This window comes from [Brevibacterium] flavum, from assembly GCF_019317305.1.
GTDB classification, from domain to species: domain Bacteria; phylum Actinomycetota; class Actinomycetes; order Mycobacteriales; family Mycobacteriaceae; genus Corynebacterium; species Corynebacterium glutamicum.
In genome coordinates, this window is record NZ_CP079240.1 from 2,586,257 (window position 1) to 2,643,927 (window position 57,671).

Here is a 57,671-nt window from a genome sequence, read left to right on the forward strand (position 1 = left end):
CTGCAGCCTCTCCGGTGCCATCCGGGGCGTGAACCTAGATATTGCAGCACCGAAGCCCAAGAAGTCAGGCCGCCGCACACTCACAAAACCCGAATGGGATGCCGTCATTAAGCATCTGTTAACGCGGGATACCGAGCCACTGTTAACCCCCACCAAGCACAAGAACATCCGACAAAGCACCAAGAACATCCATGCCCGCATTGTGCGGCTCACTCTCCTCCAAGCCGTTTCAGGGCTGAGAATTGCCGAAGCCAATCAATTGCAGTGGAAGCACATCATCGACGGTGACGATGGCATGCTCATTAATGCCAGCGCCGATATTGTCAAGGGGCGAAAAGGCAAGGAAAGAGGGCGGTATATCCCTATCCTGAGGGCCGACGTAGCGGAATACCTGCGTACACACCGCGAGGACGACGAGCATTTCATCGTAGGCTCACCGACGACGACCGCGAGGCCCTGGGACGCGACGAACGCAGATGACAAGGTGCCCGAGCTATACCGGCAAATTGCAGAAGCTACAGGCGCGAAGATTCTTCAAGACCTCCGAAGCCACTCCTGGCGTGCGACGCTGCACGGTGTGTACGCGGACGTGATGGACCCAGCTACACGCGCCGCCATTTTCGGCCACACCGAGCAGGTAGCTGAGGAGTACTACAACGACCGCCAAAATATTGAATCACTCATGAGACAAGTCAAGCGCGCCTACGCGTAACTACGCGTAAGGCTCGGGATTTTGCGGGAATCACACGGAACACCAAGGAACATAAAACGCCCACACACTGCATGTTCCCTACCATTCCCGCATGTGCCCTAAGTTCATACCGAGACCCTGGGTGTCGCGGGTTCGAGCCCCGTCAGCCACCCCTAATAACTAGCAGGTCAGGACATGTTTTTAATTAAACGTCCTGGCCTGCTTTGTTGTCTGTGGCCGGTTTTTGGCCACATTTGGGCCACAACTGCGGTGCGCTCCGCGATAGCCATGAAGTCGCTGATCATCTTGTTCGAAGCGCTCATCATTGGCCTTTCTGACCTGCCACTGCCAAGAGGTCGTTCATTCATCCAGTGGCGTCAAAACAGCGATCTTCCAGTCATCCCCAGTGCGGATGAGTTGGTACATGTTCCGCTCGTTCGGTGCTCCGCCCTGATGATTCCAAGTGACATCAGCCCAGATACTATGACTGGTTGCTGCGACGACCTCCACGACTGCCCGTGTAACCCTGACTCCCTCGTACTGGTCAAAAGCACCGGCAAAGAACTCTTCGGTCTGGTTGGCATCGGATACCGCGATAGCCAGTTCAGGAAACTCGATTAGCGCAGGCACCGCGTAGAAATCGGAGATAGCCTTCGCATCACGATCGAGCAGGGCACGGGTATATCCGTCAAAAACTCTCGGGCAATGTTGTACGCGCTCATAAACTCAACGTTATGCCCGCAACGTCAGGTCAAAAGATTTTTCGCTTATCGACGCCCACCTCCAGCGCCACGCTTGCGGTGCCCTCAAGCAGCGCTATTAATATAGCCTCGGCGAAACTCTGGCGGAGGGACCCCATATTTAGAGCGAAACAGTCTTGTTAAATGAGCTTGGCTGGAAATACCGTGGCGCATGCCGATGGCCAAAATGGTCAGGTTCTGGAGGCGAGGATCCCGAAGGTCTTCATATACTGCCTCTAATCGGAGGTGTCGGATTAATTCCGCTACTCCGTATGCTTCGCCTTCAAATAATCGATGCAACGTACGAACCGCGATTCTATGCGCCCCGGCTACAGCTGCGACCGTAAGTTGTGAGGATCCAAGGTTCTCCCGAATATAGCTTTGAACTGCCACTTGAAGTGCTTCATCTGGAGCATAGGGAGTGGCTTTTTCATAGACAAGGCCAGCAAGTAGATCGATGGCAGCATGGCCGAGAAATTCAGAGGACTCCCTGCTCGCAACGTTGTCGAAAATCGATGATTCAATCAATTGAGTCAGCACTGACCCTACATCGGGAATTGGAAAATACTTCCGGAAGGCATTGTTCAGAGTTCGGCTCGGCAGGGACACTTCTTCGCGCGACACTGTCTTAACCGTGCAATCTCACTGACCATAGAAATATAGCTCGTATGGGACTGCAGTATCATAAATTGCAATCTCCCCGGGTTGCAGTCGCAAATCTGGCTCTCCATCCCGGGTGAGCACCATGGTTCCGGATTTCAGTGCACATACTTTAACAGAGTGCGTTTCAATGCCTGTAGTGTTCCGGCAATTTTGAATGTCGTTACGTTACCCAAGGCTGAATTACTGAGCTCACCTTGTACAAGATCAGTGGAAGCCCAGTTCACCTCTCCCCTGCTCAACAATGGGCAAACCTGTTTCCTTGGTACCCGAATCCTTGCTCCAAAATCACGTTACGAGGAAGTTGTCGATGCATTCACCGCTTTCGCTGGCAGCCTGCAGGTTGGAGTCACGTCCTCCCCTGACACTCAGATCGGACCGATGGCGACTGCCCGGCAGCGTGAGCGCGTGGAATCCTACATTTCCCAAGGCAAAAATGCTGGCGCCCGCATCACTGTCGGTGGCAACCGTCCCCACGACCTTGACGCCGGATTCTTCGTTGAGCCAACAGTATTCGCCGATGTAGACAATCGCGCAGCCATTGCCCAAGAAGAAATCTTCGGACCGGTGCTCTCTGTTATTTCCTACCAAGACGATGAACACGCCATCCAACTAGCCAACGATTCTGAGTTCGGTCTCGGCGGAACTGTCTGGACCAGCGATCCTGAACGGGGCGCTGCATTGGCCCGCCGAGTTCACACTGGAACCATCGGAATCAACCGCTACATCCCTGATCCCGCCGCACCATTTGGAGGTGTGAAAAATAGTGGCCTTGGCAGCGAACTCGGCCCCGAAGGTCTTGCTTCCTACCAAGAAACCCAAACCATTTATCTCTAATCCAAACTGCACCTATGTATAAGGAGTAAAAATGCAAACCCTTGCTGCTATTGTTCGTGCCACGAAGCAACCTTTTGAGATCGCCACCATTGATCTGGATGCACCACGACCAGATGAAGTTCAAATCCGTGTTATTGCTGCCGGAGTGTGCCACACTGACGCAATTGTTCGTGATCAGATTTACCCAACGTTCCTTCCCGCAGTTTTCGGCCACGAAGGCGCCGGAGTAGTTGTGGCGGTGGGTTCTGCCGTTACCTCGGTGAAACCAGATGACAAGGTAGTGCTGGGATTCAACTCTTGTGGTCAGTGCTTGAAGTGTTTGGGTGGTAAGCCTGCGTACTGTGAGAAATTCTATGATCGCAACTTCGCATGTACCCGCGATGACGGTTCGACTGCCTTCTCTGAAGACGGCGAGCAAGTAGGTTCTCATTTCTTCGGCCAATCCACATTTGCCAACTACACCAATGTGTCAGCACGCAGCGTGGTCAAGGTCGATGACGATGTTCCTTTGGAACTCCTTGGGCCTCTCGGCTGCGGTCTGTCTACGGGTGCTGGCGCGATTCTCAACTCGCTTGGCGTTCGCGCTGGCGATACCGTAGCGGTCTTTGGCACTGGAGCTGTCGGTTCCGCAGCGATCATGGCGGCAGCTGCAACCGGATCGACCACCATCATTGCCGTTGATATCCACAATTCCCGCCTTGAGATGGCGAGAGAGCTCGGAGCCACTCACACGATCAACTCTAAGGATGAGGATCCTGTTGAGAAGATCAAGCAATTGACCGGCGATGGCGTGCAGTTCGCCCTCGATACAACCGGTGTTTTGGCGGTGACTAGGCAAGCAGCCGATTCCCTGGCCATCAACGGTACCGTCGGTCTCGTCGGCGCCCCTGCTCCTGGCACGGAAGCGACCTTCGAGGTCGGCGCATCCCTGGTTCGTGGTTGGAAGTTCCAGACCATCATTGAGGGCGACGCCGTTCCCCAGGAGTTCATTCCCCGCCTGGTTCATTTGTGGCGCCAGGGCAAGCTCCCGATCGAGAAGCTCGTGCGCACTTACCCGCTGGAACAAATCAATGATGCCTTTGCGGATTCCGCCAGTGGCGAGGTCATTAAGCCGATTATCACGTTCCCTTAAAAGCAAAAGATTTTTGCTTATCGACGCCAACCTCCGGCTCCCCAGTAAATAAAAGATAAGCCACCTCCTTGAGATCAAGGAGGTGGCTTTTCTTTTGGTGCTGTTAGCCAAGGGAAAAACCACCTCCCGCAAGAAAGGAGGTGGTTTAACTTTTAGCTATCTCGGTTCGAAATTAGAACTTAACGATACCGGAGAGGAATGGGAAGATAGCTGCGATTGCTGCGATGATAGCTGCAATTGCTGCGAAAGGTCCCCAGGATCCGATGTCAGAAGAACCGGTCTCCTTGTCGTCGGAGGAGTTGTTGCCGTTCTCTGCTTCCTTAGCGAGAGCGTCAGCGATAGCCTTCTGAGCGTCAGCTGCTTCCTGAGCGATGCGGAGCTGCTCAGCGCGGTATGCCTCGTCTGCAAGACGCTCTGCTTCTACGCGAGCTGCTTCTGCGCGAGCTCCATCATCCAGGTTCTGGACGTACTTGACTTCTTCCTGCCAGATACCATTGATGAAGACCTTTGCGTAAGTCAGGAGAGCGAACTCGCGCTTCTCCTCAGCGTAAGCGAGATCCTCATTGTTGGTGCCGAGGTCGGTATTCCAGTGGAGGTAGTAGAGCTCTGCTGCTTCGTCTGCATCGTCAAGAATGTCGATGTTGAAGAATGCTGCACCGAACAGGGTTGGGAGCAGTGCTACGTAGTGGTTACGAAGGGTATCGCCCTCAACGTTTACATTCTCGTCGCTCTCGTAGAGTTCAACGTAACGAGCAGCGGTAGCGAAGATCGCCTCGACAACACGCAGGGTGTCGCGCTGTGCGGTTGCACGCTCGAGGAAGAGCTGGCGAACCAGAACGTCAGACTTCTGCGCCTCAAGGTTCTTAGCGATGGAGTCTGCACGAAGTGGCTCAATTGCTGCGACGCGAGCGTCGACCTCAGCCTTGAGTGCTTCAACAGCAGGGATGTGGTAACGCTGAACGTAGTTAGCGTCTTCCTGGTCGATTCCGAACTCGCCCAACCACTCGAAGTCTGCGTCGACCTCAGCCTGAAGAGCCTTCAGGTCCTGGAAAGCGTATGCAAGCTGTGGAGTTTCAAGAGCAATATCGGTCTGGGTGTAAAGGTCAGCGTAATCCTTGATCTCTGCACGATCGGTGCGGTTAGCATCGTTAGCAGCCTCGATCAGTGGGTTGATTGCATCAGCTGCGCCACGCAGAGCGTTGCGGTAAGCAAGGAAAGCTTCGGTAGCTTCCTGGTCAACCTTGAGTGCGTAGTTAACGGACTCGCGGGTCTTGGTGATGGTGTCCTTAGAGAAAGCAAGCTGCTGAGTTGCCTCGTTGCGTGCAGCCTCGAATGCCTCGAAGATAGCCTGCTCAGAAGGATCGAATCCGTCTTCACCAGCATCGACGTAAGCACCGACGATTGCTTGAATGTCGCCGGTCTGGAATGCCTCGAGGTAGTTACCGGTCGCGTCAGTTGCATCACGCAGCTCTGCTTCGGTGTGGTTAACAGGGCCAACTGGCTGTGCGGTGGAACCGTCAGCGTCGTTGAAGCCGTTGGTGGTTACAGTGGTTTCCTGAGCGAATGCTGGGATAGCAACGCCGGAAGCTGCGGTGGAGATTGCGATTGCACCAGCAAGAGCTGCAGTGCGGATACGGTTGTTAAACATAGAGGCGAAGGCTCCTTGAATAGGTATCGAAAGACGAAACCTTTGGATTGCTATGGAAACAACCCAAAATGGCTGATCACGACATGGGATTACTTTTATCCAAGTAAACGCCACTCACTAGGCCACCGAACTAGCAGCTTAGCAGCCTGTCGTTGAGAAAAACTGTAAGCGACAATTGAGATTTTTGCCAGGCGAATTGGAGAAAATGCTTCAAACCTGAGTACAAACTGTTTCTTTTATATCGATCCGATCACGTTTACATTTCTTTATAAACGCAGGTCATATGTACCAAAACTACGTTCACAGCAAAAAATAACCCATCCCCCAATTCGGGGGTAGGTTATTTAATCAAGTGGTGTCAGATTTCCTAATAGAAGCTCTGAAGCGCATCGAAAGTCTTCTACCCGAAGCTGAAATTTGTTCACCTAAAATACACTTAACCTCGGGTTACTTGCAGGTGTAAGCATGTATCATCCGTGCGGTGCAATTAATATTCAGGTGACTCTACCCACAACTTGACGATTTGGTAAGAATAGACACCTCCGAAAAGTACTAAATCAGCTAATTCACAGGAATTTAGCGCAATATCAGCTGATTATACAGTTCGCACACAGCAAATGTAATGGTTTCAGCCAAGATTTAGACATCGCTAATGCGATACTTTTTCCAAAAATCAATGCCCCACAACGAAATTTTGCACACCCACAGCATCCGTTCAAAGTATGACGGAGCTGTTTCCCCTTGCAGCCGCGCATCATCTTCATCCATGGTTGCCATCGAATAGATGGTGTACAACCAAACCCCGACGTTTAACAGGACCGCCAAAGGCAGTCCTGCCCAGAACCCCATCCAGGATGGAAAAGCTGCCAACGATGACAGCACCGCCCAATGGAGATAGCCTCCCAGTGAATTCCCGAGGAAGAACTGATGCGCTCCCCACGGGCCAGCCCACACAGCAATCTTGTAGGCGCGGGACTTAGTACGAGGTATCGCAATCCCTTCAATATCCTCGTCAGCTAAATCAAAAGGGCCAGTCGGCAAATAACCAAACATATAAATCAGCATATGTTTTTTCTTGCAGACTGGCCCATTTACGAACTTTTACGCGTTGCGGCCTCGCGCTGCAGATTCAATAAGGTTGTCCCCTTCCAGTGCAGTATTGGAGGAAACAGCTTCAATCCAGCCATCGGTGGTGGTGACTGCAGCCCAGTTAGAGTTCAGCAACGCCATGATGGTTTCATGAACCTGCTTGGCTGGCGCGGAACCCGCTGCGTTGACCAGATCGATGGCGCCGGTGGCGTCGGAAAGCACTTCCACCTTGAAGCCCAGAGGCTCGGCAGCTGCCGCGGAACCGATGACGCAGTTGTTGGTCATGTAGCCAACGAGGGTGATGGTGTCGATGTTTCGCTCACGCAGCCACTGCTCCAGATCAGTGTCAGCGAAGATGCTGGCATAGATTTTGGACAGTTCGTGCGCGACCTTGTCTGAACGCTTGTCCAATTCAGGGTGCAGCGGGAACGTTGCGGTACCTGGGACAAAGATCGGAGCACCTTCGGGCATTGCATGCTTGACGACGACCACCGGCACGTCAGCGCTTGCGGCAGCGTCCATGGCTGCGGCGATTCGAGCGACGGACTCATCGCGGTTTGGGTACTGAATGGGCAACAGGCCTTCGAAGTATTCCTGCTGGGCATCGATGATTACTAGTGCACGACGTGGTGTAGACATGTGAAACTCCTTCTGAGATGTGAAATTAGGAAAGGTTGTAGTGATCTGCCAATAGCTCGAGGCCATGGGCATCGACCCCAGGTGTGTGAGTGCCAAGAACCATCATCATTTCGTCGACACCCGTATGAGCTTGCAACTGTTCAAGCTGATCAGCCACGGTTTCAGCGGTGCCGGCGATGGTGCGGTTTGTGTACATGTCGATGATGCTCTGTTCATTGGCCGTCGCCGGGTAGGACTCCACCTCTTCTGGCGAGAAGACGGCAAACGGCGCGCGGGAGAGCATGCGCAGCATGGCCATGGCGTAGGTTGTTGCTTCTCGACGAGCAGTCTCGGCATCATCAGCGATGACTGTTTTCACACTGACCATGGAGTACGGACTATCCAAGACATCGGATGGTTTGAACTCTTCGCGGTAGATGCGCATTGCTGTTTCCACATCCGCGTTTCCAAATTGCAACGCGAATGCGTATGGCCTACCCAGGCGCGCTGCCAAATGTGCGGAATAGGTGGAAGAGCCAAGAATCCACAGTTCCGGAGTGGTTTCAGGAACAGCCACTCGGTTCTGCTTCGCCTGCCATGGCCCTGGAACTGCGTGAACATCTCTGTATGGGTGTCCCGCTGGGAAGTTATCTCCCAAGAATCCCATCAACTCACTGAGCTGTTGCGGGAAGCCCTCATTCGCATCAACGTCACCCTCGCATCCCAGGTATCCCCTGAAGTCTGCGCCGCCTACAACATTGGCTACGCCGACCCAGACACCCTCGTTGTCGAGCACGCCGGTGAAATCCTGCACCGCCTTGCCAACCGGCGTTCGGTCTAACCTCACTAATATTCAAGGAAAGCTCTTTTTTTCATGACGCTTTTGATCCCCGATGGGGAAGCCCAAAGGTTGGTAGATGACGTCGCAAAGCATTTGCCCCGCACTGGACGCCTAGGCGTCGCCTACTCCGGCGGCGTCGACTCGGCGGTTTTGCTTGCTATTTCCCAATATGTGCTGGGCCCGGAACGCACGCTGGCCATCACTGCGGTATCTCCGTCGCTGGCGTCGCGGGAACGCGCACTCGCAGCAGACACCGCGGACTACATTGGCGCACGCACCATTGAAATTGTGACCAATGAACAAGCAATCGCTGGTTACAAGGCCAACGATGTGGACCGCTGCTACTTCTGTAAGAACGAGATGTTCAACCGCATCGATGACTCAGTAATTGCAGAATACGGTCTGGCAGCTGTGGCCTACGGCGAAAATGCCGACGACACCAAACGCATCGACCGCCCCGGCGCGCGAGCCGCAACCGAACACAATGTGTTGCGTCCGCTCTCCGATGCTGGGCTGACAAAAGCAGACGTCCGCCTGGTAGCTCGCGCATTTGGTCTACCGGTTGCCGATAAACCCGCAGCCCCTTGCCTGGCATCACGTATTCCACATGGCATGGAAGTAACTGAGGAAAAACTCCAGGAAATCGAAGTCGTTGAGCTAGAGCTTTACCGCCTTGGATTCAGCGATTCCCGTGTACGCCACCACGGCGATATCGCACGCATCGAACTTCTCACCACCGAGATGTCTCGCGCTGCCGAACCGCATATTGCTCAAGCCATCCACGCTTGTGCCGTCGACGCAGGTTTCCGTTTTGCAGCAATCGACCTCAAAGGCATCCAATCCGGAGCACTGACATTGTCCATCATGAACGCGAGAGGCAGCCTTTAGACTTGGAAGAACGGATTAAGAAAATTGGCGACTTCGCCCACCTGGATGTCGACCGCGCAACCCGTCGTGGCTACGCCGAGGCGATCTACTGCGAATCGAAAACCGTTGAACAGGTGGTGGCCATTGCTGATGGTGTGCGCGATGCCGGGCACACTACTTTGTTTACCCGTGCAACAAAAGAGCAGGCAGAGGCCATCATCGACACCCTTGATGATGTTTTCTACGATGCGGATGCGGGTTTTCTGGCATACCCAGCAACTCCCCCAGAGGCTTCGGGAGTAAGCGTGTTGGTTGTCGCGGCTGGTACCTCTGATCTCCCCCAAGCAAAGGAAGCACTACATACTGCCTCCTACTTGGGGCGCTCCACCTCACTGATTGTTGATGTTGGAGTGGCTGGCATCCACCGCCTGCTTTCATACGAAGAAGAACTCCGCGCTGCAGGCGTGCTCATCGTGGCAGCTGGAATGGATGGTGCACTACCTGGTGTTGTCGCAGGCTTAGTGTCCGCACCTGTCGTCGCACTGCCAACCTCCGTGGGATACGGCGCAGGTGCTGGAGGAATCGCACCACTTCTGACCATGCTTAACGCCTGCGCGCCGGGAGTTGGAGTGGTCAACATCGATAACGGCTATGGAGCAGGACACCTGGCTGCGCAGATTGCGGCGAGGTAAGGGTTTCGCAGGAGACGAACTCAGCGCATCATGGAATTTGTCATTGACAACATGCTCCGATCAAGGTGACACGCACAGGGCCCGTCGACTGTTGGAACCCGAACCACAAACCGAGAGTGGAGACCGGAAGGCGTTTACTGCATCGCATCCACCACAAGTTGCCCGAAGCTTCCTTAACTCCACTGCGGAGGTCGTCGTCCTCATTCTTGCGGACAGGCTCTTGGAGAACGGACGCTCCTGCCTTAATAGCCCGTGTGGAAGCGGATCGGGCGTCCTGAACATACGGTGTATATGTACAGCAGTCAATACTGCAGCGGTAGCGCCACCACCACTCATAACAACACTGTCATCGATGCTGAACTCGGCATGCATCAACGTTCCGTAAGGACGGTCGATTCGTCGCAATAGAATCCCATCGAAGGCTATACCAAAAGCACAGGTCCTCAGCCTTGATTGTGGAGAAATCGTCTGCTCAGTCCAGCGTAACCACAAATTAGAAGCAGTCGACCTTTTGGTTGTTACTCAGTGGTGCCTTGCGGAATTCTTGCCACAACTTCCCTCTCTGAAATTCCCAAGGCCACCGCTGCAGACCGAATATCTTCAAACTCGGGCTGTGCACTGATGTCGTGGCCATTTCGGGAGCCAATCTTGATGTTGATGGTGCGTCCGTCCACCTCGACTTGTTCGAAACGACGATCCAACCCTTCTCGCTGGACTTCCCATGATCTGACCCCAAAAGTCGTGGTGGCTGCAAATAATGCGGTTTTCACTGCTTCCACCTCGGAGCTATCCACCAATGCTGACACCGTATGTGCAGGACGGCCCTTCTTCATCAAAATTGGAGTCAGCCATGCAGCTACTGCGCCAGCGGCAAAGAGGCTCTCTATTACTCCTGGCCACAGCCGTGGGTCTTGATCATCAACGTTGGCTTCCAATTGCACGAGGGTACGGGTGTCTGGGTTTGAGGCAGCCTTACCGGAGGTGCTGAACAGGACCGCGCGCACCACATTGGGACGCCCTGCGGTGTCCTTAGTTCCTGCGCCGATACCGACTTCATTGATGATGCCACCTGGGAAAGGGCCATCTTGGGTGGCAAAGTGACGGATCAACGCAACACCAGTTGGGGTGGCTAATTCACCAACAGGTTCGGTGCTCTCCATAAGAGCTCCGGTTTGGGTGGGCCAGCCTTTCACCAGCTCTGCCACTGCTGGAACTGGCACTGGAATGTCTCCGTGAGCTGCCTTGATGCGTCCGAATCCTAAAGCAATCGGAGATGCAGCAATCAAACCTGGGTTAAGCTGCCTGATCGCTTCGCACACACCCACAATGTCTGCGATGGAATCCCAAGCTCCTACCTCATGGAAGTGGATTTTCTCCGGCTCGATGCCGTGGACTTTTCCTTCAGCGATAGCGATGAGTTCAAAAACGCCTAAGGCATCCTGCTTGGTTTGTGCAGGGATGTCAGCATTGACAAGCAGTTCTTTAATGGTGCTCAAATGGCGGTGATGGTGGTGTTCATGTTGTGCTTCTACATGTAGTTTGATGCCTCGTTGGCCTTGGCGCACTACCTCTTCTGCTCTCAAAAGCACGTCACCAGGGATAACGGCTTCAACAACCTGTTGGATTTTTCTAGTTCTGCACCTGCATCAATGAGTGCTCCCAGCAACATATCCCCTGCAACGCCAGCGGTTGCATCGATCCACAGCCCCATTATTCTCGCTTCTTCAAATCAGTTAAAAAATTCGGTTCACAAAACGTTTATCAGTCCAGCTTAAACCCATCGCAGGGGCGGAAGAATTAGACTCAAGGCACATCACATTGAAGGAGCTTCTTATCTTGTCTCGATTTGCTGCCAACCTGTCATTGACTTTTACTGAGCTAGATTTCTTGGATCGTTTTGATGCCGCTTCGAAGCATGCTTTCAGTGCCGTGGAGTTTCAGTACCCTTACGATTTCGATGTTCAAGAGATTAAACAGCGTGCTGATTCCGCAGGTCTGCCCATTGAACTGTTCAATGCCCCACCTGGGGATACTTTTGGTCTTGCGGCATTGGCTTCCCCTGAAGACTTTCAACAATCCATCGAGCAGGCCATCACGTACGCCACAGTGTTGAAGCCAAAGAAGATGCATGTCATGGCTGGCATCGCGGACGTAACCTCAGAAACCACGGCGCGCTATGTGGAGAATATTCGCTGGGCTGCGCAGCAACTAGACAAGCTCGACGTTGTCGTTGTTATTGAACCAATTAATCACTATTCGGTTCCCGGTTATTTCCTGCACACTTTAGAGCAGGCGTATTGGCTTATCGACAGCATTGCCCACCCCAATGTGAAGATCTTGTTCGATACTTTCCACCTTCAGCAGATTCATGGCAATCTCACCCGCCGCCTGCGCGAGGTTCATGGCGCAGGTCTTTTGGGACACGTGCAAGTGGCCTCGGTTCCTGATCGACACGAACCTGGCACTGGTGAAGTCAATGCGGCGTATATCTTCCAACTCTTAAACGAGCTGGGATATGACGGTGTCATCGCTGGCGAATACCACCCTGCAGGTGAAACAACAGCTGGTTTGGGCTGGTTGGAGCTCTAGATCGTAAGTGGTGTCGCACCCATGACGTACCATTAACCACGAACGTTTTAAAGAAGCCACGAAGGAGCCTGACATGGCGTTACCACTACCCAGCAAGAGCGCTCGAGCACTTGTTACTGGGGCAAGCCAAGGCATTGGCCTCGCCATCGCCAAAGATTTGGCGCGGTATGGGCACAACCTCATTTTGGTTGCTCGCCGCGAGGATGTCCTCAAAGAGATCGCCGCGGATTTGGAGAAGAAGCACGGCGTGATCGTTGAGGTCCGCCCGGTGGATTTGAGTGATGAGCCAGCCCGCAAGGTGTTGATCGATGAAATCAAAACCAGGGAAATCAACATCATCATTAACTCTGCTGGCATCGCAAGCTTTGGGCCGTTCAAGGACCAGGATTGGTCTTATGAGACTGCCCAGTTCTCACTTAATGCCACTGCCGTTTTTGAGCTCACCCACGCGGTGTTAGGCGGAATGATTGACCGTGGCACAGGAGCTATCTGCAACGTGGGATCCGCGGCTGGCAATGTGCCAATCCCCAACAACGCCACGTATGTGCTCACCAAGGCTGGCGTGAACGCCTTCACCGAGGCACTGCATTATGAGCTGCGCGGAACTGGTGTGGCGTGTACTTTGCTCGCACCGGGGCCTGTCCGTGAGGCAGAGATTCCTGAGTCTGAGAAGTCGATCGTGGACAAGGTTGTCCCTGATTTCTTGTGGACCACCTATGAGTCCTGCTCTGCAGAGACCTTGCGTGCGCTGTCTAAGAATCAGCGTCGCGTGGTTCCAGGTCCGCTGTCCAAGGCCATGAATTTTGTGTCCTCTGTTGCTCCAACCGCTGTACTCTCCCCTGTTATGGGCTGGGTTTATAAGAAGATGGGTTAGTTTTTAAAAGTGTCTGAATCTGAAAACAACACAACACCAGCAGTCGCAGCTCGCGATGACCGTCTGGTCTGGGTCGATCTGGAAATGACTGGTCTGGATTTGAAGCGCCACGTGATCGTGGAGGTTGCGGCGTTGGTCACTGACGCTAACCTCAACGTTTTGGGCGAGGGCGTGGACTTGGTTGTTCACGCAACTGAAGAAGAGCTCGCGCAGATGGATGATTTTGTCACCAATATGCACGAATCCTCTGGGTTAACTGAGCAGATCCGAGAATCTGCGGTCACGTTGAAGGAAGCCGAAGATGCTGTGCTCGCATTGATTGAAAAGCACTGCGATCCAGCCCATCCTGCACCGCTAGCTGGTAACTCCATTGCCACTGACCGTGCGTTTATCCGCGAACAGATGCCACGTCTTGATGAGGCCCTGCATTACCGCATGGTGGATGTGTCCTCGGTGAAGGAATTGGCGCGTCGCTGGTACCCACGCGTGTACTACAAGCAGCCGGAGAAGGGTTTGGCGCACCGCGCGTTGGCGGACATTGTGGAGTCGATTCGGGAGTTGGATTACTACCGTCGCTCATTTTTTGTTGCAGAGCCTGGTCCTACCTCTGAGCAGTGCGCAGATGATGCGCAGGCAGCGGTGGACCGTTTCGCACCCTACTTTGATTAGAGGGTTTTAAGCAGCCTGGTGAGTTCGGTGAGCATATGCACCCGCCACCAGGCCCAATCGTGGCCGCCATGCACGCCGCGCACACGAACCTCGCGGATGTCGCCGGAGAGATCTTCGGCGAGCTGATGCGACAGGCGCAGCATTTCACCTTCGTATTTTCCAGCTTGCAGGTGGATTGAGCTCCACTGCTCTGCTGCAGAAAGCGCGTCGGCAACGTTGAAGCGCCACAGGCTTGGCGATTGCGCGATTGCGTGGCCGACTTCGCCGTCGGAAAGCGCAAGAGCCCACAGGGACGCCAGGCCGCCGAAGCTTGCACCGGTGACAATGGTGTCTTCGCCGCGCGCGGAAACGTTGTAGGTTTCGCGGACGTGCGGGAGGAGGGCGTCGATAAGCACATCAACCTGCCCACCTGGCACGCCGACACTATCCCAGCGGCGCTCGGTGTTGACGGAATCGATCATGAGCAGGCTGACCGGCGGCAGCAAGCCGATGGCGATGGCCGCGTCGACCTGCGCAGGCAGATTCATGCTGTTGTTCCAGTGTTGGCCATCAAACAGCACCAGCAGCGGCGCCTTGACCGGCGCCTCATAGAACCAGAAATGCTCGCCGGCGACGGTTTCTTCCACGACTTTTACGCTTGTCGACGCCGCAACCCAGCAGTCCGGCAACGCATCAGGGCCTTCAACGAGCGAGGAATCCATGATGTGACCCATCGCGCGGGAATCCGGGCGCCCACCCGACATCGCGGCTTTGCGGATATGCATCCGATCGCCTGCCTCACGCCATGGCGCAACCCCGTCGCCAGACCAGGCGTTGACGGTGTAGCTGGCACGCCAATCGGAAGGCATGCGCAAGCTGAGAATCCACAGATCAGAGCCCTCGAGGCGGGTCATTTCAGATTCTTCAATGCGCTCGTGATCAAAAACCCCATTGATCCATAGCAGCACTGCGGTAGCGCCGGGACACTCAACGATCCAGGTATACATGCAAACATCGGGGTTGCCTTCCGGATCATCGTCAATGATGGGATTCGGCTTAGCCAACGCGGACACAGCCATGTCACCACAGCGGCGAGCGGAATGCTCCCCGCCTTCGCGCACCGCTTCACTCCAGGAAATTTCCATGGGGCTTTGGATGCGCATGTGACGTTTGGGGGTTTGCGGTGGCACGGTTGGCGACAACTCCACATGAGCGGACCCATTGCGGTCCACCCACGTTTTTGTCTGCCTCAACGGTGGCATCTAGTTTCCCCTTGGCCTGGTCATTACATGTATTTCGCTTTAAACGTATGCAACCGGCAGGCATACTCCGCGCTTTCTTGCCACGAAGACGACCGCCGGTTTTAAAAACAGGTTGTTAGTCTAGTTCAGACGATTAATGCAGGCAATATTAATATCTACCCACTGATTTTACCTGCGACTTCCGCAGTTACCACGCCGAAGTTTGATCCGCGTTCCCCTTGCTCCATTCAGACCATGGAATGTTCCAGTCTCCCAGTCCGTCGTAGCCACTCAAAGTCTCACCGATGGTGTTTTTCACGGTCACAATGTCACCGCGCTTCACGGTCTCCTGGAACCACTGAGCATTTTCGGTGGATACATTGATGCAACCATGTGAGGTGTTGTAGCTACCTTGCGCACCTACAGACCACGGTGCTGCGTGCACGTAAATTCCAGAATAGGACATCTGGGTCGCGTACTGCACCGGAGTGCGGTAGCCACCCTCCTCATATCCCAGACCGAAGGTGGTGGAGTCCATGATCATCGACTCATTGCGATCACCAATGATGTAGGTACCGTTTGGCGTTGCCCACTCAGAGGTGTCACGACCAAAGGATACCGGCATAGTGCGCAGCAACTCACCGTTCTTGTACACACTCATGGTCTTGGTGGCATCATCTGCCACAGCCTCAACCTTGTCACCAATGGTGAAGTTGGTGGCGTTATCAGTTTCGCCCCAGACACCGCCGCCGAGATCCTTGCCGTAAATGTCAGCCTCGACCGTAACTTCAGTACCTGGCTCCCAGTACTCCGCTGGACGCCAGCGCAACTCACTGTTGTTCAACCAGTAAAAGCCACCCTCCACCTTTGGTGAAGTTGTCACAGTAATAGCATCCTGAGCCGCCTGGCGATCCTTCACAGGGGAACCAAAACGGAAACCGATAGTCTGGCCAACACCAACGACAGAATCAGCCAGCGGAGAAAGCGCCACGTTTGTGGTAGCTGCAGGGGTTGCAGTACTAAAAGACGCAGTAGCGGTCTCGCCGTTCTTATCGGTTGCCTTAATGGTGTACGTGCGGTTGTAGCCAAGGGTTTCCGCAGTGGTCCAGCTACGGCCATCGTCAGAAAGCTCTGACTCAACCTCATAGCCTTCTTCATTAGTCATGGTGACCTTACTCAGACCGTCACCCATCGACTTTACGATGACAGATTCCGAAGGGTCCACATCCTCATCGCCATCATCAACAGAAATCACAGGAGCTTGAGCCTCTTCAGCTTCAACTTCTGTACTTTGCTGCGAGGATTGCTCCTGCGCATCGCTTCGTTCAATTGTGCAACCCGTAAGCGCCAGTGAACCAATTGCCAGCACTGCAAGAAAAGATCCTGCTACTGCTCCGCGCCTACCACGAAAAACCCGCACCTGTTACGCCCTTCTGGCAAAATTGCCACAACTTAAAAAGCGCCAGTTCTGTAAGCCCCCTCCGTGCGGTGAAAACCAAGGCGGAGAACTGCTAGAAACCTAAGAAACTGACAAAAACTAAAACAACACGCTACTAGCGAAAACGATGGAAACTAAACGAACATTCCCTGAGTAATCAAATCGTTAGAAGAACGACACCAACACACAACATTTCCTCATGTAGCTATTTTGATCATCCCTTGTAGATGCCGGAGCGTTACGTCCAGAATGCCTTTTCAATGGTTTTGTGAGCAAATCGTTATCATTAGATTTGGCTACTACAACTCCCCTAATTGTGTTTTCTTCGAAGTATTTGCAGTGCCAGCCCCCAAAGAACTGCTTTGACGTGCAGATTTTACTTTGAATCCATTTACCTGTTATATTTTTCTTCGTTGCAAACGAGGAACGCACCTCCACTAAGCAACAATGCGTCATTAGCTCAATTGGTAGAGCATCTGACTCTTAATCAGAGGGTTCGGGGTTCGATTCCCTGATGACGCACCAAGCAAGCATCCCATCAAATAAGCATTTGAGATCATGGTTTGCTTCTTGACCGCCTATGAGAGTATCTTAATTAGGCAGAACAACAATGCGTCATTAGCTCAATTGGCAGAGCATCTGACTCTTAATCAGAGGGTTCGGGGTTCGATTCCCTGATGACGCACAGTTAAAAAGAACAAGTTACATTTTCTCAAGAGAATGTAACTTGTTCTTTTTTGTATTTCAATAAAGTAGTGGATCATGAACAGCCACTGGTCCGGAATAACAGACCCAGAAAAACTACACTCAGGTTTCGTTGACCTGGTCGATCAGCTTGCAGACCAGTCAAGAGATGGAAATTGGGATGCAGTACTTCAACTTTTGGGCACACACGCCAACCTCTCCCCCAATCAATGGCGGATTGGAGGCACATCCTGGTTTACGCCACTGCACCAAGCTGCATGGTTGGGTGCACCAGTAGAAGTTGTTGATGAGCTAATCAATCAGGGCGCCTGGTGCTCACTCCGAAATGCCGACGGTGACCGTGCAATTGATATCGCACGAAGCCGTGGCCATTCCCACCTGCTCGATGCACTTCACGTGCGTGACCTCAATGAACCAGAACGCGAAAAATTCCAAGCTTGGGATCAACATCTCGCCGATCTCATAGTGCAGAGAACCAAGAGTCTCGGCCCAGTTAGCTTCCGTCCAGTGCCCACCGAAGTGATTACCTTGGAAGAGCTGGAAAGCCTCTGGTTTGGGTATCCCGGCATGTATGGCGGGTTCCTCATATCCATCCACAGAGGCCGACTATTTATTGAAAGCTGGTCTCGTGTGGTTGGAGGATCCGGGCAAGCACACGTCATCACCAAAGGTGGATGTGTGCTTGTGGAAGAAGGCTTTGTTTAAGACCCAGGTCTAAGTTCTGTCGGATTCACCAGTTTCTAACTGCTGTTGTTCCGTCACGATTTCTTCCTCTTGCTCTGCCAATGCTGGTTCTGCGACGGGTGGCTGCGGAGGAGTCAAAAATGATGGATTATCCAGGTTGAAAGTCAACGTCAGGAAGGTCATGTGGGTTTCATAGCGGTCGATGACATCATCAATCGCCTGCTGCTTGCTCAACCCCATGAGGTCATAGCCTTCCGTGCCGGTCTGATTGAACACTTCTAGCCTGTAGTAGCTATCTTCTGTTTGTGCTCGACGTCCACCAAATGACGGGATGGGTGTTGGAACTGGTGCCACGAAGTACTGGAACCTGCGCTGGTTTTCAATGTTGACCAGCAACACGTGGGTAGGGATATTCGACGCTGCATCGAAATCGCTAAACAATTCAGTTTCATAACCAAGGCGACGGAACTCCTTGTACACATCCTTTAGTGCAGGCTCCACAGTGGTCCGGACATACTTTTCCACCTGGTCTCTACTTGGGTAGGAACGCATACTTGCCAGACGTTGACGCCAGGTTTTCTCTGGTGCGCTACCGCCGTCAGTTGCCACGTGCTGGTTGAATAGGCGCCGGCCTTCCATCTCTGCACGCTCCATGCGAAGCACCTTGAGGAAAGACGCCATGACCAGGTACGCAATGATCGTTACAGGAAGCGCGAAGATCAGCGTCGCATATTCCATGGTGGTGACACCGCCAGCCAGCAACATAGCGATGGTCAAGATCGCAGTGATCACCGCCCACAGAATGCGGAGCCACTTTGCACCATCTTGTGCAGGATCAGGAATTGATGAGGAGAAGTTGGCCATCACCATCGCACCTGAGTTTGCAGAGGTCAGATAGAACAACAAGCCAGATAGTGTGGCAAGGCCAATGAGGAAGGTTGCACCTGGGAACATCTCCAAGAGGGTGTACCAACCTTGTTCTGGTGATTCCATCGCAAGTTGTGCAAAAGCATCATTGCCGTTGAGGACCTCATACATTGCTGAGTTACCGAAGGTGGTGACAATGAGGAAATCACACAGAACCGGAACGGTAATAGCGGCGATGACGAATTCTCTCAAGGTGCGACCACGAGAAATTCGAGCGAGGAACATGCCTACGAATGGTCCCCAAGCCAGCCAGAACGCCCAGAAGAACAGAGTCCATCCAGCCATCCAATCAGATCCACCCTCTTGGTAGACCATCGTCTGCAGTGAGCGTTCCGGAAGTGTGTTGATGAAACGGCCGATGTTTTCCACCATGCCGTTGAGCAGGAATGAGGTTTGACCAGTAACAATGATGTACAAAATCATTGCTCCTGCACTCCACAGGTTGAGCTCTGAAATTAGGCAAATGCCCTTATCCACACCAGAAGTACAGGCCGCAATGGTGATGACTACAGCAACGATCACCAGTGCGATTTGAAGTCCTAAGCCATCAGTAAAACCAAAGAGTTTAGAGAAACCAACCGACAACAACACCACGCCGATACCCATGGAGGTTGCAACACCCATTACTGTGCCAACGAGGGTAACAATATCAATGGCGTCACCAGCTTTACCGCGGACTCGTTTACCCAGCAACGGATAAAGTGCGGCACGCACAGAAAGAGGCATTCCCCAGCGATAAGCAAAATAGCCCATCGCCATGCCAAGCAACGAATACATAGCCCAGCCTCCAATGCCGTAGTGGAACATTGTCCACACCACAGCATCTCGTGCAGCAGCCGCTGATTCAGGATCAGTATCAGGTGGGGTGACATATTGGGTAATAGGCCCGGTTACTGAGTAAAATAGCATGTCAATGCCCACACCAGCAGCAAACAGCATGGAAACCTAAGTAAACAAACTGTAGTGAGGCCGTGAATGATCAGGGCCCAAACGGACTTTTCCAGTCCTAGACAACGCAACCCACAACACGAACGCAATGACAATAAATACTGTCAACACGTAGTACCAACCAAGGCTCTCGCCGATGAAACCAACAATGTTTTCCATCGTGTCGAAAGCATGATCAGGTGCCATCATGGCCCAAATAGAAAAGGCAAGAATAATTGCGGCACTGATACCAAGAACAAACCAGTTGACCTTGGCATCACCAAAAACTTGGGCACCCTTAGACAGATCTTCACGCGAAACCGGAGGACGGTTTTGACGCCGCTCCTCCTCCTCCTTCGGCGATCGATTACGACCACCAAGTTCATCGCGCTTCACAGATTCTCGGAGCGCTTGAGTGTTCACATCCTGCTTCGGCTTATCGTCAGAATCAGGAATACTCTGCGAATTGTCGCTCACTCATTACTCCTTCCCTATTCATTCCATGTTCAGTTGCGTGGTGTAGTTTCATCCGCCCATGGCAAAGCCGGAACCCGCAATCGGGCATGCCTCAGTTTTTAAAACGAGTGCGCCCATTGCGTCAGGTGATGAAACTTCATCAACGGTGTCGTCTCTTCGACAGTCACTGCGATATGTAAAAACCCAGATGATAAAAATCGCAGACAGAGTGGGGCACTAAATGCCATCACATTCTCTGTTCAGATCTTGGGTTTTCGTGCAGGGATCATATGTTTTGATCAGCAAAATTTCTCAAGACAACAAGGTAATACGTTATAGGTTTATTGGCGCATAGCAAATAGAAATCAATGACCTTTAAGCAATAAACTCAGCCTAATCTTAGAAGTATCACAATTGAAGTGATCAACGTGCAGTAGTTTTGTTGAAACGGCAACAATTTAGTTACATCTATATTTTTCTCACGATATGGCACTATTGGGGGCATTATGAATCTACTGAAAACCCCAATGTGGGACGTCCCAGACATCGAAACTCTTGATCTGCACGAAAACTACATGCGATTGCGGCTTTTTCAAGACGAGGTCTTCGCGGAGTGCAGTATTTATGAACTCCTGTGGTTCTTTGGCATCAAAGACGCGCCGACTCTTCTGGAACAGTTCAGGGTGTGGAACAAAACTGGAGCTCTTGAGTGGCTCGAAGAAGACCACATCCATCAAGAGACTCTTCCCTTCGCGGAGTATGTGGATCTGACAAGAGTCCAACTAGAACCAACTCGGCATCCCTCGCCTGAACCAGTGGATGGTATCTATATTTTTGGGTCAAAAAAGACCGATTAGGGGGGGCGGGCTCTCAGGTACCGTGTGGTCAGACGCCTAATTTAAGGAGAGCTTTTAAGTGAGTGCTTATCATCTGATCATGGGAATAACGTTGATTATCGCTGGTGCGTTGATAGCTTGGGTTGCTGTTGCCAGTTATAAGGAAACGCTTAAGCCGAATTTTTGGGTCGGGATCAGAACAGCCGCGCTTATGAAATCAGATGAGGCATGGATCGCTGGGCATAAGGCGGCGGCGCCTTTTCTATTGATTGCAGCAATCGGGATTGTTGTGTCTGGGGTGACCTCAATTTTTGTGCCGTTTGATGCGGTCGCAACTGTGTCAATGATTGGAACAGCTTGGATGGTTATTTTCTTAGGGTTGGGCGCATTTAAGGCCACCCAAGCTGCCAAATCTGTTTAAGCTGCGAGGCCTTCTTCGAGTTTGGTGCGTTGTGCTTCGAAGACAGTGGCGGTTTCTTCTGGGGTGGTTTCAAGTCCTGCGACGATGATGTGGTGGTTTCCTAATTCTTGGATCATCATCACGGTAGAGCGTTGATTGTCAGGGGTGACTTCAATGTCGAGGGTGAATCCCACGGCGCCGTCGGGAGCATCATCGAGTTTGCCGAAGGTGTAGGTGGTGTTGGAAGAATCGACGACGGGGTCTTCGCAAGCATTCGCGATGTCTGCGTAGAGGTCCATTGGTGAGATGTCGTTGTCTTCGGCGGTTGAGTACATGGCGATGCCTACTTGTTTGTCGCCGGATGCCAGTGCCCTGGATGCGCTAGCTACGCTGTCCAGATTGACGTCCTCTACAGCTTGGAGGGCTTTTCCGCAGGAGCCATCGATATCTAAGGCACCGTTGACCACTGTAAGATTGATGGGTTGGCCACTTAATGAGGTGTCGTTTCCTTCAGTGGCATTGTCCAAGCCGGACTCTGAACCATCAATGAGCAGGTTGTGGAATGGCTCTGCTTCGAGTGGGGCTGCTGCAGGTTCGGAGCTGCAGGCACTTAATCCCAAAGCTGCAACAATCAAAGGCAACATAAGCTTCTTTTTCACCGATTAATCTCCTTCGAATTGTTCAGACCATAAAGCTACCGGTCACACTCGTTCTTTGCAGATGGTGCCGTCGGAAAACATGAAATCGGGCAGTACGTCATCTGGGTCGAGGATGAACACCTCAAAGCCTGCGTCGCGGATGCGTTTGAGGCCTTCTTTGATCATGCGGATGGCTACGGGGTGGAAGCTAAGTACTCGGGTGAGATCAAGAACAACTTCGGTGCCTTCAAAGTTGTGTTCCACGATGGCGTGGAGGAAGCTTTCGCTGGCTGAGAAGTTCATGGCGCCCTGCATTTGGATGAAGGTGGTGTCGCCGTCCCGCGTAATGGATCGTACTGCGTGGCCGGATACCTGCTCGGTGGACATAAGGTGGAGGCCCATGTCGTCGGAAAGCTGTTTGAATATTTTTACGCCGCGCACGCTGTTGCCTTTGGGGTTCAGGCGTGGGGAAAATGTGGCGATGCCCAGCTGACCTGGCAGAATGCCGATGAGTCCGCCGGCGACTCCTGATTTCGCGGGGATGCCTACGGTGGAGAGCCACTGCCCTGCCTCGTCGTACATGCCTGCTGAAGCCATGACGGAGAGGGTGAGGCGGCAGACGCGGGCGTCGAGAAGCTTCTTGCCGGTAATTGGGTGCGTGCCGCCGGCGGCGAGCGTGGCGGTCATGACTGCGAGGTCGCGCGTGGTTACTTTGATGGCACATTGCAGCGTGTAGCTGAGGACGGCGTCGTGGGCTTCGTCTTCGATGACGCCATAGTTGCGCAGCATGTGGGCGATGGAGAGGTTGCGGTCGGCGCCGGCGAGTTCGGATTCGGCAAGCACGCGGTCGATGGTGAGTTCGCGTCCAGCAAGTTCAGAGAAGTAGTGTCGGATTTTTTCCACTCGGTCTTCCACGGTGGAGTCGGAGCCGTTGATCAGCTGGTTGATGGCGATCGCGCCGGCGTTGATCATGGGGTTCATGGGGCGGTTTTCGCCGTCGAGGGAAAGTTCGTTGAAGGCCTCACCGGAGGGTTCCAAGGCCACGGATGCAGAGACCTCATCAAAGCCGCATTCTTGGAGTGCGAGTGCGTAGGCAAAGGGCTTGGAAATACTTTGCATGGTGAATTCGATGTCGTCATCGCCTGCGCTGTAGATGTGTCCGTTAACGGTGCACAGGGCTACTGCCAGCGGGTTTGGGTCGGCAGATTTTAGTTCCGGGATGTAATCGGCCAACTCGCCGGAGGTGGTGTCGCGGACATCATCTAAAATTTCGTGCAGGTACTCGGGTATCGGCATCGTCAACATAGAATCAAGACTAGTGATTTCTTTTGCGCTATATACTCTTGTGCATGACAGATTCTGGGGCCACAGCGACTCAAAAGCCACCATTTATGATGTCGCAAAAGTCGCTGGCGTCTCCCCTTCCACTGTGTCGCGGGCGTTTTCGCAGCCTGGGCGAGTGAGTTTTTCCACTGCGGAGAAAATCCGCAACGCGTGTGGAAACTCAGGCTTTTCAGCGCCAAAACACCGGTATCATCGCTATGGTTGCCACCGATGCATCGAATCCCTTCTTCTTGGAAATTTTCCAGGGCGCGCAGCATGCCGCAAGCACTCAGGGCTATACGGTTGCGCTTGTCGACGCCCGGGAGTCGGCGATTAAGTCCAGGGAGGTGCTGGACAAGATCGTCCCCCACGCCGATGGCTTATTGCTCGCTGCTTCAAGGATGGATTCTGGTGAGATCCACAAAGTCGCGCGGGAAATTCCCACTGTATTAATGAGCCGTGAAGTGCAAGGTATTCCCAGCGTGATGGTGGATAACTACGACGGTACGGCGAAGGCTGTGGTGCATTTGGTGGATCAGGGGTGCCACTCCATTACCTATATCGCCGGTCCTAATAAATCCTGGGCTGATGCCACGCGCTGGCGGCTGCCGTTGAGAGTGGGGTGGCGTCGACAAGCGCTATTTCTATTTCTCGAAGCGTGACGGTGCAGCCGGGCCGAATGAGGCATTTGATCAAGCCAAAGATGAAGACGATTTCGGTGGATTCGCCGGATTTTGTGGGCGGGCGGCGAGCGTTTGAGGCGTGGTCGAAGGATCGGACCGATGCGGTGATTTGTTTCAACGACATGGTGGCGCTTGGTTTCATACAACAGGCGAGGCTTTCTGGGGTACGTGTGCCGCATGATGTTGCAGTTGTCGGTTTTGATAATACGGAGATTTCGGTGCTCAGTACCCCGTCTCTGACCACGGTCGCGGAGCCGCTTCGGGCAGTGGGTCGAGTAGCAACAGCGAACCTGATTGCCCTGCTGAAAGGCGTGAAAGCACCTCTGATGGCGAAGCCCTGCGAACTGCCCACGCGTCTCATTGTTCGGGAATCTTCACTGAAAACAGCAGTGGATTTGAAACGCAGCTCGTAGTAAAAGCGCCCTGGTTGCAACAATTGGCAACAAGTAGATATCGCTGAGTGTGACGGGCGATCATGAAGTCATGACTACTTCACATGCATCACACCCCGATCGGTTGCTGCCAGCTGATCCTGGTACCCGTGACATCGCCCGTCGCCTACTCGCGCACGTTGAAGATTTACCCATCATCTCCCCTCACGGACACTTGGAAGCTTCCATGTTTGTCAAGGATGAGGCTTTCCCTGATCCAACTAGCTTGCTGATCAGCCCTGACCACTACCTCACCCGCATGATGCACTCCGCTGGCGTTGACCTGGCAGATCTGCGTGTTGGCGGACATGAGGGTAAGAGTGCTCGTGAGGCATGGCGCATTTTCATGTCCCACTGGGATCTCTACGCAGGAACCGCAACCGGCTACTGGGTGGAGCAGGAATTTGAGCACGTTTTCGGCATCAACGCGGAGCGCCTGAATGTTGGCACCCCAGAACATGCTGACGCCATCTTTGATGAGCTGACCGATATTCTTGCCAAGCCAGATTTCCGACCACGCGCACTGGCTGAGCAGTTCAACTTGGAAGTTCTGGCCACCACCGACGATCCGCTCGATGACCTGGCAGACCACAAGGCACTGGCAGATGATCCAACCTTCTCCCCTCGTGTGCTCCCCACCTTCCGCCCAGACGCATACACCAAGATGTACAACGCTGGTTGGGCAGAAAAAACCACCAAGCTTATCGATACCGCAGGTGACGGCAAGGCAGGCTGGGAGGGTTACCTCCAGGCAATGCGCAACCGCCGCCAGTACTTCATCAATCACGGTGCAACCTCCGCGGACCACGGTCTCCACGACACCGACACCACCCCACTGAGCCACGAAGATGCCCAGAAGATCTTGGACAAGGGTCTCGCTGGCACAGCAACCTTGGCTGAAATGCGTGCCTTCGAAGCCAACACCACCTACCGTTTCGCGGAAATGTCCCAAGAAGACGGCCTGGTCATGACCATCCACCCAGGTGTGTACCGCAACCACTCCGCATCCGCGCAGAAGAAGTTCGGGGCTGACATCGGAGCGGACATCCCATTCCAGATGGAATTCACCAACGGTCTGCGCCCACTGCTCAGCGATTTCGGTGAGAACAAAGATCTCATCTCTGACAGCAGTTTCAACCGCTGGCTGCGTACGGTTTCCCTCAGATCGACCCAGGATGCCGATATGGCTGCAGCTTCCAACTTGGCAGCCAATTCTAAAATGGCCCACCAGAACACCCGCGATATCCTCGACGCAGTCTCTGATGGTGGCGTCATGCTCGGCCGAAACGGTGCCCTAGTGTTGGGACCTGTGGTTGGAACTCTCCACATTAAATTCATTGCGCCTTTGAACAAGCGTGTGGAAAGAGTCATGTACAAAACTGGACTCTCAGAAGCTGCTGCAGCTGAGCAATATGCTTTGGAGGATCGTCTCCGCGAAGAGATGGCCCACGCTTTGTATCAATGGAATCCCGGTCGTGATGAAAACTATGACCTCGTGATCAACACCGGTTCGATGACATACGAACGAATCGTTGATCTAGTTGTGGAAACTTACGCCAGGAAGTATCCACTCCACGTGAGAATCATTCCGAACGGAAAAGACCAATAAACATACAGTCCCCGTGGTGTGTATGGTCACATCACTGGGACTGTGGCGTAGGTCTTACAAAATTCCCCAAAAAGAGTTATGGTAGTACCAAAAAGTTTTTGTGGCAGCCTCCTGCATTCGGCAGTCGAGACGCCACCAAAGAAAGGATAAGACATGTCAGCAGCCGAAGGCTTACATATTGTCGTCATGGGAGTTTCTGGCTGCGGCAAATCCTCCGTCGGCGAAGCCCTAGCAGCGGAGCTCGGAATCGAATACAAAGACGGCGACGAACTTCACCCCCAGGAAAACATCGACAAGATGGCCTCCGGCCAGGCACTTGACGACGACGACCGTGCATGGTGGCTAGTCCAGGTTGGCAAGTGGCTCCGCGACCGACCAAGCGGCGTCATCGCATGCTCCGCCCTCAAGCGCTCCTATCGCGATCTCCTGCGCACCAAATGCCCAGGAACCGTCTTCGTCCACCTCCACGGCGACTACGATCTCCTACTTTCCCGCATGAAGGCCCGCGAAGATCACTTCATGCCATCCACCTTGCTAGATTCCCAATTTGCAACCCTCGAGCCGCTCGAAGATGACGAAGATGGCAAGGTTTTCGACGTTGCCCACACCATCAGCGAACTGGCCGCCCAATCTGCAGAGTGGGTTCGCAACAAACAAACCCCTAACCCATGTTAGAACAAGGATTTGCCTACACCTTCCTGTTCTGGTGTGGGTTTTCCCCACATCTAACAATCGAATAACTGTTCGAATAAAGGGTTGAAGGTGTCCCACCCCCACTGCACAATGGATGGCAAGAACACATGAATCCAGGGGGATACTCATGACCACTGACATCTACTTCAGCCACAACAACCCACACGACCCATACGCCCACCACACCACCGAACTCAACCGCGACACCCATCACCTCTGGGTCGTCTTAACCACCGACTCCGACGACTTCGACGCAGACTCCTTTACCACCGAAGTCATCCGGATTACCGGCTACTCCCGCCACGAAGTCAACAACGGCCTTAACGCCATGGCCGCGATGACCAACCTCCCACACCTACGCGCCATCCAAGAACGCTACTACTTCCTGAGCATCCGCTACCTCGCCTCCATCATGGTCGCCGTGGCCAAAGCAGACCCCACCCTGTGGGAAGAACTCGACCTGCGCATCACCGACGCCTTAACCCCAGTCACCGACGGGGAAGTGATGATCCAATCCTCCACCCTGGCTAAACGCATCGCCGCCTGGATCAAAGAACTCGACCCCGAACCCACGCCAGAGCCCACACCGAAAGAGGACTATGTTCACGTCCACACCACCGATGAGGCGACCTATGTCCGCATCAAAATCAGCGGCCCCAACCGCCTGCTCCTCAATGACATCATCACCCAACTCAAAGACACAGACACCGAGGACAGCCTGCCTGAAGCGCTCATGGCGTTCCTGATGGAGAAAATCCAGTTAAAGATCACCAAATACCTCTTCACCCCACACAATCACCCTGAGCAGGTGTGGTCACCGGACTACGGTGACATTGATCCCGAAGCCTACGACAATGCCACCCTCGTGTGCGCCAAGGATCTCGATGAGGTCGCTGGAGCCACGGAGAAGAGCTACACCCCGAGTGAGAAGATGAAAGCACTGATCAGAGCTCGGGATGGGCATTGCCGCTTCCCAGGGTGTTGCGTCCCGGCCAGTAAATGCCAGGTCGATCACATTATCCCGTGGGCGGAGGGCGGCCCGACAGCGGCGTGGAACCTGCAGTTGTTGTGCCAGCGGCATCACAATATGAAAACCGATGGTCGCTTTACTGCTGATGCTAATGGATTGGCGGAGATTAGATGGATTGGGCCGATGGATGTACCAGCGGTGACCAGGCCGACGGGGCCGTTGGTGAAAGCGATGCCGCGGGGGATTTGGGGTCAGGTGTTGAGGGATCGGATCCAGGCTAGGTTTGAGCGGATCCGCGACCGCGCCCTCAACAAAGAAGACTAGAAGCGCACAGGTTTTTGCATGGCTAGACTTTGAATGAGTAAGCACCAACACATTTCAAAGGAAGGGTTTCACCATGGCACGCGCACTCATTCTGATTGATGTTCAAAAAGACTTCTGCCCCGGTGGCAGCCTAGCCACCGAACGAGGCGATGAAGTGGCAGGAAAAATCGGTGCCTATCAGCTGTCCCACGGCTCAGAGTACGACGTCGTTGTGGCGACCCAAGATTGGCACATCGATCCAGGCGAGCACTTTTCAGAAACCCCAGACTTTAAAAACTCCTGGCCAATCCACTGCGTCGCGGATTCCGATGGTGCCGCCATGCATGACCGCATCAACACCGATTCAATCGATGAGTTCTTCCGCAAAGGCCATTACACCGCGGCGTATTCCGGGTTCGAGGGAACTGCAGTCAGTGAAGAACTCCTCATGTCTCCATGGCTGAAGAACAAGGGAGTCACTGATGTAGACATCGTGGGGATCGCTACGGATCACTGCGTTCGAGCCACAGCACTTGATGCTCTCAAGGAGGGCTTCAACGTCTCCATTTTGACGTCGATGTGTTCTGCGGTGGATTTCCATGCGGGAGACCACGCTTTGGAGGAACTACATGAAGCCGGGGCGATTCTGATTTAAAGAAACCTTAAACCACGAAACGCCCCGTCGAAAAGCAATTTAACGCTCGGAGAGCAGACGCTGAATTTCCTTCAGGTCGTTTGCCTTCTTACGGCCACGCACAACGCTGAATACAACAGCACCAACGACGACAGCAGCGACGCCCAGGAGCACCTTCTGTACGTTTGGTTCCTGCAGCTTCGCGGTTGCCTGGTTCTTGGCGTCATCGACCAAGTTGGAAGGCTTGCTGCGGTCTGCCAGCTCGTCGAGGGTGGAAGCCAACTGACGGCGGGTGCGCTCAATATCGCGCTGGATGTCTTCAATGTTGCGTGCCACTGCGCTACTCCTGATTGGTGTATCTGTGATCAACTAAAAAATTTAACGCGTCATGAAAACCCGTTACTGGGAGTCCATATTACTGAACACTTGCGCGCGAGGTGCACCAGTCCCCGAATTCACCCCATATGCAAGGTATCTACATCGAAGAGCACCGGCTATTGTGGAGTGCATGACTGAAGTGAAGCGCCTTGACGTTGGAGATACCCCACCCGCATTTTCATTGCCTAATGATTCGGGTTCGACCACCTCACTTAGTGATTTCGCCGGAAAGCAAGTTCTGGTGTACTTCTACCCCAAAGCCAACACTCCAGGTTGCACCAAGGAAGCATGCGATTTCCGTGATTCTTTGAGCAACCTCAACGCTCTCGACATTGCTGTTGTTGGCATTTCCCCGGATCCGGTGGACAAGCTGGTGAAGTTCCGTGAGGACCATGAGCTGAACTTCCCTCTTCTTTCCGATGAGGACAAGTCTGTGATGACTGCGTGGGGTGCGTTTGGTGAGAAGAAGAATTACGGCAAGATTGTTCAGGGTGTAATTCGTTCCACATTCCTCATCAATGCTGACGGAACTGTTGGCATGGCGAAGTACAATGTTCGTGCAACTGGTCACGTGGAGCGCATCGTCCGCGAAATCACCGCGGCGTAATAGCACCAGCTTAAAAACCTTATGACATCAGACAAAGACACTGAACAATTGGAAGCGGCAGGCACTGAAATTTTAATGCCTCGCCGCCGTCCGGCACAGCAGCGCAGTCGTGAACGATTCAATCGAATCCTCACCGCTGCGCGTTCAGTGCTTGTCGATCTAGGTTTTGAATCGTTCACGTTTGATGAAGTCGCTAAGCGCGCAGAGGTTCCGATCGGCACGCTGTACCAATTCTTTGCCAATAAGTATGTGTTGATCTGCGAATTGGATCGTGTGGATACCGCGGAAGCTGTCGCGGAGTTGAAGAAATTCTCCGATCAGGTTCCTGCGTTGCAGTGGCCGGATATCCTTGATGAATTCATTGAGCACTTGGCCAGGCTCTGGCGCGATGATCCATCTCGGCGGGCCGTGTGGCATGCCATCCAGTCGACGCCGGCAACTCGTGCGACAGCTGCGGCGACGGAAAAAGAGATGCTGGAAATCATCGCGGAAGTTATGCGCCCGCTTGCCCGCGGTGCTGGCTACGAGGAGCGCATGTCACTGGCGGGATTGCTGGTGCACACGGTAAGTTCCCTGCTTAACTATGCCGTGCGTGATGTCAATAGTTCCGAAGAGGATTTCGACAGCATCGTGGAAGAAATCAAACGAATGCTGATTTCTTACCTCTTCTCCGTGGCTACTGGATAGTCAACACGCACGTCGCCACCGCGTAGTCGCCGTCGTGGCTGATGCTCAAGCTGCTGGAAAATTCCCCGATGGATTCCCGGACCACTGCGGCCAATCCGGGCGCCAATTCGATCGCGACGCGCCCCCACGCGTCTGCGCGAACTTCGATGTCCCGCCACACCACGGCTTCTTCGGCGATCACGGGTGGCTGGCCATAAATGGCCTGTGACCAGGCCTTAATAAAGGATTCTTTTGCCGCCCACCGCCCCGCCAAATGCTCGCCGTAGCGGCTTCCCTGGCGTTCATTTGCTTTACGACGCTCCCCTGCGGAAAACACCTCCATGAAGGAACTTCCCGGCTGTGCAAGCTGCTCTGCGAACGCCGAAATGTGAACGAGGTCGGTTCCAATGCTGATCATGCGACCAAGCTTAGCGGGCTGGCCTCTTTACAAAGAAGCCCACGATCAGTGCAAACACTGCCACGCACGCTGAGGCGAAGAATGCAGAGTTGGCGCCGTCGGCGAGGGCGGTTTGTTGGGTTGCGCCGTCGATAAGCGCGTTGTTGCTGACGGTGGAATAAACCGCAATCATGACCGCGGTGCCTGCGGCGCCGGCGAGCTGTTGGAGGGTGTTGAGGATCGCGGAGCCGTGGCCGTACATGTTGTCGGGGACGGATGCGAGCGCGACTGTCATCAGTGGGGTGAACAGCAGCGCAAGGCCGATGGAGAACACGATGTGTACGCCGATGATAAACCAAACGTTGGCGAACTCATCGACGGTGGACAGTGCAAACAGGGAGATCACAACGAGTGACATACCGCCGATCACGAGTCCGCGTGGATCATGACGATCATAGATTCGACCCACAAATGGCGACAGCACACCTTCCAAAAGACCACCTGGCAACAGCACTAGACCCGCAACCAAGGCGGTGACCATCAAGGATCCCTGCAGGTAGAGCGGCAGTGTATTCATGACACCGAGCAGCGCACCGAACAGCGTCAAAAGCACAATCAGCGGAATGGTGTACTCACGAATCGCCAACGGACACAGATCCAGCAGCGCCTTATCCTGCTTACCCATGGCAATCTGGCGCCACACAAACACCACAAGCGCAATGATGCCGACAGCCAACACGATCAATGCACTTCTGTCGCCTTCCAAAATGATGCCAATCGAGCTCAAGGCATAGACAAGGCCACCGAAAGCCACTGCGGAAATCAGGAAGGAAATGACATCCAAAGGAGTCTTTTTAGGCTCACTGACGTTGGTCAGACGCAGGGTACCGATCAGGCTTGCCACAAACACCAACGGAACCATGACCCAGAAAATCGCATGCCACGAAGACAAGCTGAGTACGAAACCAGCCACACTAGGTCCAAGAGCAGGACCAACGGCCATCACGACCGCAATCAAACCCATGACGGCGCCACGGCGCTCTGGAGGAACAACGGTCATCGCGACAGTCATCAGCAGCGGCATGATCACAGCGGTACCAATCGCCTGAGCGACGCGGGCTGCAAGCATAATCGCAAAAGTAGGAGACAACGCAGCCGTCACAGTACCGATCAGGAAGACCACCGTGGCGAAAATAAACACACTACGAGTGGTAAAACGTTCCAACATCCAACCAGTAGCTGGAAGAACCACAGCCATGGTCAACATAAAACCAGTGAGCAACCACTGCGCAGTATTCGCCTCAATGTCAAAGTCCGCCATGATCGACGGCAACGCGACTGCCAGAGTGGTCTCATTCAACATCATGACAAAGGCTGTAAAAACTAATACAGCCAAGATGATGACAACATTTCTCGGGATCCCAACCTGCTCCGTTGTGGGATTGCTGGAGGAAGACAAGGCTCCAGCTCCTTTCTCGAATCAAAGGGCGCTATCGCGAGGTAAATGCATACCGCCCCAGTTCCTGCATCGTGCAGAAAACGGGGCGGATACTTGCTTAGGAAACATTATCAACAATTAGTGCATGCGCACATTCTTGTGTGTGATTTCACTGGCAATAGTGTTTGTGAGGTTTTGTGGGCTTAGGAAAGCCCTGAATGCTCGCATGCCTGAGACACCCCAAGATGAGCTGCTTAAATTTGGTAATTTTGAGAAGTGACCTCAACTAACAAGCAGATGCGAAAAGCAGTCATTTTCCTACTTTTCCTGCTTGGATTAGTTATCGGATTTTTTCTTCGCTATAGTCTGGTCCCACTCGAATCAGTTCTTGAACAGAAATTGTTGTGGCTTTTAGGATTTTTCATCCACCAGGTAATCTTGTTCAGCGTTGTAGTTGGCACAGCTATAGTTCTGTACCGTTATCGTCGGGGGCATTATGCTATCCGTGCTCTGGGATGGGGAATTTGGGCAGGGTTCCTGATTTCTAACCTCTTTTTTATGGCGTTGATTCTAGCTGTGGCTTTAGGTGGACCTACTCCCTGATAAAAAGAAAATGTAATTAGTCCCCGGAAGCACGATTCTTTCTGCTCACACGGGAATTGCGCACGCTAGTTTAAAACTCCTGACACCTGATCCAATGAGATAGCTCTGCTACCCGGGTTGTGAGTTGGGGATACTCGACCTGCAGTCATACCTAGCAGCGCAGCTTGGGTGAGAGCGGAAATAGCGGATCGAACTTTGGGCTCTAAGTCTTGTTGGGCTTGCACTAGATCGCGACGCTGTTGAGCAATTTGAATTGCAGTGTCCAATTCGGGGGAATCTGTAGGAACCGACCAAGAGATGGCCAGTGAGCTTTCTGCACCTTCGGGGAGATCTTCAGCTAGAGCAATGGCTTCCCGGCCGTTGCGATCAAGGTTGGCGAAGGTTGTCGCCCACGTGGATACGCCTTCGAGATTGGTGCCGGTGGCGAGCCAGTCCTCGCTTTCACGAGAGACATCGACGTTGTATTTCATCGCAACCATCCTTTTCCCAATACTGGTTCCATCCGTTTTTCTATCTGGGGCAAGGTGCCGGTGGGAATGTCACCTCGTTACGAATAGCACTCCATCGTTGGCGAGCTTCTTAGTAACTTCACTGACCCTCATAGAATATTGTATGACCAGGTGAAGAGCCCAAAACCTGACTTGGCTCATTTTGGCCTTCAGAAATTCCTATTGACACACCGGCCAGCATGGTTTTGATGTCGAGCCAGAAGTTTTCCGCACTAAGTGGGAAATGGTGGGGGTAAGGAGTGACAAACCATGTAAACACACCCAGAATGAAGGAAATTATTCCGCAAAGGCCCTTTTCTCGCTTATAGAAGTCAAGAGTCGGGGTCAATAGTTCGATCTGGCTCGTGGCTGTGCTGCGAATTATCTGCCCACCTAATCAATCGCTATGAGTTCAGGATGTTGATCGATGAATTTCTTCTCTTCAGCACTCATTTGAGCCAACTCATGTTTCGAACCAAGATTGCTAATGCCGACCCCGTATTTGGCCTTAAATGAACACTTTCCTCTCAGTGTCAGGTCAGTGGTGAACCACCATCCTTAGCAAGGAGTTCATCATGTCCATCCCCTTCTCAGTCCTTCAGGACTACCTGGATCTGATCAGTCCCGAAGCCTTACCCCAGATCCCACAGCCCCCGGCCCCTGCCCCCACAGCACCCCAGCTACCACCGGCGCCGGACCCACACAGCATCGAGTGGCCGATCTTCCCACCAGATCGAATCTCCGCCAACGGGCGACGCTACTACGAGCCACAAACACGACTCGAGTTCATGCGGATCTACACCACCCTGCCGCACGGCTACCGCCAGCCCTTCCTCACAGCCAACAACATCGGCCACTGCACCGTTCGAACCTGGCTAGCAGCAATAAGCACCTTCAGCCGGCTTCCCCATGCTTTTGATGATGCCCACCGCTTCGGGATCGAACGCACCACCCCAGTCGACGATGTCACCACACTAACGGCTGATGACAAACGTGACCTGGTCATAGGATACTTAGCTCAACCACACGGTCAGGGCCAGCAATTCCTCACGTTTTACCAACTCCGTAAGCACACCATCATGGCCTGGTGCGCCGCTATGACCGACGGGGACTTAGACGCTGATATCTCACCCCGCAAGATCGGGTTGATGACCACCCGAACCGTGGTCGAAATCGTTCGACTACGCCACATGATTGCCCAACAACTAGAAAGAGCCACGATCATGGAAAACGAGTACCTCAAAGAAATCGCAGCGCTGAAGAAAGAACTCGCGCACTACAAGCAAAAAGACCATCAGAATCAAATGGTGATCGATATCTTGGGAAAAGCTATTGGGACCAGGCCCAATCCTGGCGAGGGCTTAGACGAGGAGGACGCCACCTAAACGTGGATGAGCAACGCGCCTTTGATCAAGGACTCAAGGAAGAAAACACCTTGATCACAGATCTCACCACCTGTGCCAGGCTGAGCCATAACAAGGCATTACGGCTGATCAAGCTGTCGAAATCAACGGCGTATTACCGCAACAAGCGCGTCCCTGTCCTGCACCGAAACCTGTCCTGCAGGCCGTGCCAGCACCAACAGCACCTGGTGTGGAACTAGCAGCACCTGGTGTGGAACCCACACCAGAGCCTTGGCAGGGAAAGGAGCCAGCAGTGTCGTCGGTGCGTCAAGCGTTGGCAGAACACGAACGCCAGTTCATTGTTGATGCGATCACCGCGTACCCACAACTGAGCGTTAGTGGGGTGTTTAACATGTTGTTTAACAAAGGCATCTACCGCGCATCACTACGTACATGGTGGCGTGTTGCCAAGCAGCACAAGTTGTTACACAAAGACCGAGTCAATGCCCTGTCCCCGGTGAAACGATCACCAACGCCACGGGTTAAGCCGAGGTTGGAAGCAACACAGCCTGGTCAGGTGGTGTGTTGGGATGTGACGTTCTTGCCGTCGCTGGTACGTGGTAAGACCTATGCGTTGCATCTGGCGATTGATTTGTTTTCCCGCAAGATTGTTGGGGCGAAGGTCGCGCCGACGGAAAATACCTCCACCGCGGTGGAGTTGTTAACGCAGGTGTTAGCGGATAATCCGGGTGTGGTGACGGTGCATTCGGATAATGGGTCGGCGATGACATCGACGAGGGTGCGGCGGTTGTTAGCGGATCATGGTGTGGCGTTGTCGTTGATTCGGCCGCGGGTGAGTGATGATAATGCGTTTGTGGAGTCGGTGTTTCATACGTTGAAGTATCGGCCGTTTTATCCGAAGGTGTTTGCATCGATGGATCAGGCCCGGGTGTGGGTGGAGGAGTTTGTGGTGTATTACAACACGGTTCATCCGCATTCTGGTGTGGCTGGGCATACTCCACAGTCGGTGTTTGATGGTAGTTGGAGGGCGGTGCATCGGTTGCGTGTGCAGGCGTTGGATGCCCATTACCGGCAGTTCCCGCAGCGGTATGTGGGGCGGCCGGTGGTTCAGGAAGTTGCTGGTGTGGTGCGTCTTAATGGTGCGCGTGATGATGGGTCTGTACAGGAGAGGGTTGGTGGTGTAGCGTCGCTGTTAAGTGCTTGAGTTAGCACGTGTTCTTATCGCCCCCCTGGTTCACAAACCCCTGGCAGCGAGCGTTTCCGGCGCCGATACTGCAATATCAAACCAAGATCTCCATTCTCCAACCGCGGTTTGGCCTCAATATGCAGCCCCGCCAAATCTGACCCAAAATTCCCATTGGGACGCCCAGAAAGTGCCCTCTCAGAATCGCGTTTAAGAGCCTGTGACCCACTAATCCATACAAATACCCATTCTGCGATCCCAACTGTTTAAACCGCAGTGTAATGACTTTGCTCTTTTTGTTTTGTGGAAGATCACATTGGTAAGTGTGTTTGGGCTGGTAAATCGTAGGTTTTCCGCACTAAGTTACCCTCGGTGTGAAGGACATCGTTTCGTAAAGACCTTTGTCTCATCTGTAGACGTGGAGGATTGGGGTCGTTGACTCGCCTTCGGCACTAATTTGAGCCAAGTCAGGCAAAAAGCCCCTCACACGGCATCCCAACAAGGGACACCGCATGAGGGGCTCAACGCAATAACCAACTAGCCTTCGGCGCGGAGGACACCGTCAACTAGGCGGGCGCGGGAATCCAGGAGGACTGCAGCTTCTACTTCCTTAGCTGCGTCTCCGTGGACACCGAGGTTGCGCTCGACTGGGCGTTCGTACAGTACGCCACCGTGCATACCGGCGACGATGGTACGAAGGCCTGCTTCTTCGCGAGCGATCGCGGATGCGCGCCATGCGTCAGCTGCCTCAGCACCACGTGCCACGCGGACTGCCTCGTAGAAGGCGTCTGGGTGAACAACAGCGACCATTGCGGAGACGTGTCCGAAGCCGAGGGAGGTAACAAGACCTGCCTTTGGTGCCTTCGCACGAAGGTCTAGTGGCTTGCGCAGCCAGACGAGGTGGGAGTGCTTGGACAGTACTGGGTCAACGCAGTCGAGCGCACGGTTGGCTGGCACCAGTCCGGATCGAAGGACCTGGGTGAGACCGATCATCTGGAATGCTGCTGCACCACCCTTGGCGTGTCCGGTGAGTGTCTTCTGGGAGATCACGTACATCGGGTTGCCGTCTGCACGACCGATGGCGGTTGCGATGCGCTCATGCAGGTCGGACTCGTTTGGATCGTTGGCGTTGGTGGAGGTGTCGTGCTTGGAGATAATGGAGATCTCATCAGCAGAGACACCGACGGAGCGCAGTGCTACTGCGAGGCGGGATTCCACACCATCGCGGGCAGCACCAAGGGCACCGAGGCCTGGGGCTGGGATGGAGGTGTGGGCACCATCTGCAAAGGACTCTGCGAATCCGATGACACCGAGCACTGGTAGTCCCAGGTCAGCTGCGAGTGATGCGCGTGCCAGCAGGACGGTTCCGCCACCTTCGGATTCGATGAATCCACCGCGGCGACGGTCGTTGGCGCGGGAGAAGAAGCGGTGCTCAATTCCCTTGCCTTCCATCTCTGCGGAGTCGGCGGTTGCTGCCATGTCGCCGAAGCCGGTGATGCCTTCAACGGACAGGGCATCGAAGCCACCTGCGACAACGAAATCGGACTTGCCGATGCGGATCTTGTCCAGTGCTTCTTCCACAGAAACAGCTGCGGTTGCACAAGCTGCGACTGGGTGGATCATCTGTCCGTAGCCACCGACGTAGGACTGCATGACGTGAGCTGCAACAACGTTGGGCAGTGCTTCCTGCAGAACGTCGTTGGCGCGTGGCTCTGCCAGGATGCGGTCCACGTAGATGCCGCGGAGGGATTCCATGCCGCCCATGCCGGTGCCCTGGGTGGAAGACACGCGAGCTGGGTGCACGGATGCGAGCAGTTCAGCCGGGGTGAAACCAGCGGACAGGAAGGCGTCGACAGTACAGACAATGTTCCACAGCGCGACGGTGTCCAGGTTGTCCACCATGTCTGCTGGGATGCCCCATACAGCTGGGTTGAAGTCCTTAGGAACCTGTCCACCAACGAAGCGGGTCATCGCCATGCGGCGAGGTACGCGGATTGCGGAGCCTGCCTTGCGAGTGACCTTCCACTCCCCTGCTGCTTCGTCGAAAGAAGCAAAGGTGAGTTCTGGCTCGGAGTGGACGTAGGTCAGTGCCTCTTCACGGGAGCCCACGTTGAAGGTGAGGTCATGGTCGAGGTAGACGGTGGTCAGCTCTGGTGCGAAGTTGTCGATCATGCCGTACTCAGGCATGTCATTGTACTTGCGAACACCAACGCGTGCCATGACTTCGTCGTGGTAGCGGTCGAAGATGTCTTCTTCGGCCACTGCCTCGTCGGAGTCGTCGTACCAGCCTGGCTTTGGATCTTCATCCCAGTGGATAAGTCCCATGGTCCATGCAAGTTCGATGACACCCGCGGCGGAGAGGGAACCGTTGAGTTCGGCGTCGAAACGCGTACGTGCAGAACCCAATGGGCCAAGCTCGCCGGCGCCAACGATGACGACCATCTCGTCGAGGTCTTGGGTGACTTGACCTGCGAAATCAGGGGTGGTTTGAACCACTGGTCGGTAAGGAGTTGGCAGTGCTGCCACTGTGCGTGGAGCCTCAACCACTGGTGTGTTAGCTGCCTTAGCTGCTTCTGCACGTGCCATTTCCGCCAGGTTCAGATCAGATTCACCAAGTCCGCCGGTGAAGTCGACGGTGATTGGCGCGGATGCTGCCTGCTCGCGGACAGTGGAAGTTGCCTGGGACAGCAGTTTCTCTGCAATTTCTTGGGTGGAGTAGGTTTCCACGCCTGCTTCTTCAGCTGCCTTGACCAAAGGATCGTTGCCGCCCATGAGGCCGGTGCCGCGAACCCAACCGATGTGAGCGTGCACGAGGGAGGTGTTTGCTCCCCATGCGCCCTGCTCGGCGTTCCAGCGGGTGACCACTGCGTCGAGAGCTGCCTTGGATTCACCGTATGCACCGTCGCCGCCGAAGCGTCCACGGTTTGGTGAACCTGGGATGACCACGTGCAGGCGGTGACCCACGTTGATGGAGGAGCCCAGTGGTGCAAGACCTGCGATGAGGCGCTCAACAGACCAGAGCAGAAGTCGCATCTGGGATTCTGCCTGTGGGCCTGCATCTGCCATGGATCCGGACACGCGAGGTGCCGCGAATGGGAACAGCAAGGTTGGGACCAAAGCTGGCTTGACCAGCTTGGATGCGCCGTTGACGGTGGTGGTCTGCTCGGATCCGACCCAGTTGATGATGGCGTCGATGTCTGAGTAGGAGCTCAAGTTAGCCGCCACGATCCACAGTGCTGCCGTGCCGCGTGCGGAACGTGCGTAGAGATCCTTGTAGAACTCCAGGCGGTCATGGCCGAGGTTAGAGGTCGTAGCAATGACAGTTGCACCGCCAGCAAGAAGCTTTTCGACGACTGCCGCCGCGATCGAGTTCGGCGATCCGCCGGTTACGACCGCAACATCGTCGGCGTAGTCCAAGGAGCTTTGGTCGCGAGCCTGAGCTGCGAGATCATCAAGTCCAAAGAATTCAGCCTGTGCTGCAACAGCTTCGCCTGCACCTGTGACATCGATATCAGTTGCTGCGAGTTCGCCAAGAGCAACGCGGGAGAGATCCTCACGCGCAGAAGCCCAACGGTCATCAAGCAGAACAACCTTTTCTTCATCGAAGCTTGGTGCAACCTGACGTGGCCAATCAGAACCGAGTTCCTTGGAGACCAACTCGTAGAGGTCTTCCTCTGCGGTGTCTTCCACGGAAACGGTTGCTGGCTTATCAAGACCCAGCTGGGTCAAGATGGTGCGGGCTGCCTGAGCAAGCACACCATCGTGTCCGGTGACCTGCTCTGCAAACTCGCCAAGAGCTGCGGAATCAACCACGCCACCGGCAGCGCCGCCTGCTGAAGGCAGGGAGACCGCAACGCCGTGGCGGGAGGCTACGGCCTGGACGGCTGCGTCGATAAGCGAATCAAGATCTGATGCAGACGCTGGGCTGGCAGGAGACAGTGACGCCAGGTCGCCGCCGCGCAGGGATGCGCCTTCGCGGGCGCCGATCACAACTTCAGCGACCACGTGGTCAGCCCAGCCCTGGCCCAATTCCCAGGTGCCGGTGACGCGCTCTGCAACATAGCCTGGGCGCTTACCGGTTGGACCGGTGAGGCGACGCAGGGCATCAGTTGCAGCATCGGAGAGCACAGGGCCAAACGCCTTGTAGCCCTTAGCCATCTTGGACACGGTGACCTTTAGATCACCGAGCTCAGCGTCGGCTGCGCCATCAATTGCGCCGAGGCCGAACTCCACACCAAGATCCAACAGGAGCTGGTTACGGCGAGAGGACACGCCCTCAACCAGGGTCTCGATGGAATCAGTGGCACCCATCTGATCTGGGCGAACCTTGGTCCAGATAGCGATGAGCATTTCAGTGGCATCAGAAGGAGTGAAGCTGATGTCATCTGGGCGAGGGCCGCCGGTGGCAGGGGCTGCAGCTGCAACAGGGGCTGGGGTTGCTGGGGTTTCAGTGGTTTCTACAGGAGCTGCTGGGGTCTCTTCAACCGCCACTTCACGCACAACCTCATCGGTAGCGAACACAACTGGGCGATCGCGCTCAATGTTTAACACCTCAATGGTGGCGTCCGAGTACTGAGGAAGGCGCAGAGTCTGGCCCATCATGTTGGCAAGCGTGGGAGCAGAGCCAACACCGACCTCCACGAAACGCTCAGCTTGAAGGCCCTTGATCAACAGATCCTGGGTTTCAATCCAACGCACAGGGGATGCGAACTGCCATGCAAGCAGCTCAATAAGCAACGTGCGGGCAAGCTTCTGCTTGTTGGCAGATGCAGCCTTGAAATCAGCCAAGATCTCATTGACATAGGTGGACTCCACCACTTCTGCCATGGATGTTACGAACTCTTCGGTGAGCTCGAATGGTCGTGCCACCAAGTTTGGAATGTAGCGGCCAACCAGCACGTCGAGATCCAGCTCAGCTGGGATCAAGGAATCTAGGTGCTCGCGGAACGCGCCCACACCATCGCGCAGCTTGGAGGAGTGGAATGGCACATCGATACCAGGAATCATGATGAAGGCACGCTGACCTGGTGCACGGTTCTCAACATCGGCACGAAGGGCGGCAAGACCAGCCTGGGTTCCAGCAACTGCGTACTGCAGACCAGCCAGGTTGTAGTTCACAATTTCCAGGAATTCGCCGGAAGCCTCAGAAATGGACGACACGTAATCAAAGACGTTGTCTTCAGTTAGACCCATCTTGTTGGGGCGAAGAGCTGCCAGCGCGTAGTTGGACAGACCGTTTTCATCGCGGTCCACCAAGCGGTGCATGGTCAAGCCACGACGGTAAACGATCTCCAGAACGGATTCCAGGGACAGCACACCAGCGTAAGCAGCAAGCGCGTTGTACTCACCAACGGAGTGTCCAGCAAAGTATGCACGCTGGTTCAAGGCATGTGCTTCACGCATTTCAGCGATCTGAGCAACACCCAGAGTTGCCATGCCCACCTGAGTGAACTGGGTGAGGTACAAAACGCCGTCTGGGTGGAAGAACTTCTCCCCTGCCACGGTTACTTCGCGTGGGTTGTTTTCCACGATTTCCACGATGGAGAAGCCCAGCTTGTTGCGGGTGTGTGCATCGGCGCGGTCCCAGATAGCGCGAGCTGCCTGAGAGTTACGGCGTGCTTCCATACCCATGCCCTGGGACTGAATGCCCTGGCCGGGGAATGCGTAGAAAGTAGATGGAGCTGCAACAACAGCGGTGGCAGTAAGCACTAAGTTGCCGTTGACGGTTGCGGTAACGGTGCGGACTTCTCCCATTCCTGGGCGGTTGTCCACAGCGGAGCGCTCAACGTTGAACTCAATTTCTTCACCTGGAAGAACTGGTGCCAGCATGGTTGCGGTGTATTCCACGACCTTGGCTGCGGGAGTTTGGATCTGCTCATCGTTGAATGCTGCACCGGCGATCAGTTCACCGATGGCAGAGGTCCACATACCGTGCACGATCACACCTGGCAGACCAGCCAGGGAAGCCGCAACATCAGAGACGTGAATTGGGTTGCGGTCACCGGAGATCACAGCGAATGGGCGCATGGATTCAGGTGCAACAACGGTTGCCACTGCGCGAGCTGAGCGTGGGGTGTCCACGGTGGTTGGCAGTGCGGAGGTGTTGGTGCGTGCGACAGCGTTGCCCTTGCGTCCGCGGATCGCGAAACGCTCAGCCAACGTAGCAATCAGGTTGCCTTCTGCGTCGGCGATTTCTGCGCGCACGATCACGAGGCGCCCCAGGTCGGTATCGACTACCTCATCGGCAGTCGCGGAAACCTTCAGCGCGCCGTCGGTTGGGACATCGGACTTGAGCACAATGTGGTGCTCCAGGTGAACCAGGGACAGCATGCCTTCCACAACGGATGCGGAATCGGTACCTGGGATGACCGCGGACTTCACGGCAGCGAACACTGCTGGCCATGCGCGGCCAACCAGCACGTCAGGTGCGGTGTGTGCAGGAACAACGGATGCTGGCAGGTAGCCTGCGGTGACGTTGTTGTAGTCAGCGATGACGCCGGCATCGACGGAGGTTTCCCAGGTAGCGGTGCCATTGTTCACAGTTGCCAGGGTGCCGCCAGCTGCGATGCGGGTCAGTTCACCCATCGCGGCTTCAGCGTCTTCCTGGGTGACCAGGGGGACAGCGCTTGGCAGAGCGTCGATGGGGCTGGTGAAACGGATTTTCAGCTCAGCGGTGGTGCCGAATGCGGTGGAACCCGCCAAAGGCACAGTCAGCATCGCGTGCTCGGCGTCTTCGTACACCAAGTTGGCGCCGGTTGGGCTATGGAATGCTTCGAATTCGGAGCGGGACCACTTGTCAGCATGCCCAAGGCTGTGGATCACCGATGGGATGTTGCGGCCAGCCCAGAATGTGCCAGGTGAGGAAAGCACTTTGCCCATGATGTCGCGGGAGCGGGAATCGTGCTCATCGATGCGCTCGATGGTGGCGTCGACAAAGCGATCAAGCAGGTCAGCGACAGGTTCGTTGGCCTTGGTGATGCCAGCAACAGCGACGACACCAGGGATAATAGCCACCTGATCAGCGGTGTAGCGATCATCGTGGGACTGCCACAGGGAGTCCGAGCGCCACCAGCGACGCACGTCCTTATCAATGACAGGCACAAAGTTCACAGGCTTGCCCGGCGTGCGGCACAGGCCCAAGAACCAGGCGACATCAGCCGGGGTGAGCAGGTCGGTTGCGGCATGCGGGTAAGCAGCAACAAGCTTGTCGACGCCATCCTCCACCGTCAGGCTTGGCTCAAATTGGCCATGATCCTGTTCGATCAAACGCGCCTCGGCCCGCTCCAGCATTTGAGCGAAACGTGCGGTCCAGGACGGATCAATCCACTGACCATCAACAGGACCAGACAGCTCGAGGTAGCGGTTGAGCCACTGCTCGTAAGTCATGGATCCGATGTCACCGAAGTAGACCTTGGCGGTCTTGCCAATCGCTTCAATGATCTCATCCCGGCGCGCCTGCACGGCCGTCTCATCGCCTGCGACCTCATCAAGAAGGCGTCCAGCCTTAGCAAAGGAGTTGTCGATCTCGTGGATGTCTGCGCCGAGCTGGGAACGACCAGATGCCATTCCATTCTTTGCGCCACCAGCAGGAACCCACTCATCAGAGCCCTGGGTAGAAACGAGAAGTTCCTTGACCGCCTGGGAGGTGGTTGCTTCCTTGGTTGCCATCGCAGCGGTACCCACCAAGATGCCATCAACAGGCATAGCTGGCAGACCGTAAGAAGTGGACCAGGAACCGGTGACGTAATCGGCAGCGCGCTCAGGGGTGCCAATACCACCGCCGACACACAGCACCACGTTGTCTAGTGCGCGGACCTTGCCATAAGTGGCGATCAGCAGCTCATCGAGGTCTTCCCATGAGTGGTGACCACCAGCAACGCCACCCTCAATCTGGATGATGATGGGAAGTTCTGGAATTTCTTTAGCAATCGCAAGTACTGCCTCAACCTGCTTGATGGCACCTGGCTTGAACGCAATCCATGGGAAGCCATCACGCATGAGTTCCTTGACCAATGCAACAGCTTCATCCTTTTCAGGAATGCCGGCGGTGATCACAATGCCGTCGATGGGTGCACCGTTGGCGCGTGCCTTAGGAACAAGGCGCTTGCCACCGATCTGCATCTTCCACAGGTATGGGTCTAAGAACATGGAGTTGAACTGGGCGTTGATGCCTGGCTCAAGCATGTCGGTGAGCTGCGCGATGTGAGTTTCGAGCAGCTCTGGGGTGACCTGTCCGCCACCAGCAAGCTCAGCCCAGTGTCCACCGTTCGCTGCAGCTGCAACAATGGCAGGGTCAACGGTGGTTGGGGTCATTCCTGCCAGCATCATTGGGGTGTGGCCGGTAAGCTCAGTGAACTTGGTGACAAGGCGTGGGGTTCCATCAACGTGCTCAACGCGAGGTGCAAATTCCTGGTAATCCACAGGTAGCTCTGGTGCCATGCCCGCATCAAAGATCTTGGCCTGGCCTGCTGCGTCACCAACATAGAAAGAATCGGCGCCTCGGCCCTCAAGGATGTTGGCAGTCAGCTTGACGATGCCACCATCTGGCCCAACGTCGAGGAACCAGCGAGCGCCAGCCTCATACGCTTTGTTGACGCGTGCTACCCAATCGACAGGGTTAACCAAAACATCAGCGGCGATCTCGCGGGTGAGTTCCACATCCAAACCAGCAGTGGTTGCCCACGCCACGGTCTGCTCCACAGCCATGTTCATAGCTGGGTGATGGAAAGCAGCCTGCACCTTCAGCGGAGTAATACGGGGGCTGAACGCGGAACCGCCGCGCAGCTTATCTTCAATGGCCTTCTTATCCTTGGCAGCCATTGCCTCAATGACCTTAACAACGCGAGCGTTGTCGTCTGGGCGTCCAACCAAAACATAAGAATCGCGGGAGTTGCACAGACCGATAACCGGGCGGATCTCCGCAGGGACTTCGGCGCAGGCCGCGTCGATAGCTTGCTGAAGCTGTTCGCGGGTAATTCCGGCGATCGACAGCATCGGCATGTTGTCGCCCTGTGCGATCAGGCCCGTCATGCGTGCGGTGCGGGTGATCGCTGCACCGATCAATTGCGCAATGGCAACGAGTTCATCAGCACGAGTCGCATCCTTGAGCAGGTGCACGCCCAATACGCCCTGGGAATGACCAATGCTGGACACAGCCTGATCCACATCAAGGCGCTGCGCCTCAAGGGAATCCAGGGTTGCAATCTGGGAGACAAAGATACCCGGCACGCTCACTGCAGATTGTGCAGTATCGAAAGCTGGATCTTCGGAGTTGTTAGCCCAAGCCACTGGATCGAAACCAAATGGAAGGGTGCCAATGAGATCATCTGCAACTGGTGCAAGCAGCGCATTTGCGCGCTCGACGATGTCACTAACATTGGTGCCCGCACCTGCGGCAACCGCGGCACGAAGGGTCTTCAACCAGTCATATCCTTGGCCGGCGAAAGCGAAGGCAAAAGGCTCCTGGCCAAAGCGGTTAATCAGTCGGCTGGCCCCGAAGTTCCTGCTCAATTCGGTCACGTGAGAACTCGCTCCTTGTATAACTTAGCCGGGATGAACGCAGGGCGTGGATCCTGACCTGAAGTTTCGGTTAATACTATTTTGTAAAGAAAATGGCACGCCTGTAAACCACCAGGGTGACATTGGATAGAAAACAATATGCCACAAATCATGAGGAAAACGTCATCTTTTGCGGGCGTGGCATTTTCCGCCCCTCTTATCGTGCCATTTAACCTCTTCCAAACAAAACTTTCATGGACGAAAAGGTCCTTCCAACAAGTGAGGGAAACCTGCAGGTAATCACTAACCCAGGAGGTCTGTTAACAAGTTTCGCGCAGCCTCTAGCTCGTCGGAATTGTTGTGGCCTTGTTCACCTTCCATTTGCTTGAGGGAAATTCTCACACCCTCCACAGGCAGGAACACTTGGCACGCATGATCCGGTATAACCTCAGCTTCAGCAACAATGCCCCGATCTTCCATCCAGGCATCGAAATCGCGCGAAATACTCATGCCTTCAAAGTGTAGGTTCTAGCTGGCTGTCCAGCCACCATCCACGGCGTAAGACGCGCCGGTAACCATGCCCGCCATGTCGGATGCCAGCCACGTGACCAAAGAGGCGACCTCATCCGCATCGACAAGTCCCTTTATCGCAGATTCTGTAAGCATGATCTTCTCCACCACTTCTTCTGGAGCAATGCCATGTGTGACTGCCTGATCTTTAATCTGTTTCTCCACTAAAGCAGTCCGCACATAAGAAGGATTCATGCAGTTAGATGTCACCCCATATTCCGCACCCTCCAGGGCCGTAACTTTCGAAAGGCTTTCCAGGCCATGCTTTGCAGCCACATACGCCGATTTAAAAGCACTCGTACGAAGCCCATGGATGGAGGAAATATTAATGATGCGTCCGAATCCACGCTCATACATCGCGGGCAATGCGGCACGAATTAGAAGGAAAGGGGATTCCAACATCAGCTTGTGAATGAAGCGCCAATCATCCGGAACGAACTCATGAATCGGCGCGACTTTTTGAATACCGGCGTTATTGACCAAAATATCCACGTCTAAGGTGAGAAATTCCAACGCCTTGGTATCTGAGAGATCCACGGCCCAGTAATCTCCCCCAATTTCTTCAGCCAACTCTTTCACTGCCTGCTCATTCTGATCACACACCGTCACTGTGGCACCTGCCCGGGAGAACGCACGAGCACAAGCCGCCCCAATCCCAGATGCACCTCCAGTAATCAAAGCTGTGCGACCTTCAAGTGAAATGTTGGTGGACTGAGACATACCTTTTCCCGCTTTCCTTATTGAGATATAGAACAGAATGCCAACCACTTCTGATTCGCACCATATATATAGGTGCAATTTTCTCTCGCGATTTTTGTAGGTGGCTACAGCTCCCGGCCACAGACTTCCAGAACCCACGACACTTCAATGACCGTGGATGTATCCTCCAAATAGCAGCCCGTTAACTCCTCAAACCGGCGCAACCGATAGCGGAGCGTATTCACATACACAGGAATACTGCGCGCAGCAGCAGGAATATTCATCTGGTTGTCCACATATGCCCGCAAAGATTCCACGATCTCATGAGCAAACTCGCCAGATTCCCTTAGTGGCTCCACATATTTCTGCGCAAGAATCTCCGTCACCCGTGGGCTTGCGTGAATAGCCAACTTCCACGACAAATCTTGCGCCCGCTGCACCTCATTAAGTTTCAGATTATCGGCAGCCTTCAATACAAGGGATGCATCCTTATATGAGTCCGCCAGCTTTGAGAGCACCTCTGCCCTACCCAAACCCACAGCAAAACCAGGGCCGTCCACGTTTCGCCTCGGCTCCCCGATCACAATCCCCACGATCACGCTTGGCTGCACCGATGTCAGCACCCGTACCCCGGCGCGCTGAGCCCACTTCTGGATCTGTGTTTCAGCTTTCGCATGATCAGATGAGGTGGCTGCCAACGCCCTTAAAGGAGAGTCTGCCGGAACGTCATACATCGCAGCACCCCATAAAAGCTCTGACAGTTCAGAGCCTTCCGAGACCGCTTTGCCGATCCATTCCGATCTCCGCACCGAATCGGCGATCGCCGTGGCAACCTCGTGATCGCGAGACACGCTTGTGGCACGTGTCGAAAAGGCATCATTGACCGCCCACATCAGTGTGGACCAGCGCAGCATTCTGCCGGGATCAATATTGCATTCCGGGCCCAACTGCACCAAATGCTCCAGAATTTCCCCCAGAGACATCCGAAAACCGTGCAGCACACTTCCCAGCGGCACATTTTGCGCTATGCGTTCGTCGGCAAGCCTTAAAGCCTCAGGCAAGTCCTCGGCCTTAGGCTCGGTGCCCGCGTTAATCACGCGAATAATCAAGGCCGTATTGCGTATCGACGACTCCCTGATCGGCCCCGCGTCAACGAGCTCATAGCCCGGGATCGTAGCGAGCAACTTTGCGGCGGTGCCCTCCGCGATGTCCGGCGCATCGGCATCCAAACGTGCGAGCAATTCTTGCCACCGTTCGGCATGCACATCCGCTACCGAACCATCCGACGTGACGGAACTAACATTCTCCATGGAATCCCAGGGTAGCGGGGATCATTGCACCATGCGACACCCCTAGCACGGCGTGCTTGGTAGCACGAAAACTTGTACAGGGGTGGGGTTACCCCCTAACGTTGTCACAACTTGATAACGGACTGGTTAATAAATGGCCAATCTGACCATTTTAACCTCCATAAAAAGGATTCTCATGCTAAACATCGCACGCAACCGCAACATGAAGCGTCGACTAGCAATTGCTGCTTTCGTCGCTACCGCAACCGCTACCGCCACCATGGCACCAGCATCCGCGCAAACCGACTACGCAGGCCTTTCCTCCGGCGTTGCCGACACCGTCGCAGAAGCTGCAGGAGTCGCAACCACCGCCGTCGCACCAGCCGCCACCGTAGCGCGCCCAGCAAACGGCACCTTCACCTCCGGATTCGGACCACGTTGGGGAACCTTCCACAACGGCATCGACATCGCAAACTCAATCGGCACCCCAATCTACGCCGTCATGGCCGGCACTGTCATCAGCTCCGGCCCAGCATCCGGCTACGGACAGTGGATCCGCATCCAGCACGACGACGGATCCATCTCCATCTACGGACACATGGAATACCTCTACGTCTCCGTCGGCGAGCGCGTCGCAGCAGGCCAGGAAATCGCAGGAATGGGTAGCCAAGGATTCTCCACGGGCTCCCACCTCCACTTCGAGATCCACCCAGACGGCGTCACCCCAGTCGACCCACAGGCATGGCTCGCAAACCACGGCATCTACGTTTAAGCACTAGTCGTGAAATAAAAAGAAGCTGCAGGTCATCTTGGTTGATGACCTGCAGTTTCTTTTGTGCGCCTAAGCAAGACCAACTACTACGGGCAACTGTCAAAAGCAGGCGAACTACTCAGTTTTACATATCAAAGATTGCTTTCTTAAAACGGATAACAATCACCAGAAACAGCAATTTACGCAATACCCTCGCCTACCCTGCTTAATAATTAGAGTTTTCGTTTAGCAACTTCAGAGAGCACAATCGATGATCTGGCGTAAACACAATCTGTAACGCACACATCACCATGAGGCAATACTAGAAATCCAACGCGACATTAACCGTGGTCACGCGGGACTAGGCGGATCATAACCCCCACTTACATGTCCTGCGCGGGACAATCAAACGATCACTACTCGAACCGTCTCATTAGGGTACACCCTTTTAGATCTTTGCATGGCGCACGTTTCGTTTGTTTCGTTTATTCGGTAATGTGGGGGCATGTCACACCTACAGGACAATGAACTCGCCAGCACGGCGGCCACAGCCCGTAAGGCTTTGCAGAAAATTAATCGCGTCCTGAGCGATACATCTACGAATAAGGACGTCAAGGTCGTTGTGGAGGACTCCGATGACGTTATCCGTCTACCTCGAGAAGTAGCCAAAGTACTCCGGGAGATCCTGGTTAATTCAGCAGCCGGCAGATCGGTAGGCGTGATCCCTATGCGGGCCGAGCTAACCACCCAGCAAGCAGCTAACCTGCTTAATGTCTCTCGTCCGCATGTCATTAAATTAATGGATGACGGCATCTTGCCCGGACATAAGGTTGGCACGCATCGACGCATCTATGCGGCCGACGTGCAGGCCTACAAACACCAACGAGATATTGACACCCGCACAGCTGCAGATGATCTCACTGCCCTGACCGAGGAGATGGGGCTGTACGAGTGAGCGGCTTTACCGTTGTCTACGACGCCAACGTGCTGTATCCCACTATGTTGCGCGACATCCTGATCAGATTGGCAGGCACAGGTATTTACCAAGCCCGGTGGACCGAGGACATCTTGGATGAGGTCTTTCGCAATCTCCAGGCCAACCGGCCAGATCTTGACCCCAGTAAACTGCGCCGAACCAGAGAGCTGATGTGTCGGGCTGTGGATGATTGTCTGGTGACTGGGTATGAAGATTTAATTGAGTCATTGTCTTTGCCGGATCCTGATGACCGTCATGTTCTTGCTGCGGCCATTAGATGTGGTGCCCAGGTGATCGTTACCGAAAACGTGCGGGATTTTCCTCAAGACGTGATGGATAAATACGGCATCGAGATCCAGGGGGCTGATGAGTTTTTATGTGATCAGATTGATCTGTTCGGTACTCGTGTCCATCAGGCTGTTACCTATGCCGCGGCGGCGTTTAAGAATCCGCCCAGGACTATTGATGATGTACTAGATGCACTGGCCAAGGCGGGAGCCCCGTCTGCCGCGGACTTACTCCGGAGATAGACCGCCCTGCCCACGAGATGCTTGGGAGGTATGATTTATTGACAAAACTCGTCAGAGCCGGAGCAATCGTATATATACCAGAAGTCATTCATGTACTGACATAAATTAGTCCATGGAAACTGCGCCCAGTCGTCATGATCTTATCGCCCTGAGCGGCCCCGACCAAGGGTGAAGCGTCAAAGGAAGGGGCGTAGTTTCGAGGCGATAGCATCAGTTGAGTCGATGGAGATTTCATGAACATCGCCCCAATTAGTGCCGCCCTCCGGCATTGTTCCAGCTACATGGACATGAAAATGAGGAATTGCTTGGTGTGCGTCCACCCCATTGTTCTGCCAGACGCTGATGCCGGGGCGTTGCTCTGCACAATCAATAGCTCGAGCTGCAGTACGCGTAAGCCGCATTATCGCTTCAGACTCTAGATCATTCAGATTAAGCAGAGATGGGGCGTGTCGAGTAGTAACTATTAGCAGATGAGCTACCCCTCGCTGTTCCCGAGTAACGAGGTGCTGTTGCAAAGTTGGGCGGAGGGGCCACGAACGCCCGAGTTTCATTTCTCCATGGTCTCTGCGACTCAGCGTTCTCAGGCCGTCTCGAAGACCCGGCTGACGATCACCGCGTCCGGGTTCGGTTGCCCGTAAGCAAACATCGTCCCCTGACCTTTCCGCAAGGAGTGCATCGCCTCCATCCCTTTCAACGTCCGATATGCAGATGTCTAAGTTCTTAAACGCGCCTTTCGGCCCGAGGATCCGCTTCAGCCGACCATGGTCGCCTTCCAGGATGTTGTTGAGGTATTTCACCTGCCGGTGTTCCACTGTTGGCGGGCAGATTCCCTCTGACTTCAACTCGGCGATTGCCCTGGCTAGGGAGGGTGCTTTATCGGTGTTGATCACTCTGGGATACCCGGCTGACGCATTGGATCTGAGGGCCTTGGCCAGGAAACGCTTCGCTGCCGCTACGTTGCGCTTCGGGGAGAGGTAAAAGTCCAGGGTCTGGCCACCAGCGGTGATCGCCAGATCAGAGGTAGCACCACCTGCCGCCGACCCGGATATAGGTCTCATCCACCCGCCAGGAACTGGCCTGCCAGTCAGGTACCTGCCGGTACCACCGAGTGTGCTTGTCCAGCTCAGGGGCGTATTTCTGGACCCAGCGGTGAGAATCGTGGTGTGATCGACCGGCACGCCCCGCTGAAGTCATCATTTCCTCCAGATCTTAGGTCAGCTCACCCCGTAGCGGCAGTGACCTGCGCACTGCCCACAAAATGATGCCACGGGGGAAATGACGACCGGAGAAGATACCCATGGCTCTGATTATTTCACGTCGCTCTTCCTACTGCCCCAACTTTGCAACAGCACCGTATCAGTTATTGTTGCGATTTTTCACTTACACAGAAAATATCACTGGCGTTTATTGACGAAATGAATAATAACTAGCCACAGCACTCCAACTAAAATAATAGCTGCGCTGAACCCTAATCCTATTGTGCTAAAACTCTCTTTCGTAATTTCCCAGTAGTTGCCTTCTTTAAACACTGGTGCAACCACGACACAATAAGCGATAACTCCTAATAATACTGAAGCAAGTCCACGAAGAACTGACTTCGGATCTTTGATTTTACGCATTTTCCCTTCTCTCGTAACTCAAATATATATGGGCGTTATATTTACTTGCCCCTTAGTATTTCCGCCTTGAATAATGCCGATAAGCTGCTGCTGAGAATCAAATACAGGCCCGCCCGAGTCTCCGAAAGATACAGCCAGCGTTGCTTCAAAGACTGTGAACTCTATGTCCTTCCACCGGGATAAACTCATTACCTTTGTAACAGGTTCAGTGGAAGTAAACTTCCCGACTGCAGATATCTGATTGTCACTAATTGTAAAGGCGCAAGGTTTCGGGATCGGCACCTGGCGCACCGGCATCGGCTTATATGTCCCCGCATCAAGACGACTACGACCATCCACCCACTGTGTCGCTAACCAACTCCGCAACTCTTGCGTTGTTAATCCATCAACACCAGGCGCACCCCGAGTAGTCTCCACACGTTCCAGCGCAGCAAACAAATTCTGTCGAGAAAACACCATTTCCCACAGCCCCTGCTCACCGCTCATGTCATCCACTGCATACGCCGACAACTGACTACGCCCACCGTGATTACCTTCGGGATTCACCCTATCCTCATCACGATGACCCGTACCTACGGGATGGCTGCGATCGTCACCAGTCATAACCAGCGCCCCCTTTCACAACACTGAGATATAGAATTCAGTCCTTCTCGCTCACTTCACCCACGAACCGTGGTGATCCCAGCGATACTATGACCTCGGCTGACTCCTGCCCCATCAGATCAGCCCTTAGAGCTAATCCGCCCACAAAAAAGGTGAGCACTAGGACAGGCCTCCTTAGGTCTAAGAATTTGTTCTATCCATCTACGACCGCCACATTTACCCAATTGCTGTTTCGGTGGAACGGGCTTCGACGATCCTTGCCGCCTTACCCCAACAACCAGGCCTTATATGTGATTCGTATTCCTCGGTGCAGATATTTGCTTGAAGCTTCCTCCCCACAACACCTCACGGTGATGCAGTTGCCATCAGCTACGGAGTTAAACCACCTTCACTCCCAGGGACTTACACCCATAAGAACAAACCCATGCCGGGCGAACAAAGAAACTGCAGGTCATCTTTGTTGATGACCTGCAGTTTCTTTTTGTGCGCCTGGAGAGACTTGAACTCTCACGTCCTAGGACACTGGAACCTAAATCCAGCGCGTCTGCCAATTCCGCCACAAGCGCTTAATGCGGGTTTTACTATACATGGTGTAGTCCCAAATTAACTAATGCGGGTGACCAACTGCACCGTAAAAAAATTCGCTTATCGTAAATCAGCAGGTAGAATAACACTCTATGAGCGAGCCAGGGCCATCCGGGGTTAAAGAAAAGAAGAAAGTAAAGGCAAGTCACATTGTCTTTCTTCTCATTTGTTTTATCGCAGCCTGCGCGTTGGCGTGGTGGCAGTGGTCAAGATTCCAGTCCGGGTCTGGAACTTTCCAAAACCTAGGCTATGCCTTCCAGTGGCCTCTTATCGGAGCATTCTTTGTTTATGCCTACCGCAAGTATTTGCAGTATGAGAATGAGTCCATTGAGTTAGAAAACATGGAAGCCCAAATGATAGCGGAGCAAGGCAAGACACCAATTGCGCAGCCAGAGCAAGAAGACAGCTTCATTCAGCTATCTCATCGTCCGAGCCTGGTGGAAGATGACAGCGTCAAGGAAATCGACGAATCCTTCCTGCCGTCTCGCCCGACGATGGATGTGGAAGAGTTCAACAGGTTGAATGATCCGCATGCACGGAGACGTCGAAAAGCATAAACCTGGAACTTTTCCGGGCCCGCGCCCGACTGCTTTGCTGAAGCCCTATCCCGCTATTTTATTTTTGAAGGAAGAGTTGCGTGTCTACCACGACCCCAATCCACCCCGAGCGTAAGAAACGCGTTCGTCAGGCCCTCACCATGTTCTCCATCGCTGCGTGGGTGACTGGTGTGTTTTTGCTGGCGCTGGTGGCGGAGATGATCATGAAGTACATAATTGGCATGGATCTTCCTGAGTGGGCACGATTCGTTCCGATTGCACATGGATGGGTTTACATTGTTTTCTTGATGACCACCCTGAACCTGGGTCTGAAGGCGCGTTGGAATCCGACTCGTTGGGTGACCACCGCTATCGCAGGTGTGGTTCCGCTGCTGTCATTTTTTGTTGAGCACAATCGCCGCAAGGAAGTTACTGAGACATTCCAGCTGAACTCATAGTTATATACACAAAAACCTCCCCGTCCGATCACTGCGTGTGATCTGGCGGGGAGGTTTTAGTTTTCCTTAAGGCCTTAGCTAACCGCAGCTACCTGTGCGATCTTCTCAACCAATCCGCGCAGCGCTTGACCGCGGTGGGACAAAGCGTCCTTTTCCTCTGCGGAAAGTTCAGCGGAGCTGCGTCCTTGTCCATCGATTTCCTCTGCTGGAATGAACAGTGGATCGTATCCGAAACCGTTTTCGCCCTTAGGTCCGCGTAGGAGTTGGCCTTCCCAACGGCCTTCCTGAACAAATTCTTGGCCGTCCGGAAGTGCAAGCACGCATACGGACACGAAGGCTGCGTTGCGGCGCTCGTCGGGAACATGTTCCATTTGGGCAAGAAGCAGCTCGTTGTTGGCGGTGTCGTTGCCGTGTGCGCCGGACCAGCGTGCGGACAAAACGCCGGGCATTCCGTTGAGTTCTTCGACAGCGATGCCGGAATCATCGGCGATCGTGGCGATGCCTGTGTGGGTTACCCCGGCGCGCGCTTTGATCTGTGCGTTGTCGGCAAAAGTGCGGCCGTCTTCGATCGGCTCGTCGTATGCCTCGACATCACGCAGCGCAAGCAATTCAACGGAATCCAGGCCTGCTTGATCCAAAATCCGCTGGAGTTCTTTGAGTTTCTTTGCGTTGTTGGATGCAAGAAGAAGTTTCATCCGGTGTCCTTAACTCTGTTGTGGTTTTAGATTCCCAGTGCAGCTTTTTGGGCAGCAACCAATTCGCGGCAGCCCTTTTCGGCATAGTCAAGCATGTCGTTGAGCTGCGCGCGGGTGAAGGTAGTTTCTTCGCCGGTGCCCTGAACTTCCACGAATTCACCGTGTTCGGTCATAACAACGTTGAGGTCAACATCGGCGCGGGAATCTTCTTCATATGGCAGGTCAAGGCATACATTACCGTCGACCAGACCAACGGAAACAGCAGCAACTGGTGCAAGAAGTGGGCTACCTGGAACAACGCCTCGCTCCTGCAGAACCTTGATGGCGTCAGCCAGGGCCACATATGCACCGGTGATAGATGCAGTACGAGTACCGCCGTCGGCCTGCAGAACATCGCAGTCAATCGCAATGGTGTTTTCGCCCAGCTGGGAAAGATCCACAGCTGCACGCAAAGAACGACCAATCAGACGAGAAATTTCATGAGTGCGTCCCTTGACCTTGCCGGCCATGGATTCACGACGGTTACGCTCCGCAGTCGCAGCAGGAAGCATCGCGTACTCTGCGGTCAACCAGCCTTCACCTGAATCACGCTTGAAACGCGGCACACCCAATTCCACAGAAGCGGTGCACATGACACGAGTATTGCCGAATTCTACAAGCACGCTGCCTGCAGGGTTGGAAGTAAATCCACGGGTGATTTTGACGGCACGCATCTGATCCTGTGCGCGGCCATCAAAACGAGAAAAGCTGGAAGAAGAAGTCATGAAATACAGGGTACCTTCCAGCCCAACACCCCCGCGCACCAAGATGCTTTTCGACGCCCACCTCCACCAGTTCAGCCCAAAGCCCACGCGCTAGGGGCCGAAACTAACAATGCATTGGTGGAGCTAGCTGCTCAACAAACCTCCAAACCACTGAGCAAACAGTGCGGAAAGCCCACCAAAGATGCGGCTGAACACCTTGAAGAATGAATCCAGAACTGAACCAAGAGTCGATCCAGTAGCTACTGGAGTCTTAGGATCTTCTGGGACAACGGGAATCTCCCCAGCAATTGTCAGAGTGGACCAGCCCAGAATATTCGCTGAACCTGTCTTGCCAGCCTCATACACTGCCAACTGATTCTCGCCACCACGACGAGAAGGAATAGTGATAGTTACTGTGCCATCAGCCCCCACAGTCATTCGATCAAAGCTGAATGTCGTTGGGAACAACACCACATCTACATCTTCGCCGGCTGGTAGACCACCGATGGTGATTTCCTGACCAGCTTCTGCCTCCGATGGAACTACGAGACTGCCTTGGTTTCCGGCATTGAGATCACTTGCCTGTGGAGCAATTGGCTGTTCACCAGACCTGGACGCATTAGTGAAATCAACATTAAAGCTCATAGGCGCCTTCTTAGGATCACCTGCGCCATCTGAGGAATACCAGTAGGAAGACAAGTTGGTATCAAAGTGGAAATCAAGGAAGCCCTGCGGCCACGCTCCCCAACCTGCACCGGAAGTAACCTGAGGGGTGGCATCCAGTGGGACATCAACAATCACTCCGTCATGATCAGAATTGATTGTCACAACACCTTCAGGATCAAGGTCCACTCCCCCAAACGTTGCGATCGTGACATCGTCATACAAGTCAGTCAACGGGGTTTTCTCATTCGGGTTCGACATCTCCACTGCATAGCCAGTGAGATCACCAGTCAGAACGCCAGTACCAGCTACAGAAATCTCGAGGTGCGGATTCGTGATGGTAAACGGCACCAAACCATCGTAGAAGTTGATGCTGAAAGAACCCTCCCAATCAACGGTCGCAGACCCATCCGGGTTAATAGCTGCCTTGCCGCCACCAAATTCAACGAGCTGATCCACAGTTGCATCACTAATGTGCGCAGCCCTAGATGCGTAGTCAGGCTCAGTATTGGTAGTGCCATCATTGTGGATGATGCGTACATCCCTATCAGTTGACTCGTAGGTCAATGCAGATCCATCAGACACACCAGCGGATAGGTAGTTGGAGTCACCAAATAGTGGTCGTGATTGTACTTCCTCACTAATACCCCAACGCAGTACAACATCATCAATGCTCAGGCCATCATCAGGGATCTCGGTGGCAGAACGTACCGTGAGAACAGCTTCCCTCGACATCGTGGTGCCAGAAGCATTAGTAGCAACGGCACATAACCTTGCTCCAGACTGATCAACTGCCGTATCAGTCACGGTTAAGGAGGTGAGTCCATCTGCCGTAGTGACCTGGAAGTTGTTGTCAGTGTTAATCCTGATCCAGACTCCATTGTTGCGGTATTCCCAGTAGACATTTTCAGCTTCGAGCGGGTCCCGACCCCTGGCAAAACCTTTGTTTAACCTGTCAGTATTACTTAACGCTCCTCCCAAATTACCCTCGGGTTTAGACATAAAAATAGCCCCTTCCGGGGCTAAATAATCCATCTACCAGGTATTTAGAAGTGCTCGTAATTTCAACAGCTCCAACTAAGCGAATTACCGCAATTACAGAATCACCAAAGCTACCTTATTAGCACAAACGGACTAAAACTCGATAACCATTCCTGATCGTGCCAATTCGATAGGACCATCAAAGTGTTCTGCGGCTGCTGCCACTGTGGCCTCTGCATCAATCCATGGTGGAACATGAGTGATAATCAGTTTCTTTACGCCAGCTGCTGCCGCAATTCTTCCGGCGTCTTGGCCACACATATGCATTCCTGGTGCTTTGTCATCGCAAGAGGTGCCCCAAGTTGCCTCGCACAAGAAAATGTCAACGTTGCGGTCGGCGTCGATAAGCGCTTCGGTGTACGCGCTGTCACCGGAATACGTAATTGAGGCGCCGGTGCGGTGCTCCTCTACGCGAAGCGCGTAGGTCTCAATGGGATGCACAACGCGGAACGGCGTGACCGTGAAAT

Annotated in this window: 52 protein-coding genes, 3 tRNA genes and 6 pseudogenes (3 of these 61 only partly in view); 31 read left to right on the forward strand and 30 right to left on the reverse strand. The window is 54.0% G+C overall.

Annotated elements, in window-relative coordinates; translation table 11 throughout:
• Nucleotides 1-31 (reverse strand): annotated as a pseudogene (locus KW808_RS12615) (glycosyltransferase); its annotated part reaches 719 nt to the left of the window's first position; the annotation flags it as partial.
• Here KW808_RS12615 and KW808_RS12620 point away from each other — a divergent pair.
• A protein-coding gene (locus tag KW808_RS12620) for a tyrosine-type recombinase/integrase (RefSeq protein ID WP_034983128.1) crosses the window boundary here: on the forward strand, nt 1-712 show its 3' portion. 32 nt of this gene lie to the left of the window's left edge; 712 of the gene's 744 nt are visible here — the last part of the coding sequence; its start codon lies beyond the left edge, outside the window; its stop codon occupies nt 710-712. The pseudogene KW808_RS12615 and the gene KW808_RS12620 overlap by 63 nt on opposite strands.
• A 339-nt stretch (nt 713-1,051) precedes the next feature.
• Here the strand turns inward: KW808_RS12620 and KW808_RS12625 are convergent, their stop codons facing one another.
• Nucleotides 1,052-1,363 carry a DUF6841 family protein gene (locus KW808_RS12625; protein ID WP_042383244.1) on the reverse strand — a complete coding sequence of 104 codons (312 nt, stop codon included), beginning with the start codon at nt 1,361-1,363 and terminating at the stop codon, nt 1,052-1,054.
• A 134-nt stretch (nt 1,364-1,497) separates the two neighbouring features.
• Nucleotides 1,498-1,971 carry a helix-turn-helix domain-containing protein gene (locus KW808_RS12630; RefSeq protein WP_230622973.1) on the reverse strand — a complete coding sequence of 158 codons (474 nt, stop codon included), beginning with the start codon at nt 1,969-1,971 and terminating at the stop codon, nt 1,498-1,500.
• Nucleotides 1,972-2,304: 333 nt separating this feature from the next.
• On the opposite strand from KW808_RS12630, the pseudogene KW808_RS12635 reads away from it, so the two are divergent.
• Together KW808_RS12635 and KW808_RS12640 are read left to right on the forward strand one after the other, a co-directional pair.
• Nucleotides 2,305-2,928: pseudogene (locus KW808_RS12635) on the forward strand (aldehyde dehydrogenase family protein); the annotation flags it as partial.
• Between the two features lie 31 nt (nt 2,929-2,959).
• Nucleotides 2,960-4,060 (forward strand): NAD(P)-dependent alcohol dehydrogenase, encoded by a 1,101-nt coding sequence (locus tag KW808_RS12640; RefSeq protein ID WP_003860869.1) that lies wholly within the window; start codon nt 2,960-2,962, stop codon nt 4,058-4,060.
• A gap of 172 nt (nt 4,061-4,232) precedes the next feature.
• Here the strand turns inward: KW808_RS12640 and cspB are convergent, their stop codons facing one another.
• The 4 genes from cspB to KW808_RS12660 form a co-directional block, all read right to left on the reverse strand.
• Complete coding sequence (cspB, locus tag KW808_RS12645) at nt 4,233-5,708, reverse strand: S-layer protein PS2 (RefSeq protein WP_003860867.1); 1,476 nt, start codon at nt 5,706-5,708, stop codon at nt 4,233-4,235.
• 639 nt (nt 5,709-6,347) lie between these two features.
• Entirely contained in the window at nt 6,348-6,773 is a 426-nt protein-coding gene (locus KW808_RS12650; RefSeq protein ID WP_003860864.1) for a hypothetical protein, read from the reverse strand.
• A 36-nt stretch (nt 6,774-6,809) separates the two neighbouring features.
• Nucleotides 6,810-7,436, reverse strand: a complete 627-nt coding sequence (locus KW808_RS12655) for an isochorismatase family protein (RefSeq protein WP_003860862.1) — start codon at nt 7,434-7,436, stop codon at nt 6,810-6,812.
• 25 nt (nt 7,437-7,461) lie between these two features.
• On the reverse strand, nt 7,462-8,082 hold the full coding sequence (locus tag KW808_RS12660) for an LLM class flavin-dependent oxidoreductase (RefSeq protein ID WP_230622974.1): 621 nt from the start codon (nt 8,080-8,082) through the stop codon (nt 7,462-7,464).
• A 21-nt stretch (nt 8,083-8,103) separates the two neighbouring features.
• On the opposite strand from KW808_RS12660, the pseudogene KW808_RS12665 reads away from it, so the two are divergent.
• The 3 genes and pseudogenes from KW808_RS12665 to larB form a co-directional block, all read left to right on the forward strand.
• Nucleotides 8,104-8,256 (forward strand): annotated as a pseudogene (locus KW808_RS12665) (lactate racemase domain-containing protein); the annotation flags it as partial.
• A gap of 33 nt (nt 8,257-8,289) precedes the next feature.
• Entirely contained in the window at nt 8,290-9,144 is an 855-nt protein-coding gene (gene larE, locus KW808_RS12670) for an ATP-dependent sacrificial sulfur transferase LarE (RefSeq protein ID WP_003860859.1), read from the forward strand.
• Nucleotides 9,145-9,146: 2 nt separating this feature from the next.
• Nucleotides 9,147-9,815 (forward strand): nickel pincer cofactor biosynthesis protein LarB, encoded by a 669-nt coding sequence (larB, locus tag KW808_RS12675; RefSeq protein WP_003860855.1) that lies wholly within the window; start codon nt 9,147-9,149, stop codon nt 9,813-9,815.
• Between the two features lie 518 nt (nt 9,816-10,333).
• On the opposite strand, the pseudogene larC reads toward larB, so the two are convergent.
• Nucleotides 10,334-11,526: pseudogene (gene larC / locus KW808_RS12680) on the reverse strand (nickel pincer cofactor biosynthesis protein LarC).
• 125 nt (nt 11,527-11,651) lie between these two features.
• Here larC and KW808_RS12685 point away from each other — a divergent pair.
• The 3 genes from KW808_RS12685 to orn all read left to right on the forward strand — a co-directional run bounded on the left by KW808_RS12685 (nt 11,652) and on the right by orn (nt 13,947).
• Nucleotides 11,652-12,404 (forward strand): hydroxypyruvate isomerase family protein, encoded by a 753-nt coding sequence (locus KW808_RS12685; protein ID WP_003860853.1) that lies wholly within the window; start codon nt 11,652-11,654, stop codon nt 12,402-12,404.
• Nucleotides 12,405-12,477: 73 nt separating this feature from the next.
• Complete coding sequence (gene cmrA / locus KW808_RS12690) at nt 12,478-13,278, forward strand: mycolate reductase (protein ID WP_003860851.1); 801 nt, start codon at nt 12,478-12,480, stop codon at nt 13,276-13,278.
• A gap of 9 nt (nt 13,279-13,287) precedes the next feature.
• Nucleotides 13,288-13,947 carry an oligoribonuclease gene (gene orn, locus KW808_RS12695; protein ID WP_003860849.1) on the forward strand — a complete coding sequence of 220 codons (660 nt, stop codon included), beginning with the start codon at nt 13,288-13,290 and terminating at the stop codon, nt 13,945-13,947.
• Here orn and KW808_RS12700 read toward each other — a convergent pair.
• Nucleotides 13,944-15,188 (reverse strand): alpha/beta hydrolase-fold protein, encoded by a 1,245-nt coding sequence (locus KW808_RS12700; RefSeq protein ID WP_003860847.1) that lies wholly within the window; start codon nt 15,186-15,188, stop codon nt 13,944-13,946. The genes orn and KW808_RS12700 overlap by 4 nt on opposite strands.
• A gap of 187 nt (nt 15,189-15,375) precedes the next feature.
• On the reverse strand, nt 15,376-16,587 hold the full coding sequence (locus tag KW808_RS12705) for a L,D-transpeptidase (protein ID WP_003860845.1): 1,212 nt from the start codon (nt 16,585-16,587) through the stop codon (nt 15,376-15,378).
• A gap of 467 nt (nt 16,588-17,054) precedes the next feature.
• Here KW808_RS12705 and KW808_RS12710 point away from each other — a divergent pair.
• From KW808_RS12710 to KW808_RS12720, 3 genes are all read left to right on the forward strand, one after another.
• A tRNA-Lys gene (locus KW808_RS12710) sits at nt 17,055-17,130 on the forward strand.
• 87 nt (nt 17,131-17,217) lie between these two features.
• Nucleotides 17,218-17,290, forward strand: a tRNA-Lys gene (locus tag KW808_RS12715).
• 77 nt (nt 17,291-17,367) lie between these two features.
• Nucleotides 17,368-18,015 (forward strand): ankyrin repeat domain-containing protein, encoded by a 648-nt coding sequence (locus KW808_RS12720; protein ID WP_040072933.1) that lies wholly within the window; start codon nt 17,368-17,370, stop codon nt 18,013-18,015.
• A gap of 9 nt (nt 18,016-18,024) precedes the next feature.
• Here the strand turns inward: KW808_RS12720 and betT are convergent.
• Nucleotides 18,025-20,325: pseudogene (betT, locus tag KW808_RS12725) on the reverse strand (choline BCCT transporter BetT).
• A 485-nt stretch (nt 20,326-20,810) separates the two neighbouring features.
• On the opposite strand from betT, the gene KW808_RS12730 reads away from it, so the two are divergent.
• Together KW808_RS12730 and KW808_RS12735 are read left to right on the forward strand one after the other, a co-directional pair.
• A complete protein-coding gene (locus KW808_RS12730) occupies nt 20,811-21,161 on the forward strand; it encodes a hypothetical protein (protein WP_003860842.1) in 351 nt (116 codons plus the stop codon).
• 58 nt (nt 21,162-21,219) lie between these two features.
• Nucleotides 21,220-21,561, forward strand: coding sequence for an SdpI family protein (locus KW808_RS12735; protein WP_003860841.1), 342 nt, complete (start codon nt 21,220-21,222; stop codon nt 21,559-21,561).
• Here the strand turns inward: KW808_RS12735 and KW808_RS12740 are convergent.
• Both KW808_RS12740 and KW808_RS12745 read right to left on the reverse strand, forming a co-directional pair.
• Nucleotides 21,558-22,199, reverse strand: a complete 642-nt coding sequence (locus KW808_RS12740; RefSeq protein WP_003860839.1) for a hypothetical protein — start codon at nt 22,197-22,199, stop codon at nt 21,558-21,560. The genes KW808_RS12735 and KW808_RS12740 overlap by 4 nt on opposite strands.
• 42 nt (nt 22,200-22,241) lie before the next feature.
• Complete coding sequence (locus tag KW808_RS12745) at nt 22,242-23,483, reverse strand: glutaminase (protein ID WP_003860838.1); 1,242 nt, start codon at nt 23,481-23,483, stop codon at nt 22,242-22,244.
• Nucleotides 23,484-23,523: 40 nt separating this feature from the next.
• Between KW808_RS12745 and KW808_RS12750 the strand changes: the two genes are divergently transcribed.
• The 7 genes from KW808_RS12750 (at nt 23,524) to KW808_RS12780 (ending at nt 28,845) form a co-directional block, all read left to right on the forward strand.
• Nucleotides 23,524-23,838, forward strand: a complete 315-nt coding sequence (locus KW808_RS12750) for a LacI family DNA-binding transcriptional regulator (protein ID WP_415877165.1) — start codon at nt 23,524-23,526, stop codon at nt 23,836-23,838.
• On the forward strand, nt 23,720-24,163 hold the full coding sequence (locus tag KW808_RS12755) for a substrate-binding domain-containing protein (protein ID WP_144018393.1): 444 nt from the start codon (nt 23,720-23,722) through the stop codon (nt 24,161-24,163). The genes KW808_RS12750 and KW808_RS12755 overlap by 119 nt, the downstream gene beginning before the upstream one ends.
• 41 nt (nt 24,164-24,204) lie before the next feature.
• On the forward strand, nt 24,205-24,597 hold the full coding sequence (locus KW808_RS12760; protein WP_003860834.1) for a substrate-binding domain-containing protein: 393 nt from the start codon (nt 24,205-24,207) through the stop codon (nt 24,595-24,597).
• A 70-nt stretch (nt 24,598-24,667) separates the two neighbouring features.
• Nucleotides 24,668-26,224 (forward strand): glucuronate isomerase, encoded by a 1,557-nt coding sequence (gene uxaC, locus KW808_RS12765; RefSeq protein ID WP_034983133.1) that lies wholly within the window; start codon nt 24,668-24,670, stop codon nt 26,222-26,224.
• Between the two features lie 153 nt (nt 26,225-26,377).
• Nucleotides 26,378-26,899: a gluconokinase gene (locus KW808_RS12770; RefSeq protein WP_003860831.1), complete on the forward strand. Its 522-nt coding sequence runs from the start codon at nt 26,378-26,380 to the stop codon at nt 26,897-26,899.
• A 145-nt stretch (nt 26,900-27,044) separates the two neighbouring features.
• The gene (locus KW808_RS12775; RefSeq protein WP_499652180.1) at nt 27,045-28,211 is read left to right on the forward strand and encodes an HNH endonuclease signature motif containing protein; all 1,167 of its coding nucleotides are present in this window, start codon (nt 27,045-27,047) and stop codon (nt 28,209-28,211) included.
• Nucleotides 28,212-28,284: 73 nt separating this feature from the next.
• Nucleotides 28,285-28,845: an isochorismatase family protein gene (locus KW808_RS12780; RefSeq protein ID WP_034983134.1), complete on the forward strand. Its 561-nt coding sequence runs from the start codon at nt 28,285-28,287 to the stop codon at nt 28,843-28,845.
• Nucleotides 28,846-28,884: 39 nt separating this feature from the next.
• Here KW808_RS12780 and KW808_RS12785 read toward each other — a convergent pair whose 3' ends face one another.
• Nucleotides 28,885-29,160 (reverse strand): DUF3618 domain-containing protein, encoded by a 276-nt coding sequence (locus tag KW808_RS12785; RefSeq protein WP_003857689.1) that lies wholly within the window; start codon nt 29,158-29,160, stop codon nt 28,885-28,887.
• A 172-nt stretch (nt 29,161-29,332) separates the two neighbouring features.
• On the opposite strand from KW808_RS12785, the gene bcp reads away from it, so the two are divergent.
• Nucleotides 29,333-29,809: a thioredoxin-dependent thiol peroxidase gene (gene bcp / locus KW808_RS12790; RefSeq protein ID WP_034983135.1), complete on the forward strand. Its 477-nt coding sequence runs from the start codon at nt 29,333-29,335 to the stop codon at nt 29,807-29,809.
• 21 nt (nt 29,810-29,830) lie between these two features.
• Entirely contained in the window at nt 29,831-30,496 is a 666-nt protein-coding gene (locus KW808_RS12795; protein ID WP_003857691.1) for a TetR/AcrR family transcriptional regulator, read from the forward strand.
• Here KW808_RS12795 and acpS read toward each other — a convergent pair.
• The 3 genes from acpS to KW808_RS12810 form a co-directional block, all read right to left on the reverse strand.
• On the reverse strand, nt 30,486-30,893 hold the full coding sequence (gene acpS / locus KW808_RS12800) for a holo-ACP synthase AcpS (protein ID WP_034983137.1): 408 nt from the start codon (nt 30,891-30,893) through the stop codon (nt 30,486-30,488). The two genes, KW808_RS12795 and acpS, sit on opposite strands and share 11 nt — an antisense overlap.
• Nucleotides 30,894-30,903: 10 nt before the next feature.
• Complete coding sequence (locus KW808_RS12805; RefSeq protein ID WP_499653069.1) at nt 30,904-32,238, reverse strand: DHA2 family efflux MFS transporter permease subunit; 1,335 nt, start codon at nt 32,236-32,238, stop codon at nt 30,904-30,906.
• Nucleotides 32,239-32,978: 740 nt separating this feature from the next.
• On the reverse strand, nt 32,979-33,383 hold the full coding sequence (locus KW808_RS12810) for a hypothetical protein (RefSeq protein ID WP_230622975.1): 405 nt from the start codon (nt 33,381-33,383) through the stop codon (nt 32,979-32,981).
• Nucleotides 33,384-33,976: 593 nt separating this feature from the next.
• Here KW808_RS12810 and KW808_RS12815 point away from each other — a divergent pair.
• The 3 genes from KW808_RS12815 to KW808_RS12825 are packed head-to-tail and all read left to right on the forward strand — an operon-like array spanning nt 33,977 to nt 35,969.
• Nucleotides 33,977-34,786 carry a hypothetical protein gene (locus KW808_RS12815; RefSeq protein WP_034983451.1) on the forward strand — a complete coding sequence of 270 codons (810 nt, stop codon included), beginning with the start codon at nt 33,977-33,979 and terminating at the stop codon, nt 34,784-34,786.
• 2 nt (nt 34,787-34,788) lie between these two features.
• On the forward strand, nt 34,789-35,004 hold the full coding sequence (locus KW808_RS12820; RefSeq protein WP_499651905.1) for a hypothetical protein: 216 nt from the start codon (nt 34,789-34,791) through the stop codon (nt 35,002-35,004).
• Nucleotides 34,971-35,969, forward strand: a complete 999-nt coding sequence (locus tag KW808_RS12825; protein ID WP_499652184.1) for an IS3 family transposase — start codon at nt 34,971-34,973, stop codon at nt 35,967-35,969. Before KW808_RS12820 ends, KW808_RS12825 begins: the two co-directional genes overlap by 34 nt.
• Before the next feature lie 516 nt (nt 35,970-36,485).
• On the opposite strand, the gene KW808_RS12830 is transcribed toward KW808_RS12825, so the two are convergent.
• From KW808_RS12830 to KW808_RS12845, 4 genes are all read right to left on the reverse strand, one after another.
• The gene (locus KW808_RS12830) at nt 36,486-45,467 is read right to left on the reverse strand and encodes a type I polyketide synthase (protein ID WP_046552200.1); all 8,982 of its coding nucleotides are present in this window, start codon (nt 45,465-45,467) and stop codon (nt 36,486-36,488) included.
• Nucleotides 45,468-45,749: 282 nt separating this feature from the next.
• Nucleotides 45,750-45,956, reverse strand: coding sequence for a hypothetical protein (locus KW808_RS12835; protein ID WP_003857695.1), 207 nt, complete (start codon nt 45,954-45,956; stop codon nt 45,750-45,752).
• A gap of 18 nt (nt 45,957-45,974) precedes the next feature.
• Nucleotides 45,975-46,736: a 3-hydroxybutyrate dehydrogenase gene (locus KW808_RS12840; RefSeq protein WP_034983148.1), complete on the reverse strand. Its 762-nt coding sequence runs from the start codon at nt 46,734-46,736 to the stop codon at nt 45,975-45,977.
• Nucleotides 46,737-46,840: 104 nt separating this feature from the next.
• Entirely contained in the window at nt 46,841-48,025 is a 1,185-nt protein-coding gene (locus KW808_RS12845; protein WP_034983149.1) for a PucR family transcriptional regulator, read from the reverse strand.
• 175 nt (nt 48,026-48,200) lie between these two features.
• Between KW808_RS12845 and KW808_RS12850 the strand changes: the two genes are divergently transcribed.
• From KW808_RS12850 to KW808_RS12860, 3 genes are all read left to right on the forward strand, one after another.
• Nucleotides 48,201-48,776 carry a M23 family metallopeptidase gene (locus KW808_RS12850; protein WP_003857696.1) on the forward strand — a complete coding sequence of 192 codons (576 nt, stop codon included), beginning with the start codon at nt 48,201-48,203 and terminating at the stop codon, nt 48,774-48,776.
• Nucleotides 48,777-49,260: 484 nt separating this feature from the next.
• The gene (locus tag KW808_RS12855) at nt 49,261-49,710 is read left to right on the forward strand and encodes a helix-turn-helix domain-containing protein (RefSeq protein ID WP_034983151.1); all 450 of its coding nucleotides are present in this window, start codon (nt 49,261-49,263) and stop codon (nt 49,708-49,710) included.
• On the forward strand, nt 49,707-50,261 hold the full coding sequence (locus KW808_RS12860; RefSeq protein WP_034983152.1) for a PIN domain-containing protein: 555 nt from the start codon (nt 49,707-49,709) through the stop codon (nt 50,259-50,261). The genes KW808_RS12855 and KW808_RS12860 overlap by 4 nt, the downstream gene beginning before the upstream one ends.
• Nucleotides 50,262-50,437: 176 nt before the next feature.
• Here KW808_RS12860 and KW808_RS12865 read toward each other — a convergent pair whose 3' ends face one another.
• From KW808_RS12865 to KW808_RS12885, 5 genes and pseudogenes are all read right to left on the reverse strand, one after another.
• Nucleotides 50,438-50,812, reverse strand: coding sequence for an HIT family protein (locus KW808_RS12865; RefSeq protein ID WP_051665806.1), 375 nt, complete (start codon nt 50,810-50,812; stop codon nt 50,438-50,440).
• A 29-nt stretch (nt 50,813-50,841) separates the two neighbouring features.
• A pseudogene (locus KW808_RS12870) lies at nt 50,842-51,560 on the reverse strand (IS6 family transposase).
• A gap of 95 nt (nt 51,561-51,655) precedes the next feature.
• Complete coding sequence (locus tag KW808_RS12875) at nt 51,656-51,880, reverse strand: hypothetical protein (RefSeq protein WP_074495111.1); 225 nt, start codon at nt 51,878-51,880, stop codon at nt 51,656-51,658.
• Nucleotides 51,881-51,898: 18 nt separating this feature from the next.
• The gene (locus KW808_RS12880; protein WP_003860323.1) at nt 51,899-52,483 is read right to left on the reverse strand and encodes a trypsin-like peptidase domain-containing protein; all 585 of its coding nucleotides are present in this window, start codon (nt 52,481-52,483) and stop codon (nt 51,899-51,901) included.
• A 484-nt stretch (nt 52,484-52,967) separates the two neighbouring features.
• Nucleotides 52,968-53,049, reverse strand: a tRNA-Leu gene (locus KW808_RS12885).
• 111 nt (nt 53,050-53,160) lie between these two features.
• Between KW808_RS12885 and KW808_RS12890 the strand changes: the two genes are divergently transcribed.
• Both KW808_RS12890 and KW808_RS12895 read left to right on the forward strand, forming a co-directional pair.
• On the forward strand, nt 53,161-53,625 hold the full coding sequence (locus KW808_RS12890; RefSeq protein WP_003860319.1) for a membrane protein: 465 nt from the start codon (nt 53,161-53,163) through the stop codon (nt 53,623-53,625).
• 80 nt (nt 53,626-53,705) lie between these two features.
• Nucleotides 53,706-54,062: a DUF3817 domain-containing protein gene (locus KW808_RS12895; protein WP_003860317.1), complete on the forward strand. Its 357-nt coding sequence runs from the start codon at nt 53,706-53,708 to the stop codon at nt 54,060-54,062.
• A 74-nt stretch (nt 54,063-54,136) separates the two neighbouring features.
• Here the strand turns inward: KW808_RS12895 and rdgB are convergent, their stop codons facing one another.
• The 4 genes from rdgB to cdpA form a co-directional block, all read right to left on the reverse strand.
• Entirely contained in the window at nt 54,137-54,757 is a 621-nt protein-coding gene (rdgB, locus tag KW808_RS12900) for an RdgB/HAM1 family non-canonical purine NTP pyrophosphatase (RefSeq protein ID WP_003860315.1), read from the reverse strand.
• A gap of 26 nt (nt 54,758-54,783) precedes the next feature.
• The gene (gene rph / locus KW808_RS12905; protein ID WP_003860313.1) at nt 54,784-55,521 is read right to left on the reverse strand and encodes a ribonuclease PH; all 738 of its coding nucleotides are present in this window, start codon (nt 55,519-55,521) and stop codon (nt 54,784-54,786) included.
• A 123-nt stretch (nt 55,522-55,644) separates the two neighbouring features.
• Nucleotides 55,645-57,165 carry a hypothetical protein gene (locus tag KW808_RS12910; protein WP_003860312.1) on the reverse strand — a complete coding sequence of 507 codons (1,521 nt, stop codon included), beginning with the start codon at nt 57,163-57,165 and terminating at the stop codon, nt 55,645-55,647.
• Nucleotides 57,166-57,297: 132 nt separating this feature from the next.
• Nucleotides 57,298-57,671, reverse strand: partial view of a 3',5'-cyclic adenosine monophosphate phosphodiesterase CpdA gene (gene cdpA / locus KW808_RS12915; protein ID WP_499652190.1) — the final stretch only. Its footprint extends 394 nt past the window's final position; only the last 374 of its 768 coding nucleotides appear in the window; the start codon falls outside the window, past its right edge; its stop codon occupies nt 57,298-57,300.

What these genes read in the sequence shown, in the direction of transcription:
- KW808_RS12640 (WP_003860869.1), top strand. Translation starts at nt 2,960, where the DNA reads ATGCAAACCCTTGCTGCTATTGTTCGTGCCACGAAGCAACCTTTTGAG.
- cspB (WP_003860867.1), bottom strand. Translation starts at nt 5,708, where the DNA reads ATGTTTAACAACCGTATCCGCACTGCAGCTCTTGCTGGTGCAATCGCA.
- KW808_RS12650 (WP_003860864.1), bottom strand. Translation starts at nt 6,773, where the DNA reads ATGCTGATTTATATGTTTGGTTATTTGCCGACTGGCCCTTTTGATTTA.
- KW808_RS12655 (WP_003860862.1), bottom strand. Translation starts at nt 7,436, where the DNA reads ATGTCTACACCACGTCGTGCACTAGTAATCATCGATGCCCAGCAGGAA.
- KW808_RS12660 (WP_230622974.1), bottom strand. Translation starts at nt 8,082, where the DNA reads ATGGGATTCTTGGGAGATAACTTCCCAGCGGGACACCCATACAGAGAT.
- larE (WP_003860859.1), top strand. Translation starts at nt 8,290, where the DNA reads ATGACGCTTTTGATCCCCGATGGGGAAGCCCAAAGGTTGGTAGATGAC.
- cmrA (WP_003860851.1), top strand. Translation starts at nt 12,478, where the DNA reads ATGGCGTTACCACTACCCAGCAAGAGCGCTCGAGCACTTGTTACTGGG.
- KW808_RS12700 (WP_003860847.1), bottom strand. Translation starts at nt 15,188, where the DNA reads ATGCCACCGTTGAGGCAGACAAAAACGTGGGTGGACCGCAATGGGTCC.
- KW808_RS12720 (WP_040072933.1), top strand. Translation starts at nt 17,368, where the DNA reads ATGAACAGCCACTGGTCCGGAATAACAGACCCAGAAAAACTACACTCA.
- KW808_RS12730 (WP_003860842.1), top strand. Translation starts at nt 20,811, where the DNA reads ATGAATCTACTGAAAACCCCAATGTGGGACGTCCCAGACATCGAAACT.
- KW808_RS12745 (WP_003860838.1), bottom strand. Translation starts at nt 23,483, where the DNA reads ATGTTGACGATGCCGATACCCGAGTACCTGCACGAAATTTTAGATGAT.
- KW808_RS12755 (WP_144018393.1), top strand. Translation starts at nt 23,720, where the DNA reads ATGGTTGCCACCGATGCATCGAATCCCTTCTTCTTGGAAATTTTCCAG.
- KW808_RS12760 (WP_003860834.1), top strand. Translation starts at nt 24,205, where the DNA reads ATGAAGACGATTTCGGTGGATTCGCCGGATTTTGTGGGCGGGCGGCGA.
- uxaC (WP_034983133.1), top strand. Translation starts at nt 24,668, where the DNA reads ATGACTACTTCACATGCATCACACCCCGATCGGTTGCTGCCAGCTGAT.
- KW808_RS12770 (WP_003860831.1), top strand. Translation starts at nt 26,378, where the DNA reads ATGTCAGCAGCCGAAGGCTTACATATTGTCGTCATGGGAGTTTCTGGC.
- KW808_RS12775 (WP_499652180.1), top strand. Translation starts at nt 27,045, where the DNA reads ATGACCACTGACATCTACTTCAGCCACAACAACCCACACGACCCATAC.
- KW808_RS12780 (WP_034983134.1), top strand. Translation starts at nt 28,285, where the DNA reads ATGGCACGCGCACTCATTCTGATTGATGTTCAAAAAGACTTCTGCCCC.
- bcp (WP_034983135.1), top strand. Translation starts at nt 29,333, where the DNA reads ATGACTGAAGTGAAGCGCCTTGACGTTGGAGATACCCCACCCGCATTT.
- KW808_RS12795 (WP_003857691.1), top strand. Translation starts at nt 29,831, where the DNA reads ATGACATCAGACAAAGACACTGAACAATTGGAAGCGGCAGGCACTGAA.
- acpS (WP_034983137.1), bottom strand. Translation starts at nt 30,893, where the DNA reads ATGATCAGCATTGGAACCGACCTCGTTCACATTTCGGCGTTCGCAGAG.
- KW808_RS12805 (WP_499653069.1), bottom strand. Translation starts at nt 32,238, where the DNA reads ATGATGTTGAATGAGACCACTCTGGCAGTCGCGTTGCCGTCGATCATG.
- KW808_RS12810 (WP_230622975.1), bottom strand. Translation starts at nt 33,383, where the DNA reads ATGAAATACAACGTCGATGTCTCTCGTGAAAGCGAGGACTGGCTCGCC.
- KW808_RS12815 (WP_034983451.1), top strand. Translation starts at nt 33,977, where the DNA reads ATGTCCATCCCCTTCTCAGTCCTTCAGGACTACCTGGATCTGATCAGT.
- KW808_RS12835 (WP_003857695.1), bottom strand. Translation starts at nt 45,956, where the DNA reads ATGAGTATTTCGCGCGATTTCGATGCCTGGATGGAAGATCGGGGCATT.
- KW808_RS12840 (WP_034983148.1), bottom strand. Translation starts at nt 46,736, where the DNA reads ATGTCTCAGTCCACCAACATTTCACTTGAAGGTCGCACAGCTTTGATT.
- KW808_RS12845 (WP_034983149.1), bottom strand. Translation starts at nt 48,025, where the DNA reads ATGGAGAATGTTAGTTCCGTCACGTCGGATGGTTCGGTAGCGGATGTG.
- KW808_RS12850 (WP_003857696.1), top strand. Translation starts at nt 48,201, where the DNA reads ATGCTAAACATCGCACGCAACCGCAACATGAAGCGTCGACTAGCAATT.
- KW808_RS12855 (WP_034983151.1), top strand. Translation starts at nt 49,261, where the DNA reads ATGTCACACCTACAGGACAATGAACTCGCCAGCACGGCGGCCACAGCC.
- KW808_RS12865 (WP_051665806.1), bottom strand. Translation starts at nt 50,812, where the DNA reads ATGAAACTCGGGCGTTCGTGGCCCCTCCGCCCAACTTTGCAACAGCAC.
- KW808_RS12875 (WP_074495111.1), bottom strand. Translation starts at nt 51,880, where the DNA reads ATGCGTAAAATCAAAGATCCGAAGTCAGTTCTTCGTGGACTTGCTTCA.
- KW808_RS12880 (WP_003860323.1), bottom strand. Translation starts at nt 52,483, where the DNA reads ATGACTGGTGACGATCGCAGCCATCCCGTAGGTACGGGTCATCGTGAT.
- KW808_RS12890 (WP_003860319.1), top strand. Translation starts at nt 53,161, where the DNA reads ATGAGCGAGCCAGGGCCATCCGGGGTTAAAGAAAAGAAGAAAGTAAAG.
- rdgB (WP_003860315.1), bottom strand. Translation starts at nt 54,757, where the DNA reads ATGAAACTTCTTCTTGCATCCAACAACGCAAAGAAACTCAAAGAACTC.
- rph (WP_003860313.1), bottom strand. Translation starts at nt 55,521, where the DNA reads ATGACTTCTTCTTCCAGCTTTTCTCGTTTTGATGGCCGCGCACAGGAT.
- KW808_RS12910 (WP_003860312.1), bottom strand. Translation starts at nt 57,165, where the DNA reads ATGTCTAAACCCGAGGGTAATTTGGGAGGAGCGTTAAGTAATACTGAC.